At 69.1% G+C, this 54793-nt stretch carries 54 protein-coding genes and 1 pseudogene (2 of these 55 only partly in view); 25 read left to right on the forward strand and 30 right to left on the reverse strand.

What is annotated here, in order from left to right:
* On the forward strand, positions 1-417 hold the final stretch of the coding sequence (locus ACUTAG_RS29380) for a PQQ-dependent sugar dehydrogenase (RefSeq protein ID WP_446650428.1). Its footprint begins 756 nt before the window's first position; the window shows 417 of its 1173 coding nt (coding positions 757-1173); its start codon lies beyond the left edge, outside the window; its stop codon occupies positions 415-417.
* Positions 418-425: 8 nt separating this feature from the next.
* Complete coding sequence (locus ACUTAG_RS29385) at positions 426-1064, forward strand: glutathione S-transferase family protein (protein WP_026383493.1); 639 nt, start codon at positions 426-428, stop codon at positions 1062-1064.
* 51 nt (positions 1065-1115) lie between these two features.
* Here ACUTAG_RS29385 and ACUTAG_RS29390 read toward each other — a convergent pair whose 3' ends face one another.
* From ACUTAG_RS29390 to ACUTAG_RS29405, 4 genes are all read right to left on the reverse strand, one after another.
* The gene (locus ACUTAG_RS29390) at positions 1116-2024 is read right to left on the reverse strand and encodes a DMT family transporter (protein ID WP_238874284.1); all 909 of its coding nucleotides are present in this window, start codon (positions 2022-2024) and stop codon (positions 1116-1118) included.
* A 77-nt stretch (positions 2025-2101) separates the two neighbouring features.
* Positions 2102-2479 (reverse strand): DUF423 domain-containing protein, encoded by a 378-nt coding sequence (locus tag ACUTAG_RS29395; protein WP_446650429.1) that lies wholly within the window; start codon positions 2477-2479, stop codon positions 2102-2104.
* A gap of 130 nt (positions 2480-2609) precedes the next feature.
* Positions 2610-3671, reverse strand: coding sequence for an alcohol dehydrogenase (locus tag ACUTAG_RS29400; protein ID WP_020927556.1), 1062 nt, complete (start codon positions 3669-3671; stop codon positions 2610-2612).
* Positions 3672-3696: 25 nt separating this feature from the next.
* Entirely contained in the window at positions 3697-4932 is a 1236-nt protein-coding gene (locus tag ACUTAG_RS29405) for an ABC transporter substrate-binding protein (protein ID WP_020927557.1), read from the reverse strand.
* A gap of 185 nt (positions 4933-5117) precedes the next feature.
* Here ACUTAG_RS29405 and ACUTAG_RS29410 point away from each other — a divergent pair, with 185 nt between their 5' ends.
* Positions 5118-5858: an IclR family transcriptional regulator gene (locus tag ACUTAG_RS29410; RefSeq protein ID WP_149895058.1), complete on the forward strand. Its 741-nt coding sequence runs from the start codon at positions 5118-5120 to the stop codon at positions 5856-5858.
* A gap of 3 nt (positions 5859-5861) precedes the next feature.
* Here ACUTAG_RS29410 and rocF read toward each other — a convergent pair whose 3' ends face one another.
* On the reverse strand, positions 5862-6800 hold the full coding sequence (rocF, locus tag ACUTAG_RS29415; protein WP_446650430.1) for an arginase: 939 nt from the start codon (positions 6798-6800) through the stop codon (positions 5862-5864).
* Between the two features lie 154 nt (positions 6801-6954).
* On the opposite strand from rocF, the gene ACUTAG_RS29420 reads away from it, so the two are divergent.
* Complete coding sequence (locus tag ACUTAG_RS29420) at positions 6955-7776, forward strand: MetQ/NlpA family ABC transporter substrate-binding protein (protein WP_058664347.1); 822 nt, start codon at positions 6955-6957, stop codon at positions 7774-7776.
* A 141-nt stretch (positions 7777-7917) separates the two neighbouring features.
* Entirely contained in the window at positions 7918-8889 is a 972-nt protein-coding gene (locus tag ACUTAG_RS29425) for a GGDEF domain-containing protein (protein WP_446650431.1), read from the forward strand.
* Between the two features lie 7 nt (positions 8890-8896).
* Here the strand turns inward: ACUTAG_RS29425 and ACUTAG_RS29430 are convergent, their stop codons facing one another.
* Positions 8897-10039 carry an MFS transporter gene (locus ACUTAG_RS29430; protein WP_020927562.1) on the reverse strand — a complete coding sequence of 381 codons (1143 nt, stop codon included), beginning with the start codon at positions 10037-10039 and terminating at the stop codon, positions 8897-8899.
* Positions 10040-10200: 161 nt separating this feature from the next.
* Here ACUTAG_RS29430 and ACUTAG_RS29435 point away from each other — a divergent pair, with 161 nt between their 5' ends.
* The gene (locus ACUTAG_RS29435; RefSeq protein WP_148319021.1) at positions 10201-10656 is read left to right on the forward strand and encodes an Lrp/AsnC family transcriptional regulator; all 456 of its coding nucleotides are present in this window, start codon (positions 10201-10203) and stop codon (positions 10654-10656) included.
* Between the two features lie 31 nt (positions 10657-10687).
* Here ACUTAG_RS29435 and ACUTAG_RS29440 read toward each other — a convergent pair whose 3' ends face one another.
* The 8 genes from ACUTAG_RS29440 to ACUTAG_RS29475 all read right to left on the reverse strand — a co-directional run bounded on the left by ACUTAG_RS29440 (position 10688) and on the right by ACUTAG_RS29475 (position 19483).
* On the reverse strand, positions 10688-11851 hold the full coding sequence (locus tag ACUTAG_RS29440; RefSeq protein WP_446650432.1) for a metallophosphoesterase: 1164 nt from the start codon (positions 11849-11851) through the stop codon (positions 10688-10690).
* A gap of 113 nt (positions 11852-11964) precedes the next feature.
* On the reverse strand, positions 11965-13173 hold the full coding sequence (locus tag ACUTAG_RS29445) for an alpha-hydroxy acid oxidase (protein ID WP_054513988.1): 1209 nt from the start codon (positions 13171-13173) through the stop codon (positions 11965-11967).
* 231 nt (positions 13174-13404) lie between these two features.
* Positions 13405-14271: an archaetidylserine decarboxylase gene (asd, locus tag ACUTAG_RS29450; RefSeq protein ID WP_047990735.1), complete on the reverse strand. Its 867-nt coding sequence runs from the start codon at positions 14269-14271 to the stop codon at positions 13405-13407.
* Between the two features lie 150 nt (positions 14272-14421).
* Positions 14422-16056, reverse strand: a complete 1635-nt coding sequence (locus ACUTAG_RS29455; protein ID WP_020927567.1) for an ATP-binding cassette domain-containing protein — start codon at positions 16054-16056, stop codon at positions 14422-14424.
* Between the two features lie 204 nt (positions 16057-16260).
* A complete protein-coding gene (locus ACUTAG_RS29460; protein ID WP_107315447.1) occupies positions 16261-17142 on the reverse strand; it encodes an HpcH/HpaI aldolase/citrate lyase family protein in 882 nt (293 codons plus the stop codon).
* Between the two features lie 12 nt (positions 17143-17154).
* A complete protein-coding gene (locus ACUTAG_RS29465; protein ID WP_035182282.1) occupies positions 17155-17874 on the reverse strand; it encodes a response regulator transcription factor in 720 nt (239 codons plus the stop codon).
* A gap of 377 nt (positions 17875-18251) precedes the next feature.
* Positions 18252-18758: a hypothetical protein gene (locus tag ACUTAG_RS29470; RefSeq protein ID WP_006386071.1), complete on the reverse strand. Its 507-nt coding sequence runs from the start codon at positions 18756-18758 to the stop codon at positions 18252-18254.
* 122 nt (positions 18759-18880) lie between these two features.
* Positions 18881-19483 carry a GNAT family N-acetyltransferase gene (locus ACUTAG_RS29475; protein WP_024068785.1) on the reverse strand — a complete coding sequence of 201 codons (603 nt, stop codon included), beginning with the start codon at positions 19481-19483 and terminating at the stop codon, positions 18881-18883.
* Positions 19484-19611: 128 nt separating this feature from the next.
* Here ACUTAG_RS29475 and ACUTAG_RS29480 point away from each other — a divergent pair, with 128 nt between their 5' ends.
* Positions 19612-20847 (forward strand): NAD(P)/FAD-dependent oxidoreductase, encoded by a 1236-nt coding sequence (locus ACUTAG_RS29480; protein ID WP_035182279.1) that lies wholly within the window; start codon positions 19612-19614, stop codon positions 20845-20847.
* A gap of 12 nt (positions 20848-20859) precedes the next feature.
* Here ACUTAG_RS29480 and ACUTAG_RS29485 read toward each other — a convergent pair whose 3' ends face one another.
* Complete coding sequence (locus tag ACUTAG_RS29485) at positions 20860-21981, reverse strand: 3-deoxy-7-phosphoheptulonate synthase (protein ID WP_006386068.1); 1122 nt, start codon at positions 21979-21981, stop codon at positions 20860-20862.
* Between the two features lie 201 nt (positions 21982-22182).
* On the opposite strand from ACUTAG_RS29485, the gene ACUTAG_RS29490 reads away from it, so the two are divergent.
* Positions 22183-23409 (forward strand): EAL domain-containing response regulator, encoded by a 1227-nt coding sequence (locus tag ACUTAG_RS29490; RefSeq protein WP_006386067.1) that lies wholly within the window; start codon positions 22183-22185, stop codon positions 23407-23409.
* A gap of 33 nt (positions 23410-23442) precedes the next feature.
* On the opposite strand, the gene ACUTAG_RS29495 is transcribed toward ACUTAG_RS29490, so the two are convergent.
* Both ACUTAG_RS29495 and ACUTAG_RS29500 read right to left on the reverse strand, forming a co-directional pair.
* Positions 23443-25089, reverse strand: coding sequence for a mucoidy inhibitor MuiA family protein (locus ACUTAG_RS29495; RefSeq protein WP_241122994.1), 1647 nt, complete (start codon positions 25087-25089; stop codon positions 23443-23445).
* 138 nt (positions 25090-25227) lie between these two features.
* Positions 25228-26136: a LysR family transcriptional regulator gene (locus ACUTAG_RS29500; protein ID WP_006386065.1), complete on the reverse strand. Its 909-nt coding sequence runs from the start codon at positions 26134-26136 to the stop codon at positions 25228-25230.
* A 104-nt stretch (positions 26137-26240) separates the two neighbouring features.
* Here ACUTAG_RS29500 and ACUTAG_RS29505 point away from each other — a divergent pair, with 104 nt between their 5' ends.
* Together ACUTAG_RS29505 and ACUTAG_RS29510 are read left to right on the forward strand one after the other, a co-directional pair.
* A complete protein-coding gene (locus ACUTAG_RS29505) occupies positions 26241-27536 on the forward strand; it encodes an MFS transporter (RefSeq protein ID WP_082391951.1) in 1296 nt (431 codons plus the stop codon).
* A gap of 28 nt (positions 27537-27564) precedes the next feature.
* Positions 27565-27954: a VOC family protein gene (locus tag ACUTAG_RS29510; RefSeq protein ID WP_054447600.1), complete on the forward strand. Its 390-nt coding sequence runs from the start codon at positions 27565-27567 to the stop codon at positions 27952-27954.
* A 79-nt stretch (positions 27955-28033) separates the two neighbouring features.
* Here the strand turns inward: ACUTAG_RS29510 and ACUTAG_RS29515 are convergent, their stop codons facing one another.
* The gene (locus tag ACUTAG_RS29515) at positions 28034-28330 is read right to left on the reverse strand and encodes a flagellar transcriptional regulator FlhD (protein ID WP_054517377.1); all 297 of its coding nucleotides are present in this window, start codon (positions 28328-28330) and stop codon (positions 28034-28036) included.
* A gap of 300 nt (positions 28331-28630) precedes the next feature.
* On the opposite strand from ACUTAG_RS29515, the gene ACUTAG_RS29520 reads away from it, so the two are divergent.
* From ACUTAG_RS29520 to ACUTAG_RS29530, 3 genes are all read left to right on the forward strand, one after another.
* A complete protein-coding gene (locus ACUTAG_RS29520; protein ID WP_052102865.1) occupies positions 28631-29344 on the forward strand; it encodes a DUF2325 domain-containing protein in 714 nt (237 codons plus the stop codon).
* 101 nt (positions 29345-29445) lie between these two features.
* Positions 29446-32460: a PAS domain S-box protein gene (locus ACUTAG_RS29525; protein ID WP_446650433.1), complete on the forward strand. Its 3015-nt coding sequence runs from the start codon at positions 29446-29448 to the stop codon at positions 32458-32460.
* Positions 32461-32600: 140 nt separating this feature from the next.
* Positions 32601-32954 carry a lipase chaperone gene (locus tag ACUTAG_RS29530; RefSeq protein ID WP_020927581.1) on the forward strand — a complete coding sequence of 118 codons (354 nt, stop codon included), beginning with the start codon at positions 32601-32603 and terminating at the stop codon, positions 32952-32954.
* Positions 32955-33067: 113 nt separating this feature from the next.
* Here ACUTAG_RS29530 and ACUTAG_RS29535 read toward each other — a convergent pair.
* Positions 33068-34506, reverse strand: a pseudogene (locus ACUTAG_RS29535) (RNA polymerase factor sigma-54).
* A 214-nt stretch (positions 34507-34720) separates the two neighbouring features.
* Positions 34721-35662, reverse strand: a complete 942-nt coding sequence (locus ACUTAG_RS29540) for a sigma-54 interaction domain-containing protein (RefSeq protein ID WP_262352291.1) — start codon at positions 35660-35662, stop codon at positions 34721-34723.
* Positions 35663-35839: 177 nt separating this feature from the next.
* On the opposite strand from ACUTAG_RS29540, the gene ACUTAG_RS29545 reads away from it, so the two are divergent.
* Positions 35840-37210 (forward strand): sigma-54-dependent transcriptional regulator, encoded by a 1371-nt coding sequence (locus ACUTAG_RS29545; protein ID WP_020927584.1) that lies wholly within the window; start codon positions 35840-35842, stop codon positions 37208-37210.
* A 34-nt stretch (positions 37211-37244) separates the two neighbouring features.
* Here ACUTAG_RS29545 and ACUTAG_RS29550 read toward each other — a convergent pair whose 3' ends face one another.
* Entirely contained in the window at positions 37245-37643 is a 399-nt protein-coding gene (locus tag ACUTAG_RS29550) for a hypothetical protein (protein ID WP_020927585.1), read from the reverse strand.
* 156 nt (positions 37644-37799) lie between these two features.
* On the opposite strand from ACUTAG_RS29550, the gene ACUTAG_RS29555 reads away from it, so the two are divergent.
* The gene (locus tag ACUTAG_RS29555) at positions 37800-38078 is read left to right on the forward strand and encodes a hypothetical protein (RefSeq protein ID WP_054513992.1); all 279 of its coding nucleotides are present in this window, start codon (positions 37800-37802) and stop codon (positions 38076-38078) included.
* Positions 38079-38114: 36 nt separating this feature from the next.
* Here ACUTAG_RS29555 and ACUTAG_RS29560 read toward each other — a convergent pair whose 3' ends face one another.
* The gene (locus tag ACUTAG_RS29560; protein WP_026383478.1) at positions 38115-38399 is read right to left on the reverse strand and encodes a DUF378 domain-containing protein; all 285 of its coding nucleotides are present in this window, start codon (positions 38397-38399) and stop codon (positions 38115-38117) included.
* Positions 38400-38615: 216 nt separating this feature from the next.
* On the opposite strand from ACUTAG_RS29560, the gene ACUTAG_RS29565 reads away from it, so the two are divergent.
* Positions 38616-39209, forward strand: a complete 594-nt coding sequence (locus ACUTAG_RS29565; RefSeq protein ID WP_020927588.1) for a hypothetical protein — start codon at positions 38616-38618, stop codon at positions 39207-39209.
* A 27-nt stretch (positions 39210-39236) separates the two neighbouring features.
* Positions 39237-39875, forward strand: coding sequence for a DUF4142 domain-containing protein (locus tag ACUTAG_RS29570; protein ID WP_148319011.1), 639 nt, complete (start codon positions 39237-39239; stop codon positions 39873-39875).
* A 31-nt stretch (positions 39876-39906) separates the two neighbouring features.
* Here ACUTAG_RS29570 and ACUTAG_RS29575 read toward each other — a convergent pair whose 3' ends face one another.
* The gene (locus ACUTAG_RS29575; protein WP_148319009.1) at positions 39907-40794 is read right to left on the reverse strand and encodes an SDR family oxidoreductase; all 888 of its coding nucleotides are present in this window, start codon (positions 40792-40794) and stop codon (positions 39907-39909) included.
* Between the two features lie 101 nt (positions 40795-40895).
* Positions 40896-41234, reverse strand: a complete 339-nt coding sequence (locus tag ACUTAG_RS29580) for a DUF883 family protein (RefSeq protein WP_020927590.1) — start codon at positions 41232-41234, stop codon at positions 40896-40898.
* A 260-nt stretch (positions 41235-41494) separates the two neighbouring features.
* Here ACUTAG_RS29580 and ACUTAG_RS29585 point away from each other — a divergent pair, with 260 nt between their 5' ends.
* On the forward strand, positions 41495-41773 hold the full coding sequence (locus tag ACUTAG_RS29585; protein WP_047990745.1) for a hypothetical protein: 279 nt from the start codon (positions 41495-41497) through the stop codon (positions 41771-41773).
* A gap of 21 nt (positions 41774-41794) precedes the next feature.
* On the opposite strand, the gene ACUTAG_RS29590 is transcribed toward ACUTAG_RS29585, so the two are convergent.
* A complete protein-coding gene (locus ACUTAG_RS29590; RefSeq protein WP_148319007.1) occupies positions 41795-42826 on the reverse strand; it encodes a DNA topoisomerase IB in 1032 nt (343 codons plus the stop codon).
* 130 nt (positions 42827-42956) lie between these two features.
* Here ACUTAG_RS29590 and ACUTAG_RS29595 point away from each other — a divergent pair, with 130 nt between their 5' ends.
* From ACUTAG_RS29595 to ACUTAG_RS29605, 3 genes are all read left to right on the forward strand, one after another.
* Positions 42957-43511 (forward strand): type 1 glutamine amidotransferase domain-containing protein, encoded by a 555-nt coding sequence (locus ACUTAG_RS29595; protein WP_006386346.1) that lies wholly within the window; start codon positions 42957-42959, stop codon positions 43509-43511.
* Between the two features lie 77 nt (positions 43512-43588).
* Complete coding sequence (locus tag ACUTAG_RS29600) at positions 43589-43753, forward strand: hypothetical protein (RefSeq protein ID WP_020927593.1); 165 nt, start codon at positions 43589-43591, stop codon at positions 43751-43753.
* 41 nt (positions 43754-43794) lie between these two features.
* Positions 43795-43947, forward strand: coding sequence for a DUF3309 family protein (locus tag ACUTAG_RS29605; protein WP_006386347.1), 153 nt, complete (start codon positions 43795-43797; stop codon positions 43945-43947).
* A gap of 102 nt (positions 43948-44049) precedes the next feature.
* Here ACUTAG_RS29605 and ACUTAG_RS29610 read toward each other — a convergent pair whose 3' ends face one another.
* Positions 44050-45228: a PepSY-associated TM helix domain-containing protein gene (locus ACUTAG_RS29610; protein WP_047990747.1), complete on the reverse strand. Its 1179-nt coding sequence runs from the start codon at positions 45226-45228 to the stop codon at positions 44050-44052.
* A 110-nt stretch (positions 45229-45338) separates the two neighbouring features.
* Here ACUTAG_RS29610 and ACUTAG_RS29615 point away from each other — a divergent pair, with 110 nt between their 5' ends.
* The gene (locus tag ACUTAG_RS29615) at positions 45339-46286 is read left to right on the forward strand and encodes a 2-hydroxyacid dehydrogenase (protein WP_020927595.1); all 948 of its coding nucleotides are present in this window, start codon (positions 45339-45341) and stop codon (positions 46284-46286) included.
* Between the two features lie 25 nt (positions 46287-46311).
* Here ACUTAG_RS29615 and ACUTAG_RS29620 read toward each other — a convergent pair whose 3' ends face one another.
* Together ACUTAG_RS29620 and ACUTAG_RS29625 are read right to left on the reverse strand one after the other, a co-directional pair.
* Positions 46312-47148, reverse strand: coding sequence for a universal stress protein (locus tag ACUTAG_RS29620; RefSeq protein ID WP_047991595.1), 837 nt, complete (start codon positions 47146-47148; stop codon positions 46312-46314).
* 126 nt (positions 47149-47274) lie between these two features.
* Positions 47275-49386, reverse strand: a complete 2112-nt coding sequence (locus ACUTAG_RS29625) for an FUSC family protein (protein WP_148319005.1) — start codon at positions 49384-49386, stop codon at positions 47275-47277.
* Positions 49387-49741: 355 nt separating this feature from the next.
* Here ACUTAG_RS29625 and ACUTAG_RS29630 point away from each other — a divergent pair, with 355 nt between their 5' ends.
* The 3 genes from ACUTAG_RS29630 (at position 49742) to ACUTAG_RS29640 (ending at position 52425) form a co-directional block, all read left to right on the forward strand.
* Positions 49742-50647, forward strand: coding sequence for an EAL domain-containing protein (locus tag ACUTAG_RS29630; protein WP_020927598.1), 906 nt, complete (start codon positions 49742-49744; stop codon positions 50645-50647).
* Between the two features lie 172 nt (positions 50648-50819).
* Positions 50820-51002, forward strand: a complete 183-nt coding sequence (locus ACUTAG_RS29635) for a hypothetical protein (protein ID WP_026384924.1) — start codon at positions 50820-50822, stop codon at positions 51000-51002.
* A gap of 325 nt (positions 51003-51327) precedes the next feature.
* Positions 51328-52425 (forward strand): DUF748 domain-containing protein, encoded by a 1098-nt coding sequence (locus ACUTAG_RS29640; protein WP_051429228.1) that lies wholly within the window; start codon positions 51328-51330, stop codon positions 52423-52425.
* A 1-nt stretch (position 52426) separates the two neighbouring features.
* Here the strand turns inward: ACUTAG_RS29640 and ACUTAG_RS29645 are convergent, their stop codons facing one another.
* Both ACUTAG_RS29645 and ACUTAG_RS29650 read right to left on the reverse strand, forming a co-directional pair.
* Positions 52427-54604 (reverse strand): TonB-dependent receptor, encoded by a 2178-nt coding sequence (locus ACUTAG_RS29645; protein WP_187378323.1) that lies wholly within the window; start codon positions 54602-54604, stop codon positions 52427-52429.
* Positions 54605-54652: 48 nt separating this feature from the next.
* Positions 54653-54793: the 3' end of a DUF2946 family protein gene (locus ACUTAG_RS29650; protein WP_045953145.1), read on the reverse strand. It continues 264 nt past the right edge of the window; the window shows 141 of its 405 coding nt (coding positions 265-405); its start codon lies off the right edge, out of view — the gene reads right to left on this strand; the stop codon is at positions 54653-54655.

A 54793-nucleotide genomic window follows, 5' to 3' on the forward strand; every position in this document is an offset into this window, starting at 1 on the left:
GGCGGCGACGAAATCAACCTGGTGCAGGCCGGCAGGAACTATGGCTGGCCGCTGGCGACCTATGGCATCAATTATTCGGGCCAGCCGATACCGGAAGCCAAGGGCGAGACGCTGGCCGGCATGGAGCCGCCGCTGTACTGGTGGGCCAGGTCGCCGGCCATCAGCGGCATGGCGTTCTACGACGCCGACCGTTTCCCGGCGTGGCGCCGTTCCCTGTTCATCGGCGCGCTGGCCGACCAGGACCTGATCCGGCTGACGCTGGACGGCGACAGGGTGGTGGCCGAGGAGCGCCTGCTGGGTGAACGCAAGGCGCGCATCCGCGACGTGCGGCAAGGCCCGGATGGCTATGTCTATGTGTTGACCGACGCGTCGCCCGGCGAACTGCTGCGGCTCGCGCCGGCGCAAACCGGAGGATGACCACGATGATGAAAACCTACGAATTGATCGGCTCGCAGGGCTGCGGTTCGGCCATCGTCGAGATGGCGCTGGCGCTGGCCAACGTGCCGCACACGCTGACCGACGTGCCGTACCTGAAGCCCGGGCCCGAGCGCGAGCGGCTGTTGCGCCTGAACCCGCTGGGGCAGGTGCCGACGCTGATCACGCCGGACGGCGAGGTCATGACCGAAAGCGCGGCCATGGTGCTGCATCTGCATGACGTGGCGCCCCAGGCGGGCCTGGCGCCGGAAGCCTCGCGGCCCGAGCGCGCGCGCTTCCTGAACCTGCTGGTGCGGCTGGTGGCGGCGGTCTATCCGACCTTCACCTATGGCGACGACCCGCCGCAATGGACCACGCCGGGCGCGCCGGCCGAGCTGCTGCGTGAACGCATACATGGCCGCCGCGCCGAAGTGTGGCTGGAACTGGAGCGCCAGGCCGGCACCCCGCACATGCTGGGCCGCCGCTTTTCGGCGCTGGACCTGTACGTGACGGTGATGACGCACTGGCGGCCCGGCCCGGCCTGGTTCGAGGCCAACTGTCCGGCCTTGACGGCGGTGGCGCGCCAGGCGGCGCAGGAACCGAACGTGGCGCGCGTGCTCAAGCGCAATTTCCCGCCGCCGACCGAGTAGCCGGCACGCCTGGCCACGGCGATGCCGCCGCGGCCAATGCGTCCCGGACGCCTACGCCTTGGCGCGTCGCTTGTGCGAACCGCGCGCCTCGCGCAGCGCGATGTAGACGCCGCTGCCGGCGATGAACAGGGCGCCCAGGTAGGCGTAGGCGTCGGGCGCCTCGCGCCAGAAGATCCAGCCCAGCAGCGTGGCCCAGATCAGGCCGGTGTAGTCGAACGGCGCCACCACCGAGGCCGGCGCGATGCGAAAACCCTGCGTGATCAGCGCCAGGCCCAGCGTGCTGAACAGCGCCACCGCGGCGAAATAGGGCAGGTCCGCCATGGCCGGCGTATGCCAGACCCAGGGCAGCGCCACGGCGCTGCACACCAGCTGGCCGGCGACGATGTAGAAGGTGGTGGTCAGCATCCCTTCGCCGCGGCTGATGCCGCGCGCGGTGATCATCATGACGGCATACAGGAACGCGGTGGTCAGCGGCAGCAGCGTGGCCGCCTGGAAGGCATCGGTGCCCGGCCGCACAATGATCAGCACGCCCGCGAAGCCGGCCAGCACCGCCAGCCAGCGCCGGCCATCGACCCGTTCCTTCAGGATCAGTACCGACAGCGCCGTCACGAACAGCGGCGCGGCAAAGGCGATGGCGGTGGCTTCTGCCAGCGGCAGCGCGCGCAGCCCCAGGTAGAAGCAACAGGCCGACACGACGTTGATGGCGCCGCGCGTCAGGTGCAGTGCGGGATGGTCGGTGCGCAGCACCCGGCGCCCGCCCAGCCAGATGGCCAGCGCGGTCACGAACGGCAGCGCGATCAGCGCGCGCAGGAACAGGATCTGCAGCGGGTTGTAGGTGGTGCCCAGCCATTTGGCGTTGGCATCGCTGAGCGTCAGGAAGAAAATGCCGCCGGCGACACAGGCGATGCCTGCGAAGGCGGAGTGGTCACGCGCGGCGGGAAAAACGGTAGGGGACGACATCGGGGTTCAGCGGAAAAGGCGGCCGAGGCCGCCAGAAGGGGTAATGCGGGGTTGCCGGGCGCCGGCCCGGCGTGGATTCAGCCCTGGGCGCGGTAGGCGGCCAGCGCCACCATGGCCCAGGCGGCCAGGAACGCGGCGCCGCCCACGGGCGTGATGGCGCCCAGCCAATGGGTGCCGGTCAGGGTCAGGACGTACAGGCTACCTGAAAACAGCACGATGCCGATTAACATCACCAGGCCGGCGGCCGACAGCAATGGCGAACCGTAGCGCGCGCCCAGCAGCGCGATGATGAACAGGCCCAGGCCATGCACCAGATGGTACATGACGCCGGTCTGCCAGACCGACAGCAGCTCGGGCGTCACCAGGCGCTTGAGGCCGTGCGCGCCGAAGGCACCGGCGCCGACGGCGATCAGCAGATTGATGGCCGCGAGGATGGTGAGCTGGCGGTCGGTCATGCGAGGTCCTTTGCTGGAAGATGGGCGGGTGTGCAGATGACATGATAGGCCCATTCGCCGCGACCGTCCGGGCAGGCCCTGGCGAGGGGCGCCGCCTTCAATCCAACTTCAAGCCAACTTCAAGCCAACTTCAATCCACCGTCAATACCGCGCGGCCCAGCACCTTGCCGGCGCGCAGCGACGCCAGCACGCTGTCGGCCTCGTCCAGCGGATAGCGGTGCACCGGCATCGGCGGCACCTCGCCGGTGCGCACCAGGTCCATCAGCTCGCGCAGTTCGGCCAGGTTGCCGACGTAGCTGCCGATGATGGACATGGCCTTCATGGGAATCAGCGCGATCGGCCAGGACGAGGCGCCGCCGAAGAGGCCGACGATGATGAGCTTGCCGCCCTTGGTCAGGAAGTCGAAGGCGAGGGCGGTGGTGGACGGCGCGCCGACCAGGTCGATGGCGGCCTGCAGCGGCTTGCCGCCCGCTGCCTTGATGATCTGCTGCGCGGCGTCCGGCGCGGCGCCGTCGATGGCGGCCAGCGCGCCGGCCTCCAGCGCGGCCTGACGCTTGGCCGGGTCGATATCGACCACGATGCCGCCCTTGCCGCCGAGCGCCTTGATCAGCGTCAGGCTCATCAGGCCCAGGCCGCCGGCGCCGAAGATGACCACCGGATGCTCGCGGTAGACGGCCTCGCCGATCTTCCGGAGCGCCGAATAGGTGGTCAGGCCGGAGCAGGCGTAGGGCGCGATGCGGGCCGGGTCCAGGTCGCCGATGTCGATCAGGTAGCGCGGGTGCGGCACCAGGATGTGGTCGGCGTAGCCGCCGGCGCGATGCACGCCCAGGCAGGCCGGCGCGGTGCAGTGGTTCTCCTGGCCCGACAGGCAGGTCGGGCAGGCGCCGCAGCCGATCCACGGATAGACCAGGTAGTTGCGGCCGGATTCCACGCCCTGCGCGTCGGGACCGGCCGCCACCACGCTGCCCACGGTCTCGTGGCCCATCGTCAGCGGCAGCGATACGCCGCGGTCCTTGAGCGACAGCGTGCGGCCCTGGCCGAGGTCATAGCCGCCTTCCCACAAATGGATATCGCTGTGGCAGACGCCCGCGGCGCGCACCTTCAACAGCACCTGCGATCCTTGCGGCGCGGGCGTGGCCTGGTCCATCTGCTGCAGCGGTTCGCGGAAGTTGACGACGCAATAGCACTTCATGGGATGTCTCCTCGGGGAATTGGCTTTATTTCTTGATCAAGGGGCACTCGCTGTCGGCCAGCGAGACGAATACCTTCTCGCCGGGCACCGTGGACAGGATGCGGTAGAAGTCGCCGGGGTACTTGGATTCCGCGGGTTTTTTCACTTCCACCAGATACAGGTCCATGATGACTCGCCCGTCTTCGGGGCGTATGCGGGCATTCTTGATCAGTTTGGTGGTGATGGGCAACTCGCGCATCTTCCGGTTGACAGCGGCGCCTTCGAAGCTGCCCGCGGCCTGCGCGGCCTGCAGGTAATGCGTGGTGGCGACGTAGCTAAGGGCCTGCACGATCGAAGGCGGGCGCGTCACGCCCATCTTCTGCTGCCAGCGGCGGGTCCAGGCGCGCGTGTCGTCGTCGGCGTCCCAGTAGAAGCCGGTGGGAAAGGTCAGGCCCTGCGCCACCGGCAGGCCCATGGCCTGCACGTCGTTGATGAAGGTCAGGAAGGTCAGCAAACGCTGCTTGCCGCCCGTCAGGCCGAACTCCTGGGCCTGCTTGATCAGGTTGACCAGGTCGCCGCCGGCGCTGGCCAGGCCGACCACGTCGGCCTTGGAGGCCTGCGCCTGCACCAGGAACGAGGCGAAGTCCATGGCGCCCAGCGGGTGCCGCGTGCTGCCCAGCACCTTGCCGCCGGCGCCTTGCACGAAGCGGCTGGCGTTGGCCTCCAGCGACTTGCCGAAGACGTAATCGGTGGTGATGAAGTACCAGGACTTGCCGCCACTTTCGACCACGCTCTTGACCACCGCATTGGCCAGTGCGTAGGTGTCGGGCGCCCACTGGGTGCTGAGCGGGCTGCATTGCTTGCCGCTGAAATCGCCGGCGAAGCCGCCGCTGATGAGCGCGGTGCCGCCTTTCTCGCGCGCCACGCCCTGGGCCGCCAGGCCGGCGGAGCTGGCGCCGCCATCGACCACCGCCACCAGCCCCTGGGTATCGAACCAGCGCCGCACCAGGGCCGAGGCCACGTCGGCCTTGTTCTGGTTGTCGGCGCCGACCACCTCGACCGTCTTGCCGGCGACCTTGCCGCCGAAGTCCTCCACGGCCATGCGCACGGCCACTTCGGAGCCCAGCCCGCCCAGGTCCGAATAGATGCCGGAGCGGTCGTTGGAAACGCCCAGGCGCACGATGTCGGCGCCGGCGGCGGCTTGGGCCTGGACGGCCGGAACATGCATGGCACAGGCGGCCAGCGTGGCGGCCACGGCCGCGCACAAGGGATTGATACGCATCGGTTTGTCTCCACGGCCCGTCGGGCGAGCCGAATATCGGTTTTCTTGGGTGACGCGAATGCTGGGCCGGGGCGCCGGTTCTCCATCCGGCTGAAAATTTATTCTTATTGGTGAATAAAAATTCCTGTGCAAGAATTTATGTTCCCATATATGAAAAGTCAACACATCCTCGCGGGGCCATCGCCATGGAAGTCAAACTGGTCGTCCGGACGCTGGAACTGATCGAGCTGTATGCGCAGGCGCGCCGCCCGCTGTCGCTGACCGAACTGGCGCAAGGGCTGGGCGCGCCGATGTCCAGCTGCCTGGCCCTGGTGCGCACGCTGGCGGGGCGCGGCTATCTTTACGAGGTGCGGCGGCGCGGCGGTTACTACCCGACGCCGCGGCTACAGGCGCTGTGCGGCCTGATCCAGGCGGGTGACCCCTGGCTGGAGCGGGTGCGGCCGCAATTGGCGGCGCTGCGCGACCGGACCGACGAGACGGTGATGCTGGGCAAGATCCAGGACGGCGGGGTGCTGTTCCTGGAGGTGGCCGAATCGGCGCAGCCGGTGCATTACGCCACCCGCCCCGGCGAACGGCGGCCGCTGCACACGAGCGCGGTGGCCAAGGCGATCCTGGCGCGCCTGGCGCCGGGCGAGCGAGAGGCGGTGCTGGCGGCGGCGGATTTCCGCCGCTACACGGATCACACCCGTACCACGCGGGCCGCGCTGCTGGCGGACGTGGCCCGGGCCGAGGCCCAGGGCTGGGCCGAGAATGCCGGCGAAAGCGTGGCGGACCTGACCGGCCTGGCGGTGGCGCTGGAGCGGGCAGGGGAATGGTACGCGCTGTGCCTGGCGGGGCCAACGCCGCGGGTACGGGCACGCCGCGAGGCCCACGTGCAAAGCCTGGCGGCGGCGGCCGAGGCGGTGCGCCGCGACGGCGAGACCTGACTGTCAGGCGCCGCGGCGCACCAGCGTCGACTTGCCGAACAGGCTTTCGATCAGGTCCACCGCCAGGTCGGCGGTCTTGTTGCGCACGTCGAAGGCGGGGTTCAGTTCGACCACATCCAGCGAGCGCATCAGCCCGGTGTCGGCGATCATTTCCATGCACAGTTGCGCTTCGCGGTAGGTTGGGCCGCCCATCACGGTGGTGCCGACACCGGGCGCGATCTCGGGGTCGAGGAAGTCAACGTCGAAGCTCACGTGCAGGTGGGTGTCTTCGTCCAGCCCGGCCAGCGCCGCTTCCATCGTTGCGCGCATGCCCATTTCGTCCAGGTAGCGCATGTCGAACACCTCCAGGCCGGCCTGGTGCACCAGGCGTTTTTCGCCCTCGTCGACGCTGCGGATGCCGATCTGGCGCACCCACGACGGATCGATGTCGGGCGTCTGGCCCGACATGCCGGTGATCTGGGCCGGGCCATGGCCGCACAGGCAGGCTACCGGCATGCCGTGGATGTTGCCGGTCGGCGTCAGGGTATTGGTGTTGAAGTCGGTGTGCGCGTCCAGCCACAGCACGCGCAATTTCTTGCCCACGGCGCGGCAATGGCGCGCCACCGCGCTGATCGAGCCGATGCCCAGGCAATGGTCGCCGCCCAGCAGAATGGGCAACGCGCCCTGCGTCAGGGCCTGGTACATGGCATCGTGCACGGCCTGATTCCAGGCGGTCACTTCGTCCAGGTGACGATAGCCGTCGACGGGCGATTGCCACGGATTGGCCGGGCCGTAGAGATTGCCGCGATCGGTGACCCGGAAGCCCTGCGCCTCGATGACGGGGCCGATGCCGGCCACGCGCAGGGCTTCGGGGCCCATCGAGGCGCCGCGCGCGCCCGCGCCGATGTCGGTCGGGGCGCCGATCAGGGTGACTTGGGTAGGCAGGGTGGCGGTGTTTTGCAAGGTGGGCTCCGTGATGCAAGGTTGCAGTGCCGGCATCGAGTGTAGCGCCGTGGCGCGACGCGATTGCCATTGCGCGGGCAAGGCTTTTGGCCGGCGCAGGGCGGCCTTTGCGGCACAATAGCCGCATCCGACGTCTTTTCAAGTGGATGATTCCATGTCTTTCCGTTCTCTCTTTCCGGCCCTGGCGCGCGCCGCCGCCGTGGCCGTCCTTGGCCTGGCCTGCGCGCAGTCGGCGCTGGCGGCCGAAAAGCCGCTGCGCATCGGCCTGATTCCCAGTGTCGCCAACGCGGCCACCGAACTGGCCGTGGCCGAAGCGCGCAAGGCCGGCCTGGACGTCGAACTGGTCGAATTCAACGACTGGGTGCTACCCAATATCGCCGTGGCCGATGGCTCGGTGGACGCCAATTTCTTCCAGCACGAACCGTTCCTGCAGTTGTTCAACGCCCGTCGCGGCGCCAATCTGACGCCGATCGCCTATGGCTACTCCACCACCATCGGCCTGTTTTCCAAGAAACTCAAGAAAGGCCAGCCGCTGCCGGATGGCGCCACCGTCGCGGTGCCGAACGATCCCGTCAACACAGGCCGCGCCCTGCTGCTGCTGGAATCCATCGGCCTGATCAAGCTCAAGCCGGGCGTGGCGCACCAGGCGACCCTGGAAGACGTCACCGCCAATCCCAGGAAACTGAAGTTCGTGCAGATCGAAGGGTCGCAATCGGCTCGTGTGTTCGACGACGTCACCGCTTCCGTCACCTACACCACATTTGCCAAGCAGGCCGGTCTCGATGAAAAGGATGGCCTGGCGTTCGACAATACGGATCCGGCCAACGTCCGCCGCTACGCCATTCGCTGGGTCACGCGGCCCGATCATGCGCAGGACCCGCGGCTGCTGAAGTTCATTTCCATCTACCAGCAATCGCCCGAGGTCAAGGCCAAGCTGCGCAGCCTCTACGGCGACCTGATCACTTTCCCCTGGTAGCGCGAGCCGGAGCCGCCCGGGCGGGGTGGCGACGAATTGACGTTTCTTGGCAGTTGGCGGGCGGGCTTGAACGTATACTGGCGGCGCTTTTCACGCCCCGGTCCATGGCCGGGCCGCGCCGCCTTTCCCGCCTGCGAACCCATGCGACTCGTCTCCCCGAATGACGCTCTGATTGCCCCGCAGGCGCGGGAGGCCGGCCGTGGCCGAGCCGGCGCCGCCGATCCCCGCGACGAAGAACTGGCGCGGCTGCGTGAAGTGGTGGCGCAGTACGAGGCGTTGTTCGAGAACGCGCCGGTGCTGATCAACGCCTTCGACCAACACGGCAAATGCCTGCTGTGGAACGAAGCCTGTGTGCGTCGCTTCGGCTGGACCCGCGACGAAATCAACGGCCATGCCGAACCCCTGGCGCTGTTCTACCCCGACCCGGAAATCCGGGCGCGTGTCGTCGCCAGTGTGGTGCTCGAGCCGAATCGCTCGTTCCGCGAATGGCAGCCCCTGGCGCGTGATGGCGAGCGTCTTTCGGTGATGTGGTCCAACGTGCGCCTGCCGGACGGTAGCGTGGTCAATATCGGTATGGATATGACCGAGAATCGCCGCAACGAGGCCGCGCTGGCGCGCCTGGCCAAGGTCGACGGCCTGACCGGCTGTTGGACCCGCGCCGAGATTCTGCAACGCATGAAGGGCCTGCTGGAGACGGCCAAGCGCGGCGCTCGCCATACCGCGCTGATGCTCGACCTGGACCATTTCAAGCAGGTCAACGACCGCTATGGACACCTGGGGGGCGATGCGGCGTTGCGCCACTTCTGTGATCAGTTGCGCACGTGCCTGAGGGAGGGCGACTCGGTGGGGAGGCTGGGCGGCGAGGAATTCGTGGTGTTGCTGGCGGATGCCGACAAGGATGTGGCGCTGGCGGTGTGCGACCGTCTGCGCGCCTGCCTGCGCCAGCACCCGGCGCAGGTCGAAGGCCATGCCCTGGTGCTGTCGGCCAGCGGCGGTATCACCCGCTTCCTGGAGACCGATGCCAGCATGTCGGATGTGCTGCGGCGCGCTGACCTGGCTTTGTACCAGGCCAAGCGCGCAGGCCGCGATTGCGCGGTAGTGCTGCCGGGCTGAAGCGTGATCAGGCGGTGGCGCGGCGCTCGCCGGCGCGGCGGCCGTTCAGCCGCCAGTGCAGGGCCACGGCGGCCAGCGCCACGGCCGCGGCGGCGGCCAGGCCGAGGCTTTCAAAACCCGCGTGGGTATACAGGGTGCCGGCGACGGCCGTGCCGACGCTCGCCCCCAGGTAGGTCGTGCAGGTGTTCAAGCCCAGCACCGCGCCGCGTTCGTCGGGACGGGCGCGCGACAACAGCAGCACCAGCAGGTTCAGACTCAGTTGCGAGGCGGCGCCCCACAGCACGGCGATCGCCAGCACCGCGGCCAGGGCATGCGCGGCGGGCAGCAGCGCCAGGTAGACCGCCGTGATGGTGGCAAGCGCCAGCGGCAGGGCGCGACGCGGCCCGAGCCGCTCGATCAGCGGCGCGCCGGCCAGGCCGGCCAGCAGGAACCCGGCGCCATAGGCGAAGGCGATGAAGCCCACCTGGCCCGCGGTCAGGCTCAGGAGTGTGCGGACGTGGTCGGCCAGGAAAGCGTAGACGCCATAGAACGCGGACGAGAACGCCAGGCAGCCCAGCAGCAAGACAGGCACGTCGCGGTACGACAGCGGCGCCAGCAGGCGCGACAGCCGGGGCGGCGCGGCGTGGGTATTGCGGCGTTCGGGCAGCGTGCGCAGGCCGGCCACGGCGACTGCGGCGCACAGCGCCAGCACCCCATAGGTGGCGCGCCAGCCGACGGCGTCGGAAATCAGCGCCGATAGCGGCACGCCGGCCACCAGCGAAACCGACCAGCCGGAGATCACGCGGCCCAGCGCCCGCGTTTCCTGGCCCGTGGGGGCCACCAGCGAGGCCGATCCGTACGCGGCCGGCAGGATTACTCCGGCGGCGGCTCCCGCCAGCGCCTGGGCCACGGTCAGCACAAGCCAGTGTGGCGCGCAGGCCGACAGCAGCAGGGCGGCGATCAGCACCGTCATTGCGCCCCGCAGCGAACGCCGGATACCCCAGCGATCGATTCGGGCAGCCAGCAGGAAAGCGCTGGCCGCGGTGGCGGCGCCGTAGGCGGAGATCGCGGTGCTGACGGTCAGGGGCGTGCTGGCGAACGAGCGGGCGACGTCGGACAGGATAGGGCTGAGCGCCAGGCCGTTGGAGCCGACCACGCTGACGGCGAACATGAGGGTCGGAATGGCGGCCGGAAGGGGTGGGGTGCGGGGAGTGTGGTGCGGGGTGTCGCGGTTCTGCATCCGCAGAATTTTATTGGAATAAAATAAGGGTTAATACCGATATTCCCTTATCCCGTAAAAGTTCGAATGCCGTTAGGCAGAACCAGATTCCAATGCCAGATATCGACGACCGCGACCGAAAACTATTAACGCTGCTGGCGGATGACGCCTCGCCCAGCTACGCCGAATTGGGCAAATTGCTGAATCTGTCGGCGCCCGCCGTGCATGAACGGGTCAAGCGCCTCAAGCGGGATGGCTTGATCAAGGGCATCGCCGCCAAGCTCGATGGCGCCCGCATCGGCCGTCCGCTGCTGGCCTTCGTGCACGTCGACACCGCCAACTGGAGCATCACCCAGCAAGTGCTGGGGCTGGCCGAGCTCACCGAGGTGGAGGAAATCCACACCATCACCGGCAAGAGCGCCATGTTGCTCAAGGTCCGGGTGCGCGACACGCAGGCCCTGGAGGCGCTGCTGGCGCGCATCCACCAGATCGAAGGCATCACCAACACTACCAGCGATATCGCGCTGACCAGCTACCTGGAACGCGGTCCGCTGCCGGAAACCGCGTGAGCCCCGCTGGCGGCCCCGCGGGCCGCCGCGTTCAGCGTGCCGGACGCAGCCGCAGCCGGGTGATTTCCGATGGCGCGCCCAGGCGCTTGGGCGGACCCCAGTAGCCGGTGCCGCGGCTGATGTAGATCCACATCCGGTCCAACCGGTGCAGCCCCGCCGTGTACGGCTGCTGGAAGCGCACGAAAAACCCCCAGGGGAAGAATTGCCCGCCATGCGTGTGGCCGGACAACTGCAGGGTGTAGCCCAGCGGTGCGGCCGCGGCGGCGCTGCGCGGCTGGTGCGCCAGAAGGATTCGGGCCACCGCGTCGGACGGCGCCCCCGCCAGCGCCGCGGCCGGGTTGCTGCGCTGTTGTGGATCGAAGGCGCCGGCGCTGTAGTCGGTGACGCCGGCCACCACCAGCGGCAGGCCGGCCGGATGGATCACCGCGTGCTCGTTCATCAGCACGCGCAGGCCCATGCGGCGGAATTCCGCCACCCAGGGGGCCGCGCCCGAATAGTATTCATGGTTGCCCGTCACCAGGTACACGCCGAAGGGCGCCCGCAGCGCGCCCAGCGGACTGGCCTGGGCGGCCAGTTGTTCGACACTGCCGTCGACCACGTCGCCGGTGATGGCGACAATGTCCGGCGTCAGCTCGTTGACGGCGTCGACAATGGCCTGCACGTAGCGGCGCTTGATGGTGGGGCCGACATGAATATCGCTGATCTGGGCGATGGTGAAGCCGTCAAGGTCCGCCGGCAGGCCGTGGACAGGCACGTCCACCGTGACCACGCGGGCGCGGCGGCGGGCGTTGTAGAAGCCCACCAGCGTAGCGGTCAGCGCCAGCCCGGCTACCGCCAACGCGGTGGCGCGTCGCAGCCAGGCCCACGGCGGCTGCAGACCGGTGGCCAGGTCGACCAGCCACAGGATCAGCAACAGCGCGTCGCGCAGCACCGTCAACACGAACAGCGACGAGAACAGGCCCATTGCGATCAGGCCGACCCAGGCGATGCGATCGCCCCAGGGCGGGTGCACCGACGAGCGCGCCAGCATGCCCAGCGGGATCAGAATGCATGACAGGAGCAGCAGCAGGATGGCGCAAGCGGCGCCCGCTCCGGACAGGGCGGCATCGGCGATCAGGCGGGCGCCGACATAAACGTGGGCGAGCGCGCCCAGGGTCAGGAAACGCAGGAAAAACGACGATTGGCGCAGGGACACGGGCGGTTGGGCGGGGACCGGCACAAGGCCGGCCCGACGAGAGCGGAGGAACCGCCATTCTATGCCGCGCCGGGCTGCTTCCCGCCGTCGCAGCGCCCCCGCGCCGCGCGGCCTCAGGCCGGCGCCAGCAGGGTGGCATCCAGTTCATCGAGGCGATTGATGCCCAGCATGGCCATGTTGCGGTCAACCTCGGCCCGCAACAGGCCGATGGCGTGCGCCACGCCCGCCTGGCCGCCGACCGCCGCGGCGTAGTTGAACGGCCGCCCCACGAACACGAAGCGCGCGCCCAGGGCCAGCGCCTTGAGCACGTCGCCGCCGCGGCGCACGCCGCTGTCCATCATCACGGGCATGGCGCCTGCCTCGGCCACCACGCCGGGCAAGGCGCGCAGCGGAGCAATGGCGCCATCCAACTGGCGGCCGCCATGGTTCGACACGATGATGCCGTCGGCGCCATGTTCGCGCGCCAGGCGCGCGTCCTGTGGATGCAGGATGCCCTTGATGATGAGCGTGCCCGGCCATTGGCGGCGGATGCGCGCCACGTGTTCCCAGCTGAGATGGTCGCGCGCGCTGAAGTCGCGCAGCACCGACGCCGATACGATGGGCGCGCCGCGAGTGGCGAACGAATTCTCGAAATGCGGCATGCCGTGGGCCAGCAGCGTGCGCAGGAAGGTGCCGGCCAGCCAGCGCGGCCGGGTCAGGCCGTCCCAGGCCAGTCGCAGGCTGGGCTTGAGGGGCGTCGAGAATCCGGTGCGCACGTTGTTCTCGCGGTTGGCGGAGACGGGGATGTCCACCGTCAGCACCAGCGTTTCATAGCCGGCGCGGGCCGCGCGCGCCACCAGCGCGTCGATGCGCGCGGGATCGCCGGGCAGGTAGGCCTGGAACCAGGTGCCGGGCGCCTGCTCGATGACTTCTTCCAGGGGGATCAGCGCGGTGCCGCTGAGAATGGCGGGAATGCCCTGTTCGCGGGCGGCGCGCGCCAGCACGATATCGCCGCGATAGGCCGACAGTGCGCTGATGCCCATGGGCGCGATGCCGAATGGCGATTCGTAGCGCTGGCCGAACAGTTCCGTGTGCTGGCTGCGGCCCGACACGTCGACCAGCACCCGCGGCTGGAACGCGTAGCGGCCGAAGGCGTCGCGATTGGCTTGCAGCGACTGGTTGTCCTCGGCGGCGCCGGCGACGTAGCCGAATATCGGGCGTGGCAGGCGCCGGCGCGCGGCGGCCTCGAAATCGTCCAGGGACAGCATGCGCGCCAGGGCACGGGCGGGACGGGGCGTGGCGCGGGTCGCGGACGCGGGGGCGGGCAGGACGCTCGTAGTCATTGGAGGAGGCGAAAAACCTCCAATCTACCCAGCCCGCCTGATCGTATAAAGCGAATAAAACCGCTATTGCCTGTTCGCTTTTTCCGGACAACACGGCGCCGCTGTGCGAACTGCCGCGTTCATCGGTTTGCGCGTTCGCGCGAACCGCCGCGTTCGTCGGTTTGCGCAGTCGCGCGAACCGCCGCGTTCATCGGTTTGCGCAGCCGCGCGAACCGCCCCATGCCGTCGGTTTCAGTCCCGCGGCAGCGCCAGCAATTCACCCATGCGCACCGGGCCACGCACCGAGGGCGTGTCGGCCCAGCGGATCCTGTCCGGCCCGAACAGCACGATCGCGGTCGAACCCAGCTTGAAGCGGCCCATCTCGGCGCCCTTGGCCAGATGGATCGGCGCGCGCGCGGCGTCGTCGTAGCGCACCGCCTTGACGCGGCGCTTGTACGGCGTGACCAGCCCGGCCCACACGGTTTCGATCGACGCCACGATCATGGCGCCGACCAGCACCACGGCCATCGGCCCGTGTTCGGTGTCGAACAGGCAGACCACGCGCTCGTTGCGCGCGAACAGGCGCGGCACGTTGCGCGCGGTCAGCGGGTTGACCGAGAACAGCCGGCCCGGCACATGGATCATCTCGCGCAGCGTGCCGGCCACCGGCATGTGGACGCGGTGGTAGTCCTTGGGCGACAGGTAGATGGTGGCGAATTCCCCGCCCTGGAAGGGCGCGGCGCGTTCGGCGTCGCCGCCGAGCAGTTCGGTCAGGCCGTAGCTGTGGCCCTTGGCCTGGAAGATGCGGCCATGTTCGATGGCGCCCATCTGGCTGATGGCGCCATCGGCGGGGCACAGCACGCCGCCGGGCTCGTCATCGAGCGGACGGGCGTCCGGCTTGAGGGCGCGGGTGAAGAAATCGTTGAAGCAATCGAAGGCCAGCGCGTCTTCCTGCTCGGCTTCGCGCATGTCCACGCCGTACTTGCGTACGAAGCGCGAGATCATCCAGTTCTTGATCGCGGGTTCCCGGCAGTCCGAGGCGTAGCCGAAGAGGCGCGACACCAGGTGATGCGGCGCGAGGTATTGGCTGGCGAGGAAGAGTTGGTCTTTGATCGGCATCTAGGGCGCTAAAAAACGCGTCCCGCGGACAGCGGGACGTGGTTGGGGTTGACGCGGATAGGCCTGCGCCCGGCGTGCAAACGACGCGATTGTAACGCGTTCGTCCCGCCAGTGGACCTCCTGTCGGAAGGTGTTTGCGGCGGCGCCCGATCAGGCGGCGGCCTTGGCCGACAGCTTGGTCTTGTAGAGCCAGTCCTTGTAGTCGTCCAGGTCGCCGTCGAACGGGCTGAAGCGGCCGTCGGCGACGATGATGAACTGGTCGGTGGTGGCGCGCAGCAGGTGGCGGTCGTGAGAGACCAGCACCAGCGTGCCTTCGAACTGCGCCAGCGCGGTGGTCAGCGCTTCGCGGGTTTCCAGGTCCAGGTGGTTGGTGGGCTCATCGAGCAGCAGCAGATTGGGGCGCTGCCAGACGATCAGCGCCAGCGCCAGGCGCGCCTTCTCGCCGCCGGAGAAGGGCGCGATCGAGCTGGTGGCCATGGCGCCGTTGAAATTGAAGCTGCCCAGGAAGTTGCGCAGTTCCTGTTCGCGCACCGTGGGCGCGATCTTGGTCATGTGCCACAGCGGCGATTCGTCGTGGCGCAGCATCTCGACCTGGTGCTGGGCGAAGTAGCCGATCGACAGGCCCTTGTTGAACTGCGTCTCGCCGGCCAGCGACTGCAACTCGCCGGCGATGGTCTTGATGAAGGTCGACTTGCCGGCGCCGTTGATGCCCAGCAGGCCCAGGCGCTGGCCCGCCTGCAATGAAAAGTCGATGCCCGACACGATGATGCTGTCGGAGGTGACGCCGCTGTCCTCGTCGGTGTTGCGGTAGCCGGCGCTGACCTTGTCCATCGTCAACAGCGGATTGGGCGCGCGCAGCGGCTCGCGGAACTCGAACGAGAACTCGGCCGCGGCGCGCAGCGGCGCCACTTCTTCCATGCGGGCCAGCGCCTTGATGCGGCTCTGCGCCTGGCGCGCCTTGCTGGCCTGGGCCTTGAAGCGGTCGATGAAGGATTGCAGGTGCGCGCGCTGGCGCATCTGCTTTTCGATCATGCCCTGCGCCAGTTCCAGTTGAGCCGCGCGCTGGCGCTCGAACGACGAGTAGTTGCCCGAGTAGCGCTTGAGCTTGCGTTCGTCGATGTGGACGATGACGTTGACCACGCCGTCCAGGAAGTCGCGGTCATGCGAGATGACGATGAGCGTGCCCGGATAGCGCTTGAGCCAATCCTCCAGCCAGATGATGGCGTCCAGGTCCAGGTGGTTGGTGGGCTCGTCCAGCAGCAGCAGGTCGGACGGGCACATCAACGCCTGCGCCAGGTTCAGCCGCATGCGCCAGCCGCCGGAGAAGCTGGTGAGCGGCAGCTGCATCTGCGCCTGCGTGAAGCCCAGGCCGGTCAGCAATTGCTCGGCGCGCGAGTGCACCGTGTAGGCATCGGCGTCGGCCAGCGCGGCGTAGATATCGGCCATGCGCAGGCCGTTCTCGGCGCTCTCGGGCTCCGCTTCCAGCGCGGCCAGCTCGGCTTCGAGCCTGCGCAGCGTGACGTCGCCGTCGATGGCGTATTCGATGGCGGGACGGTCTAGCGCCGGCGTTTCCTGCGCCACGTAGGCCATGCGCCAGCTGGCGGGATAATCGAGGTCGCCCTGGTCGGCGTGCAGCGTGCCGCGCAGCAGGCCGAACAGGCTCGACTTGCCGGCGCCGTTGGCGCCGATCAGGCCGATCTTGTCGCCGGGGTTGAGCAGCAGGTCGACCTTGTCGAACAAGGGCTTGACGCCGCGCATCAGTGAAACTTGTTGGAAGCGGATCATGAATCGTGTGGCTGGAGGGCGCGCAGGGCGCGCGGCAAGGCTCCCGCCACAAGCTGCGGCGCAAAAAGGGGAACCGTGGAGGAATCGCGCCGGCGGCGTGGCAGGGTGGGCCGCGCCAGGCGCGACAGGCGGATGGGGCAGGGCGCCCATCCGATCGCGGCCGCTATTGTAGCTGGCCGCGCGGACCGTCGCCCCGCGTGGTGTTCAGTCCGGATCCGGTTGGCCGGCGATCGCGGCGGCCAGGGCCAGCAGGCGTTCGGCTTCGCGCGCATGCAGGTTCTCGACCAGGGCGCCGTCGACCACCGCCACGCCCCGGCCCGCCGCCCGCGCCGCGTGCCAGGCTTCCAATCGCCTGCGCGCGCTGGCCAGCTCGGCGTCGGTGGGCGCGAAGGCGGCATTGGCCGCTGCGATCTGCCTGGGGTGGATCAGTGTCTTGCCATCGAACCCCTGGTCGCGCCCCTGCTTGCAGGCGGCGGCCAGGCCGGCGTCGTCGTCCAGGTCCAGGTGCACGCCATCGAGGACCGCCAGGCCATGGGCCCGCGCCGCCAGCACCGCCAGCGAGCGCGCCAGCAGGGTTTCGTGGCGTTCCGGGGTATGACGCGCATGCAGGTCCTTGACCAGGTCGGAGGTGCCGACCACGATCGCGGCGAGGCGGGGATGGCCGCCGGCGATGGCGTCGAGGCGCAGGAATCCCAGCGGCGTTTCCGCCATGGCCCACAGCGGCAAGGTGGCGGGCGCGCCAGCAGCATCCAGGGCGCGCGCCAGCGCATCGAGTTCGACCGCCGATTGCACCTTGGGCAGCAACACCGCGTCGGCGCCGGCGCGCGCGATGGCGCGTGCATCGTCCAGGCCCCACGGCGTATTGAGGGCGTTGATGCGGACCACGCATTCGCGCCGCCCGTAGCCGCCGGCGCGCAGGGCGGCCACCACCTGTTGCCGCGCAAGCGCCTTGGCGTCCGGCGCGACCGCGTCCTCGAGGTCGAGGATCAGCGCATCGGCGTCGAGGTCGCGGGCCTTGTCCAGGGCGCGCGCATTGGCGCCAGGCATGTAGAGGACGGAACGGCGAGGGCGTGCGGTCAGTGGCATGGCGGCGGTTGTTCAGGACTGGAGGTTGCCAACGATCTGCACGGGCATGGTGCAGACGTAGCCGACGCCATAGACCGTGCGGATGCCCATGTCGGCGCCCGCCTGCGCCCGCAGTTTGCGGCGCAGGCGGTGCATGTGGGCATCGAGCCGATGCGTGTCGTAGGCTTCGGCGCTGGCGCCCAGGGCCTCGACCAGCCGGCCGCGCGAAAGCGGCAGCGGGGCGGCCTGGATCAAGGCGCCGATGAGGCGGCTTTCGGTATCGGTGATGTCGACGTGGACGCGCTTGGGCGACACCAGCATGCGGCGCGCCGGGTCGAAGCGCCAGATCTCGGCGGAGGGGGCTTCGGGGTCGACGGCCGGCACCACCCGCAGGCGTCGCGACAGCGACACCAGCGTCGCGCCCAGTTCGGCCAGGTTGACGGGCTTGGTGAGGTAATGGTCGGCGCCCAGGCTCAATCCCGACACCTTGTCTTCGCTCAGCAGGCGGCCGGTCAGCATGATGATGCCCATTGACGGATAGGTGGTGCGCAAGTGCGACACCCGCGCCAGGCCATCGCCGTCCGGCAGCATGGCGTCCAGCACCAGGATGCCCGGCGTGACACTCAGCAGCAACTGGTCCAGCTCGGCCAGCGATCCGGCGGTGAGGATGGCTTCGCCCAGGCCGAGGTCGTGGATAAATTCGGCGATGGTGTCGCGCCAGTCCCCGTGATCGTCGACGATGATGATGGTCACGGCGCCGGACAAGCTAGCGGTTGTGCTCGAGGCGCTCCAAGGGCAAACACGCTTTCCGCTCCTTTCATGCTACGGCTTCTTATTGGTGTGGGTGAGTCCGCCGGGCGCGGGCGCAGGACCGGAAGGCACGCCAACCGGTGTGGTCCCCTCGAGGCGCTTCGCGGAGAATATCATTATCGCCGTTGCGGCGGCGCCGCATATTGCGATGCAACGCGCCCGACGCGGCCGGCCCGGCCGAGGAAATGGGGCTGATCAAAAAATGCGCAGCCCCTGCCGTGTGGCGGGAACGGCCAGCAGCCGTGCGCGGGCGACTTTTTTATCCACAGAAACTGTGGATAAAAAACAGCGGCTGGAAGTTGTTCACCGCCAGGGCGCCATCACTCGGCGCCCGTTCGCGGGTCCGCCAGGTATTCGACCGGCACGCCCTGCGGCACGCGGCGCACGCGGTCGCGTTCGATGCGGGGCGGAGCGAATCGCGTCTTGCGCGCGGCCGCATTCTGCAGCAGGACCGACAGCACCGCGCCCTTGTCCTGGATCCATTGGGTCTTGCCGCGCAGCAGCTTCATCGCATTTTCCGCGGTTCCCAGTTTGTAGGACATGGAGTTGATCTGCACCGCGTTCTTGCCATCGAAAGCAGACTCGTCCTGCTCAGTAATGGCCGCCGCGTCGAGGTTGTTGCTTTCGTGGTCGACGCGGTAGATGAATTTGATGCCGCTGAACGGGTCGCGCACGACGACGAGCTTGTCCGAGCCCGAGACGTCCGACAGCATGCCGATGACCGGCGACTCGACCAGCTGGTTGCCCCGTTGCTCTTCGGTGTAGATGAAGATGCTGCGGCGATTGTGCCCGAGCGACGCGGGCGGGGCGAGGGGAGAACGATCCATACCTGACTTGAGAAGGGCGGGGAGGGGCAGAACCCGTCCCGCGGTACTGCGTTAACGGCCTCGAGTCGCGGGAACTTGAGTGCCGGCCATGATGAAACCACAAAGAGCGAGCGCCGCGACGTTCAGGGCGCGCGCCGCAGGCGCGCCAGCAGGCGCGCTTTGGCGGCGGGCCAATCGTCGTCGAGGATGGCGAAATAGACCATGTCGCGGGTGCGTCCGGACTGCGCGATCAGGTGCTTGCGAAACACGCCTTCCTCGACGCCGCCGATGCGCAGGATGGCTTGCCGCGATTGCACATTGGCCGCCTCCGTCTTGAATACGACGCGTATGATACCAATTGTTTCAAAGGCGTGCTGCAATAAAAGATATTTCGCTTCGGTGTTGGCGCCGCTGCGCTGGCTGGCGGGTGTCAGCCAGGTGGCGCCGATCTCCAGGCGCCTGTGCGGCAGCGCGATATCCATGTACCGGGTCGTGCCGATGACCTGGCCGTCGGCGCGGCGGACGATGGCGAACGGCAGGCAGGCGCCCGCCGCCTGGCCCGCCAGGGCGCGTTCGACATAGCGGCGCATGTCCGCGGCCGACGCCACCGGTTCGGGCTGCAGCCGCCACAGTTCCGGATCGAGGCCGACTTGCGCGAGCGGACCCGCGTGGTCCAGCGTCAGGGGTTCCAGACGCACGATCTGGCCATCGAGCGTGACCGGTTGAAGGGAAGCGGGGGCGGGCATGGCGTGGCTCCGTGAGCGCGTCGGGGTCGGGCGCGGACCGTCGTGGCAGGCCTCCCCGGGGCGACGGATGATTCTACGCCCGTGGTCGTGGCTTGCCGAACCCCTCGCGGCGGCGCAGAATGCCGCGCATGAAAACAGACGTGGTAGTCCTGGGCGCGGGTATCGTCGGCGTGAGCGCGGCGCTGCATCTGCAGGCGCGCGGCCGCGCGGTGACCCTGCTGGACCGGCGCGGTCCGGGCGAGGAAACCAGCTACGGCAATGCCGGGTTGATCGAACGCGCCAGCGTCATTCCCTATGCCTTTCCGCGCGACTGGCGCAGCCTGTTGCGCTATGCCGGCAACCGTCGGCCCGACGTCCGCTACCATGCGCGCTTCCTGCCGCGCATCGCGCCCTGGCTGCTGCGTTACTGGTGGCATTCCGCGCCGCCCCGGCTGGCGCGGGCGGCCGCCGCCATGCTGCCGCTGATCGAGCGCAGCGTGGCCGAGCACGACGCGCTCAAGGACGCGGCCGGCATCGGCCGGCTGTTCCGCCGCAATGGCTGGATCGACGGCATGCGGACCCAGGCCAGCCTCGATGGCGCGGTCGCCGAGGCCGCCGCGCTGGCGGCCTACGGATTGGATTACGCGGTGCTGGACCGCCAGGGCCTGGCGGCGCTGGAACCGTCATTGTCGTCGCGCCTGGTGGGCGCGATCCATTGGCGCGATCCGGTCAATGTATCGGACCCGGGAGCGGTGGCGCGCGGCTACGCGGCCTTGTTCCAGCAACGCGGCGGCATACTGGCGCGGGGGGATGCGCGCACGCTGGAGTCGGTGTCCGGCGGCTGGCGGGTGCGTGGGGCGACGGGGCCGCTGGAGGCGCGCGACGTGGTGGTTGCGCTGGGCCCCTGGTCGCCCGATGTATTGCGGCCGCTGGGATATCGCATACCGATGGCGGTCAAGCGCGGCTATCACCAGCATTTCGCGCTGGAGGGCGGCGCCGCGCTGTCGCGGCCGGTGGCCGATATCGACAGTGGTTTCGTGGTATCGCCCATGACGCTGGGCCTGCGCCTGACCACCGGGGCCGAGTTCGCGCCGCGCGACGCGGCGCCGACGCCGGTACAGGTGGCGCGTACCCGGGCGCTGGCGGCGCAACTGCTGCCGCTGGGCGCCGCGGTGGAGAAGACGCCCTGGATGGGATGCCGGCCGTGCATGCCGGACATGCGGCCGGTGATCGGCCCGGCGCCGCGCCATCCGGGATTGTGGCTGGCGTTCGGCCATGCGCACCACGGCTTCACGCTGGGGCCGGTGACCGGCAAGCTGCTGGCCTGCCTGGTGACGGGGCAGGCGCCGGACATGGACCCGGCGCCTTACGCCTTGAACCGCTGAGGCGGCGCCGGTTCAGGCGTGGGCGCGGCGCTCGCGCACCGCTTGCGCCAGCAGGTCCAGCACCGGCAGCGTCTGGGCCCAGCCCAGGCAGGCGTCGGTGATCGACACGCCATGGCGCAACGGCTGGCCCGGCTTGAGATCCTGGCGGCCTTCCTCGAGGTGGCTTTCGATCATCACGCCGGTGATGCGGCGATCGCCGCGGCTGAGCTGGGCGGCGATGTCGCGCGCCACGTCGACCTGGCGCAGGTGCGACTTGTTGGAATTGGCGTGCGAGCAATCGATCATGACCTGTTCGCGTTGGCCGGCGGCGCGCAGCACGGCGCAACAGGCGTCGACGCTGGCCGCATCGTAGTTCGGGCCTTGCTTGCCGCCGCGCAGGATCACGTGGGTGTCCACGTTGCCGCGGGTTTCGAAGATGGCGGCCATGCCCATCTTGGTCATGCCCATGAAGGCATGCTTGGCGCTGGCGGCGACGATGGCGTCGGCCGCGATCTGCACGCCGCCGTCGGTGCCGTTCTTGAACCCCAGCGGGCAGCTCAGGCCGGAGCTGAGCTGGCGATGGCTGGGACTTTCGGTGGTGCGCGCGCCGATGGCGCCCCAGGCGATCAGGTCGGCGATGTATTGCGGGCTGAGCAGGTCGAGGAATTCGGTGGCGATCGGCAGGCCCAGGCCGCTGATGTCCAGCAGCAGCTCGCGGGCACGGCGCAGGCCTTCGTTGATGCGGAAGCTGCCATCCAGGCGCGGGTCGTTGATGTAGCCCTTCCAGCCGACGGTGGTGCGCGGCTTTTCGAAGTACACGCGCATGACGACCAGCAGGTCATCGCGATACTGGTCGGCGGCGGCGCGCAGCTGGCGCGCGTATTCCATGGCCTGGGCGTGGTCGTGGATGGAGCAGGGGCCGACCACCAGCACCAAGCGGTCGTCGCGGCCGTGCAGCACGTCGGCGATGCGGGCGCGGCTGTCTTCGACCAGCGTCTGGATCTCGGCCGAAACCGGCAGTTCGTCCTGCAGCAGGGCGGGCGAAATCAACGGCCGCACGGCGCTGATGCGGGTGTCGTCCGTGCGGGTGTTGTCCTGGGTGGCGTCGGCCGTGCCGACCTCGCGGTCGTGCAGGGGATCGTCAATGCGGGTCAAGGGAAGCTCCGTGCCATAGATGCGGAAAAGAGCGTCATTATCGCACCGGCGGGCTTCGTCCGTCCGGGCTATGTCCCCCACGGTCTAGGCCGATCGGCGGCCGCGGGGGCGCAATAGGACCTAGCCCGTCGTCGCCGGCGCTACAGTCGCGGAAGATGCCGTAGCATGGAGGGACATGCCGACATCCCGAGGACGTGCGCGATGCCCAAGACCGACGCCGGTGCCAACCGACGGATCCTTCTGGTGGAAGACCACCCCGTGGAGCGGGCCTATCTGCAGAATATGCTGCTGGCGCTGGGCTATCGCCGGGTCGCGGGCGTGGGCAGCAGCACCGAAGCCGTCAGCGCGCTGGCGCGCCAGGCCTACGACGTGGTGATCAGCGACATCGTCATGGGCGAAGGTGACGGCACGCGCCTGCCGACCGAGTTGCGCCAACTGGTCGACGGAGGCCGGCTCAAGAGCATGCCGCCCATCATCTGGATCAGCAGCCTGTCGGACGAACTGCTGCAGTCGCACGTGCGGCTGGCGCTGCAGGGCGGCTGCCCGTCGTCGCTGGCGCTGTCCAAGCCGGTCTCGCGCAACGCCATGCAGCATGCCGTCAAAATGGCCCTGCACAGCATCGAGCACGGCACGACGGCTTCGCCGCGCCAGACGGCCGTGCGGCGCGATGAAATCGAGGCCGAACTGGGCCATGCGCTGAGTTCGGGCGAGGGCATGAGCGTGGTGCTGCAGCCGCAGGTCGACCTGGACAGCGGTCGCGCCGTCGCGGCCGAAGCGCTGTCGCGCTGGACCCATCCATCGTTGGGCGCCATTCCCGCCGTTGACTTCGTGCCGGCCGCGCACCGGCTGGGGCTGGACCAGACCCTGTTCAACCGCGTTGCCGATTGCGTGGTCGAGGTGCAGGTGGCGATGCACGCGGAGGGAATCGCGGTGCCGATCGCGATCAACGCATCGGCCTCGACGCTGTGCGCGCCCGGCCTGCCGGACGCGTTGGAAACGCGCGTGACGCAGGCCGGCCTGCCGACCCGCCTGGTCAAGGTGGAGCTTACCGAGGACGAGCCGGTCACCGACTGGTTGACGCTGTCGTCGGCGCTGAACCTGCTGCGGGTGCGCGGCTTCGAGCTGGCGATGGACGACTTTGGCGCCGGCATTGCGTCGATGCGGCTGTTTTCGGCCATGCCGTTCACGGAACTGAAGATCGACCGCGATTTCATCGTCCACATGCACCGCGAGCCGGCGTCGCGCGCGGTGGTGGCGGCCGCCATCGAAATGGGACGCGTCCTGGGGCGCCGGGTGGTGGCCGAAGGGGTCGAGCAGGAGCGCGACATCCAGTTGCTGCGCGAACTCGGTTGCAAGGTGGCGCAGGGCTATGGGATTTCGGTGCCGCTGCCGCCGGACGATTTCATCGCGTTCTGCCGCCGGCGATGAGCGCCCCGGCGGCAGCCGCGAAGACGGTCGTCGTCAGAGGCCGGCCACGTCGATGTCGCCCGGATGATCGACCGAGAACTTGAACACCACGTCGCGCGATTTGCCCGGTTCCATTTCCCAGTTCCAGACCAGCACGCCGTCGTCTTCGCGCTTGATGTCGCGCTCGGCGGGCGACAGCAGCTTGACTTCGATCTTCTCGTTGCGCGAGATCGGCAGGTGATCCTTGAAGGTGACCTGTTCCTTGGTGGCCTTGTTGTTCTTGACGGTGATCTTGTACTCGTAGGTCACGCGCTTGCCGTTGCCGGAAAAACCGGTGCTTTCGGTGAAGCGATTGACCAGCTGGCGCTTGATCGAGATGCCGTCGTCGGCGCCCAGCGCCAGTTCGAGTTTCTCGCCCGGCATCACCGTCTTCATGGAAGAGGCGGCGACGAAGGCGTCATCCAGGAAGGTGTTGAGCGTGCCCGCCAGGAACGGGTAGTCGGTGCCGTTGCTGGCCAGGGCGGTCAGGAAGGCCGCCTCGCGCAGCGCCGGCGTGGATTGGTATTGCAGCGTGGCGGGCAGCTTGGCGGTGGTGATGGCGACGCGCTGCACGCTGTTGTCCGACGGCAACGTGGCCGGGGCGCGGATCTGGAACGACGCGCTGGTGGCCTCCGACTGTACCGCGGCGGTCGAGTCCTTGACGTCTTCCAGCGCATACGCCGCCTCGTCGGCCGCCATCTCGGCACTGGCCTTGGCGCTCATGCGCGCGCGAGATTCGTTGCGCGCGACCGGCGCGGGGGCCGTCGCCGGCATCGGCCTGACCGGTTGCGGCGGCGCCGCCACATCGATGATCCACGGATTCAGCTTGGGCGCGCCGCCGCCCAGGGCTGGCCGCGCGGTCGACAGCGTCAGCTTGACGTTGTTCCAGTCCTCGCCGGTGTTCTGCCGGATGACGCCGAAATAACCCAGGTCGACGCTGCGGTCGGCCGGGCGCAGGCGCGCGTCGTAGGCAGGCGTCCAGCGCGCCCCGGCCACCGCGTAGGAAACGTTCAGGTCGAGCTTGCCGGCGCGCGCCAGGTTGACGCGTAGCGTGACGGTCTTGGTGCGGCGGTTGAGCTGGCCCTGCAGCTGGCCCAATTCGCCTTGGGCGGCGGACAACTGGCGTTCCAGGTCTTCGCGTTGCTCGGCGACACGACGCAGGCCGGCCAGCACGCGGTTGAGCGTGTCGGCGCTGAGCGACTGGATCGCCTTCAGTTCATCCAGGGTCGGGCGCGGACCGTCCTTGGCCGGTTCGGTGGCGCCCCGTTGCATCATCGCCACCAGTTCGCGCTGGTTCTCCAGCACCGCCGCCTCGTCGTCGAGCGCGGCCTGCTGGCCCTCGATCTTGCGGATCTGATCTTCCAGCTGCTTGACGCGGTCGTTGGGCGTATCGGCCTGGAAGGCGTCGCGCACCCGCACGTCCAGCAGGGTGGCCTGGCCGGTGCTCTTGGCGGACACCTGCAGCGAGTTTTCCTGCAGGCTGGCCGGCAGCTTTTCCAGCACCAGCTCGTGCTCGCCGGCCTGCAGGTCGCTGCTGGCGGCGCGGGTGACCACGGCGCGGTCCTGGTAGACCGTGACGGCGCCGATGGAGGAGGCCAGTCCGGCCGCCGCGGCCAGACCGGGAAGCGTGGCAAGGGCCACAGCCAGGAGAGTACGTTGCACGTGTGCACCTATGGGCGGGTTGCGCCGGCCGGGCCCCGCCAGGGGGCCGCTGCGGCGATAGCGCGACAATTTACAGGGCGCCGCGCCGCCGGGGTTTACAGGAGGTGACAAAGGCGACAAGGCGATACCAGGCGGGTTTCACGCTGGCGCCGCGTGTTCCGGGTGGGCCAGCCCCCGCAGCATCTGGACCGCGTTGCGCGCGGCGATGGAGCGGTCGTGGCGGCGGTAGGCCATGTCCAGCAAGGCATGCGGCGCATCGCCCTTGATCGGCCGGTACTCGATTCCTTGCGCGCCCATGTGGCGCATGGCCGCCGGCACGATCGAGATGCCCACGCCCGCCGCCACCAGGCTGACGATGGACGCCATCTGCGGCGCCTCCTGGATCACGCGGGGCGTGAAGCCGGCGCGCAGGCAGGCGCCCTGGATGGCATCGTACAGGCCGGCGCCGATCGGGCGCGGATAGAGCACGAAATCCTGGTCCGCGAGGGCGGCGATGGGCACGCTGCGCTTGCGGCTGAGCGGATGGCCGGGAGGCAGGGCGATCAACATCGGTTCGTCCAGCACGCGCTCGGATTCGAACTCCGGGTCAAGCACGTAGGGCGGCCGCACGAATGCCACGTCCACGGCATTCTCGCGCAGGCCGCGCAGCAGGCTGATGGTGTTGCTTTCCGTGAGGCTGATGCGCACGTCGGGATAGCGGTCGCGGAACGCCCGGATGGCGCGCGGCAGATAGGGATGGAACACGGCCGAGGCCGTGAATCCGACGGTGATGGCGCCATGCTCGCCCCGTCCGAGGCGGCGCGCCGTGTCGATGGCGCGGTCGGCGCTGGCCAGGATGGCGCGCGCGTCTTCCAGGAATTGGGCGCCGGCCTCGGTCAGTTCGACGCCGCGCGGCAGGCGCAGGAACAGCGGCGTGCCGATCTCGCGCTCCAGCTGCTGGATCTGCTGGCTCAGCGGCGGCTGGCCGATACCCAGCCGCGCGGCGGCGCGGGTGAAGTGCAGCTCGTCGGCCACCACGGTGAAATAGCGCAGGTGTCTCAGTTCCATCGTTATTAAATATAGCGAGTGCCGGTTTCATATATTGGACATATGCAGGGGAAAAGTCTACTTTGGTCACACGGGCCGTTGCCCGGTGTTTTTCGAGAATCCCGATGTCCACTGCTTCCGCCGCTTCCGCCTCCACCCCTGGCGCCGCGTCCCCCGCGCCGCAGCCCGATTACCTGGCGCGCGGCACGCCGGCCCTGCGGCGCGCCCAATGGGCGCTGTTCGCGGCCGGTTTTTCGACCTTTTCGCTGCTGTATTGCGTGCAGCCGCTGATGCCGCTGTTCACGCAGGCCTTTGGCGTGTCCCCGGCCGAGAGCAGCCTGGTGCTGTCGCTCTGTACCGGCCTGCTGGCCATCGCCATCTTCCTGGTCGGCCTGTTTTCCCAGGCGTTGCCGCGCAAGCGGATCATGGCGCTGTCGCTGCTGGCCTCGGCCATCCTGGGCACGGCGGCGGCGATCGCGCCCGACTGGCACAGCCTGCTGGCGTTGCGCGCCCTGCAAGGCGTGGCGATGGGCGGGGTGCCGGCGGTGGCCATGGCCTACCTGGCCGAGGAAGTCGAACCCGACACGCTGGGTTTCGCGATGGGGCTGTACATCAGCGGCAGCGCCTTCGGCGGGCTCTCCGGCCGCGTCATCACCGGCCTGGTGTCGGATCATTTCGGATGGCGCGCGGCCCTGGGCACGCTGGGGCTGCTGGGCGTGGTGGCGGCCGTGCTGTTCATCTGGCTGCTGCCGGCCTCGCGGCGCTTCACGCCGCAGCGCCCGCGCGGCTGGGCCGGCGTGGCTGGCGACGTGCGAGCCGGCATCGGCGCGCATCTGCGCAACGGCCCGCTGTGCGGCCTGTTCGCCATGGGCGGCCTGTTGATGGGCGCGTTCGTCACGGTTTACAACTATGTCGGCTTCCGCCTGCTGGCGCCGCCGTTTTCGCTGAGCCAGACGTTCATCGGCTTCATTTTCGTGGTGTACCTGGTCGGCATTTTCGCTTCCACCTATTTCGGCCGCCTGGCCGATCGCCATGGACGCGGCGCCATGCTGGCGGCCGCGACCGGCCTGGCGCTGGCGGGCCTGCTGCTGACCCTGTCGGATGCCTTGCCGCTGCTGATCGCGGGCATCGTGGTGTTCACCTTCGGATTCTTCGCCGCGCATGCGGTGGCCAGCGGTTGGGTCGGCCAGATGTCGCGCGGCTACAAGGCCTTGGCGGCTTCGCTGTACCTGCTGGTGTATTACGTCGGCTCCAGTGTGCTGGGTTCGCTGGGCGGACATTTCTGGACCGATGGCCGTTGGCCGGGCGTGGCCGCGATGGCCGGCGGCCTGCTGGCGTTGGCATTGCTCATCAGCGCGGCGCTGTACTGGCGCACGGCGCGTCTGCCGCAAGCGCCCGCGGTCGGGGGGAGCGCGTCATAATCGCATGCCCCCATCCTGGAGACCGCGCATGTTTTCGCATGTTTGCCTTGGCGTCAACGATTTCGATCGTGCCCATGCTTTCTATTCCGTCCTCACGCAGGCGCTCGGGCTCTCGCCGCGCTTTCTCGAGCGCGAGCGGCCGTGGGCAGGCTGGCAGCCGGCCGGCGGCGGCCGCCCGTTACTGGTGATCGGCACGGCCTACGATGGCGCGCCGGCCGCGCCGGGCAATGGGCAGATGACAGCGTTCCTGGCTGAAGACCGCGCCACCGTGGATCGTTGCCACGCACTGGCGCTGGCGCACGGCGGGCGCTGCGAAGGGCCACCGGGCCTGCGGCCTGAGTACCATGCGAATTACTACGGCGCCTATTTCCGCGACCCCGACGGTAACAAGCTGTGCGTGGTGTGCCATACGGCCTGACGCGGCCGGTCTTCGCAGTTTCGGTACGGCAGGCGCGACGTCCGGATTCCGTCCGGGGATGCCGCGGCCGCAACGGCTGTCAGGCCGGCGTCCGCAGAGGGGGCGCCTCGGCCGCCAGCGTCGCGTCCATGCCCTGACTGAGGGCCGCCAGCAACAGGTGCGGTTCGAGGCTCAACTGGGCGAGCACCATGCTGCATCGGGACAGGCGGGCCAGGTCTTGCGGCGCCAGGGCGGCCAGCCACTGGCAGGCCTGGGCCGATATCTGCATGCCCGCCAGCGCCGGCAGGTTGCCGCTGCGCGCCATCCGCTGCAACAGCAGCAGATACATGAGATTGGTTTCGTGGATGTCGCGCAGAAGTTCGGTGGATCTCGGCATCGGGTGCCCCTCACTTCATTGAATCCGCGGCCAGCGGCCGCAGCCGGGAACAGACAAGGCGCGAGCGTCCTGGAGGGGCGTCTGATCAAGCCGGCGGACTTGCGTGTCGCGGGCTTGTGTGCCGGTATGGTCCGTTGATCATATTTAAGCGGTCCGGGGCCGTCAGTAATGGATTTCCCGCAGCAGGGCGGGGGATATCGCTATATCGGTAAACAGACGCATTCTCATTTATAATGCCTCGCATGTCGACGGCGCCGCCCACGCGGATGCCATGTTGCCCGCCATTCCGAGAGGCCTCCGATGACCCTAGCTTTCCAGGCGCCCAATTCGCTGCACCGCGAACACGCGGCCTTGCTCGTCGCCTATGGCCAGGCCCAGGCGCGCTGCAGCCGCCTGCTGAGCGCCCAGGCGCAGCGCATCCAATGCCTGGAAGCCGAGGTCTTCAAGCTGCGCGCGGCGGTGATCCAGCGCGATACGGCGCTGGCCTGGGCGCGGGAAGATCGCGCCGCGCTCGAGGGCGCGATCCCCGGGCTGCCCCGGCGCGTGGCGCTGGCGCGGCGCGTGGCGCAATTGATGGAGCGGGTGCAGAACCTGATGCGCGAGCGCCTGGCCTGGCAGGACCGTGCCGCCCAGGCGCGCGCCCGCCCGCTCGATTCCGCCGCGGAGCCGCCGGTGCCTGCCGCGGTCATCGCCGCGGCCACGCTGCGCGAAAAATCCGTGCTGTGCGTGGGCGAGGATGCCATGGCCCTGATGTTGACGCGAAAGGTGGTGGAAATGGCTGGGGGGCGCTACCTGGGCCATTGCGGCGGTGAAAGCACCGATGGCGACACCCTCGAAGCCAGCCTGGTGGCGGCGGACCTGGTCATCTGCCAGACAGGTTGCGTCAGCCACGGCGCCTATTGGCGCGTGAAGGACCACTGCACCCGCACCGGCAAGCAATGCGTGCTGGTCGACAAGCCCGAGGCGCTGACGGCGCTGGGGCTGGCGCGCGAAAGCGCCGAATCGCCGCGCTGAGCCTCCTGGGTCGTGCCATATCGCCGTAATGCCGCGTTACCTTGGGTTGCGGCTGTTGCGGCGCGCTCGCAATACAGTCTGGAAACCCTGCAGGAGATTCCATGCTGACCCAGCGAGACCGCGTACCCCATCCCTGGACCGACACGCTCGCGCGGCTCGAGGACGAGCGCGTCATGCTGCAACGCATTGCCGCCGGCGTGCCGCTGGCCGAGGTGCTGGGGCACATGCTGCACGCCATCGAGGCCCAATCCAGCGTTGAACTGCGCGCCTCGATCGCGCTGGTCGACGAAACCGGCGCATTCCTGCGCCATGGCGCCGCGCCCAGCCTGCCGGCGGCCTTCAATGCCGCGATCGATCCGGCGCCGATCGGGCCGCAGATGGCTTCGTGGGGCGCGGCCGCGCATTGCGGCTGTCCGGTGTACGTCGAGGACATCGCCACCCACCCGGCCTGGGCGCGGTGGCGCTCGCTGGCGCTGGCGCACGGGCTGAGGGCGTGCTGGTCCACGCCCATCAAGGCGGCGGATGGGCATCTGCTCGGCGTGTTTTCGAACTACTACATGGCGCCGCGCTCTCCCACGGCCGACGATATCGACGCCATCGCCGTGATCACGCGCAGCGCCGCGCTGGCGATCGAACGACACGTGACCGAGACCGCGCTGCGCCGTAGCGGCGAGCGCTGGCGCGCCATGTTCGAAGGCATGCAGGAGGCGTTCTTCCTGAGCGAGGCGCTGCGCGACGCGCAAGGGCGTATCGTCGATTTCCGTTTTATCGAGGTCAACCCGGCATTCGAGCGCCAAAGCGGCATGAAGGAGGGCGATACGCTCGGCCATACGTTGCGCGAGATGATACCCGGCGTGCCGGACCAGATCCTGGACACGTTTGCGCAGGTGGTCGAAAGTGGCGTGCCCGCGCAGTTCGAGTTCGCCGTGCCGGCGCCGCGCCAGGCCTGGTACGAGGCGCGCGCGCGGCGCCAGGGCGATAACCAGATGATGGCGCTGTTCCTGGATGTCACCGCGCGCAAGGCAGCCGAGGCGGAGTTGTGGGAAGGCCAGCACCGCAAGAATTTCATGCTGGGGCTGGGCGACCGCATGCGCGAACTGCAGCAGCAGTCCGCGATCGAGCAGCTTGCCTGCGAAAGTCTGGGCCAGCACCTTGCGCTTGGCCTGGTGGCGGTGGTGGACTGGCCGGGGGAGGGGGCCGAACCGGTGCTCTCGACCCAATGGCGGCCGGGGGCGGCCGGTGACGCGATGCAGGCGGGCGCGGACCCCACGCTCCTGGACGAGCGCTTGTGCGAGGCGCTGCGCGGCGGGCGCACCGCTTTCATGGAGCCGTTGCTGGCGCAGGCCGATGGAGATATCGTGCCGTCCGCCATCGTGGTGCCGATGGGCCGCTGGGGGCGCCAGGGCGGCGCGCTGGTGGCCCGGCCGGCGCCCGGCGCCCATCTGCGGCGCGGCGATATCACCTGCATCGAGGAGGTGGCCGAGCGGCTCTGCGGCGCGGTCGAGCGGTCGCAGTACGCTCGCATGCTGGAGCAGCGGGTCGAGCATGCCATCGCCGAACGCGATCGCATCTGGCGCCTGTCGCCGGAATTGCTCGCGGTGATCGACAGCCAGGGACGCTATGCCAGCGTGAATCCCGCGGTGCGATCGATCCTGGGGTGGACCCCGGAGCAATTCCTGGCGATGGGATTGCGCCAGCAGATCCATCCGGACGACTACGAAGCCACGCGCGCGGCGCTGGCGCAGGCCCGGCACGCGCCGGCATCGCAGGGAGTGCGGCACCTGGAGAATCGCATCCTCAAGCGCGACGGCAGCTACGCCTGGATCACCTGGAGCATGTCATGGGCGCAGGACAGTCTGTACATGGCGGGCCGTGACGACACGGACCTGAAATTGCAGGCCAAGACGCTGTTGGAAACCGAGAATGCGTTGCGCCAGGCGCAGAAGATGGAGGCGGTGGGCCGGCTCACCGGCGGCATTGCGCACGATTTCAATAACATGCTGCAGGGAATCACCGGCGCGCTCTATCTGATCCAGCGCAAGCTGGCGGCGGGCACGCCGGAGCAGGCGACGCGGTTTGTCGGCGTAGCGATGGACTCGGCCAACCGCGCGGCCCATCTGACCCAGCGCCTGCTGGCGTTTTCGCGGCGCCAGCCGATCGATCCCCAGCCATTCGCGGTGGCCGCCACGCTGCAATCGATGGTGGACCTGTTCCATCGCTATACCGGCGAGGCCGTGTCACTGGTCTTCGATCTGGAACCCGGCCTGTGGCCGGTGCGCTGCGATCGCAACCAGTTCGAGAGCGCGGTGCTGAACCTGGTGATCAACGCCTGCGACGCGATGCCTGACGGCGGCACGCTGACGGTGTCGGGCTCGAACACACAGCTGGACGAAAGCTTCCTGCTGCCCTATCCGGGCATACCGCCCGGGGCGTTCGTCGAGCTGCGGGTGACCGACGTCGGCTGCGGCATGACGCCAGACGTGCTGGCGCATGCCTTCGATCCCTTCTTCACCACCAAGCCGCTGGGGCAGGGCACGGGCCTGGGCCTGTCGATGATCTACGGCTTCGCCAAGCAGGCGGGGGGCATCGTGACCCTGGAAAGCGAGGTGGGCGCCGGCACCTCGGTCAGCATTTTCCTGCCGCGCTTCGAAGGCGTCACGATCGCGCCGGCCGCGTCGGCGCCCACGGCCGGCCCCCTGGCCGGCGGAGCGCGCCAGGCGGTGGTCATGGTGGTTGAGGACGAGGCCAATGTGCGCGAAATGGTCTGCGAATGCCTGGCCGAGCTCGGCATGCGGGTATTGGCGGCGGAAGACGGCGACACGGGCCTGGAACGGCTGCGCGCCAATGCCGATATCGACCTGTTGATCTCCGACGTGGGGCTGCCCGGCCTGAATGGCCGCCAACTGGCCGACGCCGCGCGCGCTACGCATCCGGGCCTGAAAGTGCTGTTGATGACCGGCTATGCGGAAAGCGCCGCGCGGGGCTCGGGCTTCCTTGACACCGGCATGGAGCTGATCGTCAAGCCGTTCGCGCTGGATGCGCTGGCGCAACGGGTGCAACGCATGCTGGAATCCTCCGGCGCGCATACCGATGGCAGGCGCCTGCCGACGGGATGACCGGGTTGCATGTGCGGGGGGCATGACGAGGTTTCAAGCGGCGGTAAAAATTGCCGCTGGCGCAACGCCGCCCGCGGGCGCCGGGCCACGGGAATGGGGATTGCTACAGGAGCAGGGCAACCTGACCAAGGAGTGAACCCATGAAAATCCGTGCGTTGACCTATGCCGTCGTCGTGGCCGCCAGTCTGGGCGGCTCCGCCGCCTGGGCGCAATCCGCCAGCCCCACGGCGCCATCCACCACCCCGAATGACGGCACCGCCGTGCAACCGAACCGGCCGGTGCCGCCGGGCCAGGCCGCCCCGGCGCCGAACGCCACGCCGAGCACGCAGAGCATGCCGCCCAATGTGGACAAGCGGGGTACCACGCCGTCCTCGGACAAGCGCAGCGGCGAAATGCCGAACCGCAATAGCGAGGCCAATGACAATGTGCCGCGCACCCCAGCGGCCGGCGCCACGCCGCCTCCGGGCTATCCCAACACCGGCGGCAGCAAGTAGATGTGGCGGCGGCCCGCGCGTCCGCCGGGGCGCGCGGGCCGTGTCGGCCCTGGACGCCACGCGGGGAGCGATCCTGATCGCTCCCCGCGTGGCGTTTCAACACGACAAGACGGTCAATGGGCGCGTCGCAATTCAGCGGGAGGAAGGCGCAATTGGCCACGATACTTCGACACGGTGCGGCGTGCCAGGACGATGCCATTGGCGGCCAGTTGCTGGGCCAGGGCGACGTCGGACAAGGGCATGGCGGGGTCTTCGGCCTCGATCAGTTCCTTGATCAGCGCGCGCACCGCGGCGGCCGAGCAGGTCCCGCCCGAGTCGGTGGCCAGCTCACGCGAGAAGAAATGGCGGAACTCGAAGACGCCGCGGGGCGTCACCATGTACTTGCTGACCGTGGCGCGTGACACCGTGGATTCATGCATGTCGAGGTCATCCGCAACTTCTTTCAGCATCAATGGTCGCAGCGCCACTTCCCCGTATTCAAAGAAGGTCTGCTGACGCTTGACGATGGCCTCGGCGACACGCTGTATGGTGGTGTAGCGCTGCTCCACATTGCGCACCAGCCAGCGGGCCTCCTGCAGCTCCTGCGCCATGGGGCTGCGGTCGTCCAGCCGGGCCCGCCGGAACAGGTCGGCATAGACCTGGTGCAGGCGGGCCTGCGGCATCGCGCTGCGGTTGGGCACGACGCGCCAGCGCGAGCGCCATTTGTCGACGAACACGTCCGGCACCACATAGACCGGCGCCTGCCCGTCATAGCGGCGACCTGGCTTGGGGTCCAGATTGCGGATGAGCGCGCAGGCCTCGCGCAACGCGTCGTCGGAGCAGTTCAGCGCCCGCCGCAAGCCGGCGACGTCGTTCTTGGCGAGCCGGTCGATCTGCCCGCGCACGATATCCAGCGCCAGTTTGCGCAGCGACGCGTCGATGCCGGGCGCGGCCTCCAGTTGCAGCGCCAGGCACTCCGGCAGATCGCGCGCGGCCAGGCCCGGCACATCCAGTTGCTGCACCAGGCGCAGCGCCGCCAGCCATTCGCTGTCATCCGGCGGGGGGTGAAATCGGCGCTCAGCGCATTGCACAGGTTCGCGGTCGGCGTGCGCAGATAGCCGTCCTCGTCGAGCGCATCGATGATGAATTCGGCCAGCAACCGGTCGCGCGGTCCGAGCCGGTAGTTGCCCAGCTCCAGCGACAGCTTTTCGCGCATCGACACGGGCGCGCTGGCCCACTGGCTCAGGTCGTGGTCTTCGCCGTCGCCACGGGAAGGAACGGGATAGTCGCCCGCGTATTCGGGCGTGGTGGCGGCAGGTTCCAGGGTGACCTGCGTGGTCTCCCCCGCTGGTGTTTCGGGTTCGGACGGATCGCCGACGGGCGGCGCGGTCGGTTCAGTGGCGTCCTGCGCCGGGTCCGGCACTTGCTCCTCGACTTCCTCCAGAAACGGATTGCTCGCCAGTGCCAGCTCGACGGCGGTGGTGAATTCGAGCGCCGACATCTGCAGCAGCTTGACGGACTGCTGCAACCGGGGAGCCAGCGTCATCTGCTGGCGCAGGCGCAATTCTTGCATCGGGTGTCCCAAGAAACTCTCCTGCAACGCGGGCCGCCGGAAGGGCGGCGCATTCCTGGAACGATGCAATAATCATGCCAACCCGCCCAGCGGGCGGGAGCGCGGCTTGCGGCGCCTGCGGCGCCGGCCGGGTTTACAACAAGACGGTAAATATTGCGCCCGGTCGGGGGACGGAGTGATCTCGTCGGTGCCGCCGCGGGCGCCGGTACGCCGCTCAGGCGCCGCCGCCCACATCCTTTTCGTAGACGTCCAGGCGGTTGTAGAGCGTCTTCAGGCTGACACCCAGGGTTTCGGCGGTCAGGCGTTTGTCGCCGCCGTGATGGGCCAGGGTGGCGAGAATGAAGTCGCGCTGCGCGTTGCCCAGGGCGGTGCCCACCGGGAAGCTCAGGGCGCCGTCCTTGAACTCGGCGTGGGGCGCGGCGCGCGCGCGCGGCAATTCCGCGTCCAGTTCCTCGTCGCACAGGATGTAGGCGCGCTGCACGGCGTTGCGCAGTTCGCGCACATTGCCCGGCCATTCGTGCCGGCCGATGGCCTGCAGCATCCGTGGCGAAAATGTCTTGCTGGTGCCGTGGCGGGCGTTCAGTTCATCCAGGAAGTGTCGCGCCAGCGTCACCGCGTCGCCATCGCGCTCGCGCAGCGGGGGCACGCGCAGGGGGATCACCAGTAGCCGATGCAGGAAGTCCTGCCGCAGGCGGCCGTCGGCCACCGAGGCCGCCGGATCGCGATTGCTGGCGCACAGGATGCGCGCATTGGCCCGCAGCAGGTCGGTGCCGCCCACGCGCTGGTAAGTGCCGGTTTCCAGGACGCGCAGGAAATGCACCTGCATGTCGGGCGGCATTTCGGTCACTTCATCCAGGAACAGGGTGCCGCCGCTGGCCGATTCGAAGTAGCCGGCGTTCTGCGCCACGGCGCCGGTGAAACTGCCTTTTTCGTGGCCGAACAATTCGGCATGCGCCAGCGAACCGCTGATGGCGCCGCAGTTGACGGCGATGAAGGGATGGTCGCGGCGCTCGCTGGCTTCGTGGATGGCGCGCGCCACCACTTCCTTGCCGGCGCCGCTTTCACCGACGATGAAGACGCTGGCGTCGGTTTCGGCCGCCAGGCGTACCTGGGTGGCCAGCTTCTGCATCACGGGGGACAGGCCGGAAACGTTCATGATGCCATCCATGGTAGTGGGCGCTACGCGCCAGCGATGCGACCAGTTGCAAGTAATCGAAAACTTTAGTGGATCGTATCGAATATTTACGTCACGCCGCCGCAGCTTCGCTATGCTCGAACGTGGCCGCAGCGGCGCCAGGCGCCATTGCCCGGGCCCCAGGTTACAGGAGACGCCATGCCACACCTGCTGATCGTCGATGATGACGATGCCATTCGTGAAACCCTGGCCGAACTCGGTCGTGACAGCGGGTTCACGGTGGCGCTGGCCGCCAGTGTCAAGGACGCGCTGATCCAGCTCGAGCGCCAGGCGCCCGATCTGGTGCTGACCGACGTGCGCCTGCCTGGCGGCAGCGGCATGGACATCTTCAAGAATGTGGCGGTGGCCAGCGCCGAGGTCGTGGTGATGACGGGGCACGGCACCGTCGACAATGCCGTCCAGGCCCTGCGGCTCGGCGCCACCGACTATCTCGTCAAGCCGATCTGCATGGAGCGGCTGAACGGCATCCTGGCGCGCATCATGTCCAATACCGGCCGCGAACTGCCGGGCACGCCGTTCGAGGCGCCCGGCCGTTTCGGCAAGATGTACGGCAGCTCGGCGCCGATGCGCGAGCTGTATCGCCAGATCGGCCGGGTCGCGCCCACCGGCGTCACGGTGTTGCTGGTCGGCGAGAGCGGCACGGGCAAGGAACTGGCCGCCCATGCCATCCACGAATTGAGCACGCGGCGCCAGCGGCCGTTCATCGCGGTCAACTGCGGCGCGATTTCGCCGCACCTGATCGAAAGCGAGATGTTCGGCCACGAGCGCGGCAGCTTCACCGGCGCGGACCGCCAGCACAAGGGGTATTTCGAGCGCGCCGATGGCGGCACGCTGTTTCTGGACGAAGTCACGGAGATGCCGCTCGACCTGCAGGTCAAGCTGTTGCGGGTGCTTGAAACCGGCCAGTTCATGCGGGTCGGCACCAACCGCGAAATCGGTTGCGATATCCGCATCGTCGCCGCCACCAATCGCAACCCCGAACAGGCGGTACAGGAAGGCAAGCTGCGCGAGGACCTGTATTACCGCCTGAACGTATTCCCCCTGGAACTGCCGCCGCTGCGCGAGCGCGGCGAGGACATCCTGCTGCTGGCCGATCGCTTCCTGCAGGCGCAGAACGAGGAGACCGGCCGCTCCAAGGCGTTTTCGGCGCGTGCCGCGGCGGCGCTGTCGCAGTACGAATGGCCCGGCAACGTGCGCGAATTGAAGAACTTCGTGCGCCGCGCCTTCATCATGGCGGAAGGCGACGAACTCGATGCCGACCTGCTGGCGCCGCAGGTGTCGCCCAGCGGCGACGTGTCTGGCGGGCAGGTCAGCGTGCCGGTCGGGGAGACGTTGGCGGAAGCGGACCGTCGCCTGATCCTGGCCACGCTCGAGCGCTGCAAGGGCGTCAAGAAGCAGGCGGCGGCCGTGCTGGGCATCAGCCCGAAGACGCTCTACAACCGGCTCGAGGAGTATGCGGCGGCGGGCTACACGCTGCCCGGCGAAGCACCGGCGGAAGGCGCGCGCTGAGGCCGCCTTCCGCCTCGTATCCCGCCGCTTCCCGTCACTTGCCGTGGCGGGTCTTCAGGTCGGCCAGGCAGGTGTCCTTGGCATTGCCGGACATCGCATCGCATTTTTCCTTGCCGACCTTGTAGTCGGCCTCGTTGCGCGCCTTGGCCGCGTCATGATTGGCTTCAGCCTTTTCCTTGCCGGCCTTGGCGTCGGCCCTGGCCTTGTCGCGAGTGGCCTGCGCCTGCTGCTCGCAGACGTCCTTCTGATTGCCCTTCATCGCGTCGCACTGTTTCTTGTCCATCTTGTATTGATTGTCGATCTGTTCGTTGCTGCGCACGGCGGAGGAGGCGCCCGAGGCAGTCTGCGCGGCCGCCGGCAGGGCCAGCGCGGACAGGCCCAGCGCCGCGGCCGGGATGAGCGTCAGGGACAGGCGGATCTTGGACAGATTCATGGATGGCTCCTTCGGATGGGAATAGGGCAGGCCGGAAAATGGGCCGCCGTGCGCGGGTGAGCAAGCGGCGTGCCCGCCGCCGCCCAGGCACGCCACTTGCAGCGCAAGTGCCCGACAGGGTGCCGTCCGCGGCATCCGCGACATCGGGAGATAGCCATGAGCAAAGCCACCACCGCCCAGCCGACCAGCCGCCGCGACCAGGATGACGCGACGGGCGCCGCGCGCCATTCCAGGGAGGTCGACGCCGGCAAAGCCAACACGCCGCAGGACGACACGGCGGCGGCTCGCCGCAGCGGCCAGTTCGGGGCGGACCAACCCGGGCGCGATACGCCGGCGGCTCCTCGCCGCGCGGACAAGCATCCCCATCCGAAGGGGGCCGAGTATGAAGAAGGCGGCCAGTATCCCGGCACCCGCAAGCCCGGCGCGGGGCGGTGAGCGCGGCGCGGGCAGGGCCGCGCTCACCGTCGACCTTCAGGCCTCGTCGGCGGCGAGCCGGAACAGCAACACCACGCAATGCAGCGCGGCCAGGCCGACCAGGCCGTAGGCCACGCGGCCGGCCAGCGGCCAGGGCAGCATGCGCGCGAACACATCCAGGTTGACGGCCGCGATCAGGCCGCAGTTCAACCCGCCGGCTACCAGCGTGACCAGGGCGGTCCAATCCAGCGGCCGCAGGCCGTGGCGGTCGCGGGCGCTGCCGGCAACGTTGTCGCCGTTCGTGGCAAAAGCGAGATCGTCGTCGTCGCCATAGGTTTGCATGTCGCACTCCGATGCCAGCGGCATGCGGGTCATGCGCCGCCGGCGGTGGTGCCGCGTCGCGGCGCGGGATGGCTTGCGCGCCGCAACCGCGGCCGGCAACCACCACGCTTTCCCCGGTGGCGATGCAGCAAGCGGCGTGCCGCGCACCCGGCCGGGCATGCCAATTGCTGCCGGCGGGCATGGCCCACGACGGGCCCGAGCCGATAGGAGATTGCCATGTCCCTGATTGTTGCCGCGCGCTTCCAGACGTTCGACGAGGCGACCGAGGCGGCGCAGCGCCTGCGTCTCGAAGGATTCTCCGAGGACGAGCTGCACACGTTCTACATCAACACGGCGGGCGAGCATGCGCGCTTCCCGCTGGGCGGGGACCGCGTCGCGGATCCGGATGCCCGCGGCGCGCACCTGGGCGCGCTGGCGGGCGCCGCGGTGCTGGGGTTGCTACTGGCGTTGGCCGGCGGCCTGGTGGCCCTGTGGTCGGGCGCCGCGACGCTGGTGGTGATCGTGGCGGCCGGCGCGGGAGCCTATATCGGCGCCCTGGCCGGCGCGTTGCGGGTGGCGGGCAAGAACCGCCGGCGCCCGGCAAGGACTGCGCCCGAACCCGCCGAGGCGCATCCGGCCCCGCGACAGGCCGGGGTGATGCTGGCGTTGCCCGTGTCGCCGGAGCGCGAAGCCCTGGCGCGGCGGGTACTGCGCGAGGCGGGAGGGCACGATATCGAACGCGCCCAGGGCCGCTGGCAGGATGGCAAGTGGCAGGACTTCGATCCCCTGAAGCCGCCGCGCCATGTCGAGGCGCCGTCGGTGGCGCCGTGAGCCGCCGATGGCGGCAAGGAGACGCAGATGAATCACAGAACCCTGCTGCAAGCGCTGCTTGCCGCTTGCCTGTTCATGCTGCTGGCCGCGCCCCTGGCTGCCCGCGCCGCGCAGTTGTCGCCGGCGGATAGCCACTTCCTGCAGGCGGCCGCGGCCGCCGATGCCTTTCAGCTGCAGGCGGCGCGCCTGGCCAGCGAACGCGCGGCCAGCACCGAAGTGCGGGCCTTCGCCGAGAAGATGCGCTCGAGCTACCAGGAACGGGATGCCGGCCTGCGGCAACTGGCGCGAGCGAAGCGGATCACGCTGCCGGCCAAGGCGGAGCCCGGCGATCAGCGCGCGCTGGAAGCGATGGCCGGCAAGACCGGAGAAGCGTTCGACAGCCTGTATATCGAGCAGGTAGCACTGCTGGCCCATGAGAAGAGCGAGCGCCTGTATCGCACCGCGGCCGAGCAAAGCGCCGATGCCCAGGTGCGTGATTTCGCCCTGCGCCATCAGCCGGTGCTGGCCGACCAGCTTGCGCTGGCGCGCGCGCTCAAGCGGGATCCGGCGGCACGTCCGGACGCGGCGGCGCCGCCCGCCCGACAGGGCGAACCCCCGCCGGTGTCGCCGGCCGACCGCAGCGCGCCCGCCTCGGTGGCCCCGGAGACGGTGGCGCCACAGAAATAGGCCAGTCCGCAGGCGCGGGCTGGCCGCGGCCTCAGTCGCCCGCGCTGCCCGTGATGGGAAGCACGATGCCGGTGATGTAGCTGGAGCAGGCCGGCGCCGCCAGGAACACATAGGCGGGCGAGATTTCCTCGGGCTGGGCTGGCCGGCCCAGTTCCGTGTCCTGACCGAAAGACGGGATTTCGTCGGCGTCGCGGTCGGCGGGATTCAACGGCGTCCAGACCGGTCCCGGCGCCACCGCATTGACGCGGATGCCCTGGCTGGCCAGGTTCGACGCCAGTGAGCGGGTGAATGCATGAATGGCGCCTTTGCTGGTGGAGTAGTCCAGCAGGCCGCCGCTGCCGCGCAGGCCGGTGACCGAGCCGGTGTTGATGATGGCGGCGCCCGCGCGCAGATGGGGCAGGATCGCGCGCGCCATGTAGAAATAGCCGTAGATGTTGGTGCGCAGGGTCTTGTCCCACTTTTCGTCGCTGATGGCCGACAGCCCTTCGTCGTGCTGTTGGTAGGCGGCGTTGTTCACCAGCACGTCGAGCCGGCCAAAGGCTTGCGCCGCCTGTTCCACGGCCCGGTCGCAGAAGGCCGATTCGCGCACGTCGCCGGCGATCAGCAGGCAGCGCCGGCCTTCGGCCCGCACCGCGCGCTCGGTTTCGCGGGCGTCCTCGTGTTCGTTGAGATAGACGATGGCGACGTCCGCGCCTTCGCGCGCGAACAGCACGCTGACCGCGCGGCCGATGCCTGAATCGCCGCCGGTGACGATGGCCGCCATGCCGGCCAGCTTGCCGCTGCCCTGGTAGCCGGGCGCCAGATACTGCGGCCGCAGCGCCATGCGCGCTTCTTCGCCGGGCTTGGACAGGTGCTGGGCCGGCATGGGCGGCGTCGGATGGGGCCGCGAGCCAGGCGCGGCGTCGTCGGATTGCGTCATGCGGATCTCCCTGGATGGCGGGCGCCGATGCGCCCTCGGGCCATCCCGAGCAACTGCCATGCCCGCGCGCGCCGCCGGCGCGCGCGGGCGACCCGCCTGCCTTACTGGCGGCCCACCACCACGCCGAACAGGAATGCCGCGCCGGCCACCAGGCCGATCGCCTGCCAGGGACGCGCATGGATGTACTGCTCGGTGCAGTCGATGGTCTCGCGCACCATGTCCTGGGCGCTGTCGGAGGCGTTGCGCAGGCTGTGGCGGGTATCGCGCAACTGCTCGGCCAGCCGCGCCTTCAGGGCCTCCAGGTCGGTGGCCGAGGCGTCGCTGAGGGTGGCCTCGAGATCGTCGATCCAGCTTTCGGGGTGACGGCGGCGGCGCGCGCCGCGGTCGTCGGGGCCGTTCTCGGGAAAGTCCGAGGGCGCGGGGGTATGGTTGTTGGCCATGGGAAGCTCCTGGAGTCTGCGTTGGCGAAAACATGGCCGCGTTCCGTCGCGGGCGCGGCGCATGGAGAAAAGGCTGGCATGTATCGGCCCCGTAGGGGTCTTGCATTGCATCTCGTTGTGAATGTTCGTTTTACCGTGAACCGGCGCTCCTGCGGGTCCTGCCACATCCGCTTGCAATTTGAGCCGTGCGCGCATGCTGTCCAGGTGGCGCATGCCGTAGCATGGATCGGACCATAGCGGATTTATCGGGAGCGTTTCGCATGACTTCATCCAAGACCTCCACGCCATCATCATCGCCTGGCAAGCTCCGCGCCGCAGGGCAGGCGCGCAGCGGCGCCGCGGCTGCGGCTTCAGGCAAGGTATTGCCGCCGCAGGCGCCGGTCGACGTGCCGCGCCAGCCACCCAGGCCCGACGCGGCCACCCCGGACGAAGCCGCCCGCGACGGCCGCCGGGTGGCCGACGACCAGACCGAATCCAACTGGGCCGACAACGCCCAGCCGCAACCGCGCGCCAAGAACGCCCGCTCGTCGATTCTCTGAGCGACCCCGGCCAGGGGCCGCTCAGGCGTCCCGCAGGAAGGCCAGCAGCCGCCGCTCGTCGGCATTCAGGCCGCGCGGCCGCGCGGGCGCGGCGGCGCGCGGCGGCAGTCGCCCCGCCAGATATTCCTCGATGATCAATGGATGCACGTAGCAGGCGCGACAGACCGCCGGCGTATTGGCCAGCCGTCGCGATACCTGCTTGATGACGTCCACCACTGCCTGCCGCGCCTGCCGTTCATCGACCCAGGGGCGCGCCTGCAGCGCCGCGAAGGCCAGCACGGAACCCGCCCAGGTCCGGTAGTGCTTGGCGCTGAAATCGGCGGCGCCGGCTTCCCTCAGATAGGCATTGACCGCCTCCGAATCGATGCCATGGGCCTCGCCGGTTTCGTCCAGGTACTGGAACAATTGCTGGCCGGGGATCTCCAGGCAGCGCTTGGCCACCCGGGCGATGCGCCGGTCTCTTACCGTCACGTCATGCGCCACGCCGCTCTTGCCACGGAATCGGAAGCGCAGGCGATCGCCACTGACGCTGGCGTGGCGTCGCGTCAGGGTGGTCAGGCCATAGGAGCGATTGGCGCGCGCATATTCACGCGTGCCGATGCGGATCAGGGTGTCGTCCAGCAGGCGCACCACCGCGGCGATCACTTTGGCCCGAGGCAGGCCCGGCATCAGCAAGTCGTGCTGCACCCGGCGCCGGATGCGGGGCAGCTGCAGGCCGAACGCGCCCAGGCTCTGGTATTTGTCGGCGTCGCGCAACCGTGCCCAAGCGGGGTGGTAGCGATATTGCTTGCGGCCACGCGCATCGCGCCCGGTCGCCTGCAGATGGCCATGCGGCAATGGGCAGATCCACACATCTTCGTACGCCGGCGGGATTGCCAGGGCGCGGATGCGCGCCAACTCCGCCGCGCGGGTGATGCGCCTGCCATGCGTATCCAGGTAATGGAAGGTCGTGCCATTGATCCGCACCCGGGAATAGCCGGGCCCGGTGTCGTCCATATAGACCAGCGCGTCATCGGCGCCGCGCTCGCGCGGCGCGGGGCTGCGGTTTGCCATGGGCCCTCCTGCAGGTGGCGCCGGCCTGGAGCAAGCCGCATGCCCGGCCCGCCCCGGGGCCGCGGCAAGTCACTGGCGAACGGGCACGCCGCTTGCTGAGGGATGTCTTGCCGCAAACCGGGAGTATTGAATGACACAGACACTACAGGACTTCAACGTCGCCATTCTGGTGATGGACGGATTTGAAGAGGTGGAGCTGACCGACCCGCGCGACGCCTTGCGCGCGCAGGGAGCGCGCACCGTCATCGTGTCGGCGCGGCACGGCGACGTGCAGGGCATGCGCCACCACGACAAGGGCGAGCGCGTCCAGGTGGACCTGACGTTCGCGCAAGCGCGCGCGGAAGCGGACCGGTTCGATGCCGTGCTGCTGCCGGGCGGCGTGGTCAACGCCGACGAAATCCGCCTGCATCCCGACGCGCGCGAGCTGGTGCGCGCCCTGCACGAGGCCGGCAAGCCCGTGGCGGTGATCTGCCATGGCGCCTGGCTGCTGATTTCGGCGGGCCTGGTCAAGGACCGCAAGATGACCAGCTGGCCGTCGCTGGCCGACGACCTGCGCAATGCCGGTGCGCAATGGGTGGATGAGGAAGTGGTGGTGGATGGCCGCTGGATCAGCAGCCGCAAGCCGGACGACATCCCCGCATTCAATCGGGAACTGCTGCGCGTTTTTGCGCTGGCGCGCCCCTGAGCGCCAGCGTGTCCAGAGGGGAGCGGACCGGGAACCGCCCGGCCGCGCGACCCGCAGCGTATTTACAGGAGAGCGCCATGCCAGACCATCTGTATTTGCACGTTCCGCCGAAGCCGGAGCCGATTCCGCCAGGCTCGCCGCCGGGCGACTTGCCGGTCGATCCGGACACCGATGAGCCCGAGGTGGACCTGCCGCCGCTTGAACCGCCACCCGCCCGGGACAAGACCGCCACGGTCCACTGAGCGCGCGGGCCGCGCTTGAACCAAGAACAAACGGAGCCATCATGTCTACCATTCTGCTGATCGTCCTGATCCTCCTTCTCATCGGTGCCGTGCCCGCGTGGCCGTATAGCCGGGGCTGGGGCTATTACCCCAGCGGCCTGCTGGGGATCGTGCTCATTGTGTTGATCGTGCTGCTGCTGACAGGACGCCTGTAGCGCGGCGTCCCAGGCGCGTCCGCCGCTGCGGGAGCAGGGGCGGGCCGCCGCCAACGCGCCCCTGGACGGGCCGTGCGGCGGGCGCGCGGCGCGACGGCCGGCTCAGGCTTGCCGCGCCGCGCGTGCGCGCGCCTGCGCCGCCTGGCGGCCGCGATGCTGCAGGCGCCGGCGGCTGATCCAGATGATCACCCCGGTCGCGAAGAACAGCAACGGCAGCAGGCCGAGCACCGCCGTCAGGATGCGGGTCGGCAAGCCGTAGAGGCTGCCCGAGTGCAGCGGGAACATCACCGCCAGGAAGCGTTGCGCGGCCGTGCCTGAAATGGGGTCGGCCGCCGATACCAGGGCGCCGTTGCGCATGTCGATGAACATGCGCAGGGTGCCGACCGGCTGCCAGTCATCAGCGCGGCGCACGCGCGCCTGGTAGACGCCGCGCGCCGGATCGCGCCGCAGCATCACCAGGGTGGCATCGGCCGGCGCCAGGCCGCGCGCCCGGGCCGCGGCGCCGTCCCAGCCGATCTCCGGTTCGGCCGGACCCAGCGCCGGCAGCACGGCGGCGCGCGCATCCAGCGGCACCGTGGCCACGCTGGCGACCAGTTGCCGGCCCAGTTGCGGCAGGCCCAGGAAAAACCCGGTGCCCGCCACCACCAGCAGGAATAGCGCGGTTATCAGCCCGGCGGCGCGATGCAGTTCGTAGCTGGTGCGAAAGGCGCCGACGCCGCGCGTCACGGTCACCGAGCGACGCCAGTGCCCAGGCCGGGGCCACGCCAGATAGATGCCAGCCGCCAACAGCGCCAGCCACGCCAGCGCCAGCCAACCCAGGATTTCGCGGCCGGTCTTGCCTTGCAACAGCGTCATGTGCCAGCGCAGCAGCAATGGCATCACATGGGCCCGGTCCAGCGCGACCGCATCGCGGTTGCGGCTGGCCAGCAACTGGCCGGAGCAGGCGTCCACGCCTGCCTCGTTGTCCGCGGTCGCGTCGTGCCTGAATTGCACTCGATAGCTGTCGCCCGCGGCCTGGGGCAGGGTGATGGCGCCGATCTCGGCGCCGGGCCAGGCTCGCTGGACCGCGCCGGCGGCGGCCGAAGGGGGCTGCGCGGTGTTGCAGGCGCCGGCCGTGTTGCGCAGCATGCGGGCATTCAACCATCCATCCAATTCATGATCGAAGGCCAGCAGGCTGCCGCTCAGGCCCGCCAGGACCAGCACCACGCCCAGGACCAGGCCCGTCCACCGGTGCAGGAATGACACGGCGGTGCGCAGGGATTTTCGGAGCTTGGCTTTCATGGCGCGGTCGATGGCGGGGGAGGCGGGTGGCGCGCAATTGTACCGAGGCGTAAGATCTGCCGGCGCTTTTTGGCGCCATCGAGTTTTCACTGCCTCCCACCTGTAGCGACATGAAGATCCCCTTGTTGATATTGATAGACAGCGTGCACGATTTCCTGCCCGCGATCGAAGACCGTGGCTTTCGCTGCATCCTCGCCACCACGCCAGAGGAACGCGCCCGCGCCATTCGTGACCATGCGGACGAGATCCGGGTCGTGCTGACCCGCGGGGCCACCGGCTTTCGCGCCGACGAGATGGCGGCGCTGCCCCGGCTGTCGTTGATCTGTTCGCTGGGCGTCGGCTTCGAGAACATCGACCTGGCCGCCGCCCGCGCGCGCGGGGTGCAGGTCACGCACGGTCCCGGCGCCAACGCCACCTCGGTGGCCGACCATGCCATGGCCCTGCTGCTGGGCGTGGCGCGGCACCTTCCGCAGGCCGACGCCTGGGTGCGCCAGGGACACTGGAGCGGGTTCATGGGACCGCAGGTATCGGGCAAGCGCCTGGGCATCCTGGGCCTGGGCAGCATCGGCCTGGAAATCGCCCGGCGCGGCGCCAATGGCTTCGGCATGACGGTGGGGTATTACAGCCGGCGGGCGCGGCCCGATTGCGGTTATGCGTACTACGACAGCCCGCGGGCGCTGGCCGAGGCCAGCGATTTTCTGGTGGTCGCCACGCCCGGCGGCGCCGAAACGCGCCACCTGGTGGACGCCGCGGTGCTCGACGCGCTCGGGCCGCAAGGCTATCTGGTGAACATCGCCCGCGGCAGCGTGGTCGATACCGATGCGCTGATCGCCGCGCTGGCCGGCCGCCGTATCGCCGGCGCCGGATTGGACGTGGTGGAAGGCGAGCCGGTGGTGCCGCCGGCGCTGCTGGCGCTGGACAACGTGGTGTTGACGCCGCACAGCGCCGGACGTTCGCCCGAGGCGGTGTCGGCGACGGTGGCCCTGTTCCTGGAAAATGCCGGCGCGCATTTCGCCGGCCAGGCCGTGCTGACGCCGGTGCCCCCGCCTCGCGGCTGACGCGGCGCGGGCGCGCGGCCCGGGATCAATGCGAGAACATGATCGGCACGGTCATGCTCTTGAGGATCGACGCGGTGGCGCCGCCCATCGCCCATTCGCGGAATTTGCTGTGGCCGTAGGCGCCCATGACGACCAGGTCGGCGCTGTAGTCGGCCGCCGCGTTCAGGATGGTGCCGCCCACGCCCACGCCCTTGATGTCGCGGCGCGCGTGATCCGGAGCCGGCATGCCCTGGGCGATGCAATAGGTGGCGAGGTCCTCGAACGGCACCGCTTCCACCTTGCGGGTGGCGGCGCCTTCGTCCATGGTCAGCACCACCAGATGCGCGGCCAGGCGCAGCAGCGGCGCGGCGTCGGCCAGCGCCCGCGCGGCCTCGCGGCTGCCGTCCCAGCAATACAGGACGCGATCGCCGATCACGGGGAAGTCGCCGCTGGACGGCACCACCAGCACCGGCCGGCCGGCGGCCAGCAGCGTTTGCTCGACGAATTCGTTTTCGTGCGCGGCCTCGATGTCCTCGCGGTTCTGCTGGCTGACGACCAGCAGATCGCTGGTGCGGCCAAGCAGCGCCACGCTGGCGCTGGGCGAACTGGCGCCGGCGCGCACCACGGCCGGCACGTCGGCCGCGGCGGCGGCTTCGAGGAAGGCGTTCTGCACCGCGCCGCGATTCTGCGCCTGCAGGTCACGCATCACGTCGAGGGTCCGCGACATCATCACGGATTCACCGTAGTAATACTGCAGGGGCGCGGAACTGGCGTAGATGCCGACCAATTCGGCCTTGTGGCGCCTGGCCAAGGCCAGGGCCACCGCGGTGCGGCGGGGGCAATCGAATCCGTGGTCCAGGTGGACGGAAATGCGGCGGTACATGGCGGCCTCCTTTTGAGTGCGGTAGGCCTCCATCGTTGCGCGTTCCCGCGCCAGCGCCCTTGATGGGCGTCAACCGGTCCGCAGTTTGCCGGCGTTGCCGCAATACACGGCGCGGCGCCGCCGGGATCAGGCCTGCTGCACCCGGTCGCGCAGTTGCCGCACCTGGCGCGCCTGCTGCGCGATGCGCTCGAGCGGCCCGGCCAATGTGGGCGCGGCCGCGGCCACCGCGGCGGGCAAGGCGAGCTGGCGGATGGCGACGGCCGGCTCGGGTTCCTGCGGATGCAGCGCATGCGCCAGCGCCAGACCGTACTCGCGCAGGGCCGGCGCGGCAGGGCTGTCCGGGGGCAGCGGCGGCTGGATCTCCAGCACCGTGCCGGCCGCGGTCACCCGGCGCATCGCGTTCAACAGATTGACGGCGGTATCCACCTTGCGGTCGCGATGCACGGGATTCTGTTGCAGCCGCTGCAAGGACGCCTCGGCGTTGTCCGCCGACAGGCAGGCCTGGCGGCGCAGGCCCACAATGTCGTCGGCCGTGCCGGCGCCGCTCTTGGCGCGGATCAGCGCCAGCGCGTAGGCGGCATGGTGTTCCAGCGCGCGGCTGAGCGCGCCCGCCAGCTGGCGGGGTTCCTTTTCGGGCCATACCAGGAAACCGACCAGCAGCGCCAGCACCCCGCCCAGGACACTGTTGAAGGCCCGCAGCGCCGCCAGCATCGGTTCGTAGATGTCCGGTTGCTGGATGTGGCTGACCAGCACGAACTGCGAGGTCAGGAAGAACGTGAACAAGGCATAGTGGACAGTGCGCGCGGCGAAGGTGCCGAGCGCGATCGGCAGCACCGCCAGCGCCACCGACAGCGGCGTGCTCAGCAGCAGTCCCAGCAGCGACGCGCCGATGGCGCCGGCCACGCTGCCGATCACCCGTTCAAGCGTGCGGCGCCAGGTGCCGGCGAAATAGGGTTGCAGGATGAACACCAGCGTCAGCGACATCCAATAGCCGTGATTGACCTCGAAGGTCCTGGACAGCGCCACCGCGATGGTGGCGCCGATGCCCACGCGCAAGGCATGACGAAACGCGTCGGACTCGAAACGCAGGTTCTGCCGCAGGCCGCGCCATGCCAGCCGGGCCGGCGTGGCCGCGCGCGCCGCCAGCGCGGGCGCGACCGGGGCCCCGTCCCGCTCGAACAGCGCCTGCGCGATCGACTGGGCGGTCTGTTGCAGGCGGTCCAGGACCGGCACCATGGTCGCCAGGTCGGGGGCATGGGCCATGGCGGCTCCACGCAGCTCGTGCAGGCCGGCGCCGAAGTGGGCCAGCCGTTCGCGCAGGCAGTCGGCCTGGCGCGCGTCGCCGACGTCCGAGGTGCTGGCGATGGCGTTGGCGACGCTGGCGTAGCGATGGAAGGCGTGCGACAGATGGGCGCCGGCGGCGCGGCCGAGCCAGCGCGGCGCGTTCGACTCCAGCAGGTCGGCGGCGGCCACCAGGGCGATGAAGCTGTCTTCGGCGCTGTCGAGCAGATAGAACAATTGCTGGGCGCGGGTGCGCCGCGACGGGCGCGCATCGTGCACCTCGCGGATGCGCACGCGCGCCGCTTCCAGCGCGGCCCGCAGCGCGCTGCGCTGGGGTCGGGTGACCGCGCTCCAGGCTTGCGGACCGGCGGCCGGCGCCAGGCCCGAATACATGCGGGCCAGCGCGTCGGCGAAATCGGCCAGGCCGCGATAACAGTGCGCGACCGCGTGGGTCGCGTCCTTCCAGGGACGGCGGCGCCACACCAGCGCGGTCATCAGGATCGCCCACAGCGCGCCGGCCACGAAGAACAACGTGTACGACAGGCTGGCGGCAAGCGTGGGCGCGGGCAGTTCAGCCGCCACCACGAAGCCGGCCGACAGCAGGGTGCCGACAATGGCGGCCGCCGGCCCAAGCACGCGCAGCAGGCCGCCGAAGGTGCAGCAGGCGAAGGTCAAGGGCAACAACAGCCACAGATGACCGGCGCTGGCGCTGGCCAGGAAGCAGAACAACGCCCCGATCAGGCCCAGCGCCAGCATCGAGCCGGCGCGCTGGCGCAAGGGCCCGCCAGGATCGCCGAAGCAGGCCCAGAACGCGGCGATGGCGGTCCAGCCCAGCCGCGGCTCGTGCGCGAGCACGGCCAGGATCACGGGCGCGGCGCTGATGGCGGCGGCTTGCAGGGCATCCAGCCAGAGGACGTGGCGCAGCGAAAGGCGCCAACGGGATAGCAGGGTAGTCACGCGGGAAACCACGGATGGACGATAGTCCGCAATGGCGGAAAAGGCGCAACGCTACCATGTCGACAAGGCGAAATCGCAAAGAAATATTCGAGCGTCCGAATAATGCGATTTTCATGAATCCTTCGCCTTGAATACTACTGGTTACATATATGTGACTTTGGCGCCGCACAGGCGCAGAATTGCCTGGAGTAAATGCGCAAAATCGCATAAAAAAACATTGGCGATCGAATACGCTGGGTAGTACACGAGCCGGTAAGCATATTCCGGCAGGCCGAATGTGAATACTCATGTCCAATGCGCCCCGTTATGCGCCCGGACAGCGCAGGTCATATTCCGGGGTGCTTCAGGAGCGAACATGACGCCAACCGACGAGGCTTCCACAAGCTCGGTGGTGAGCGACCAGGAAGTCGCCGCCATGATTACAGGCAAAGACGGCCTGCGGGTGTTGCTGCAACCGCAGGTTGACCTGCTGACCGGCCGCATCGTGTCGGCCGAGGCGCTGGCGCGCTGGCAGCATCCCAAGCTGGGCATCGTGATGCCCGCCGAGTTCGTGCCCGCGGTCAACCGGCTCGGGCTCGACAGGACGCTGTTCGAGCGGGTCGCGCAGCGCGTCATCGACATGTTGCAGACCATGCGGCGCGCCGGCATGGCGATTCCCATTGCAATCAATGCCCCGGCGTCGACGCTGTCGGACGAGCGCGCGGTCGAATTCCTGCTGGGGCGCATCCATGCCGCCGAACTGCCGGCTTCGCTGCTGCGGGTCGAGTTGACCGAAGACCAGCCCATCAAGGAACTGGAGGCGTTGCGCGCGACCCTGGAAAAACTGGAACAGGCCGGTTGCGAGGTCAGCCTGGACGATTTCGGCACCGGCCACGCCTCCCTGAAACTGCTGTCGGCCATTCCGTTGTCCGAGGTCAAGATCGACCAGTATTTCGTCACCCGGATGCGGCGCAGCGCGGTGGCGTTCGAGGTGCTGCGCACGGCCGCGGAACTGGCCACCCGGATGGGCTGGCGGGTGGTGGCCGAGGGCGTCGAGAACGTTGCCGACATTCCCGCCCTGCGGGCTGCCGGCTGCCGCTACGGGCAGGGCTACGCCCTGGGCCGGCCGATGCCGCTGGATGACCTGATGACGCGGTTGCGTGTCCAGCGCGACCGAGGCGAACCGCTGGCGGCGCCCGCCACCTATGCCTCGGCCTGGCTGGATGCCTTTGATCCGCAGGACGCCGAGGCCGGCCTGCCGGCGCACGTCACCACGCAATAAGGCCGGGGCGGTTGCGCCGCGGCCTTTCCGGCGCCCGCGCGGCGCACCGCCTTTTTTGCCCACAGCCGCCAAAATTCCCCGCAGCCGCTCACAGCGCAAGGAGGAGGGCTGCCGGGCACGGCAGTTGCTGGCAAGTCCTGGCGGAATGGTTCCGCCTCTCAGGAGACTTGCGATGGCAAACCCCAATCAGCCCGACCAGCAAAAGCAGCAGCAAAAGCAGCAATCCCAGGAAAATCCGCAGCACCGCGACCGTTCTCAGGAGCAGCAGCCTGGCGGACAGCAGGTGGACAAGGACCGTGGCCAGGGCCAACAGCCGGGCCAGCAGGGCGGCCAGCGTTCGCAGACGCAGCGTTGACACCCTGAACCGGTATACCGGCTTTTGCGGAACAAGCCTGGCACAGGCCGGTGCGCCCACCGGCGCACTTGAGTCGTGACGATGCCCGCGCAACCCGTACTGCGCGGGCATCGTCTTGTCCGCGAGCACCGTGCCGCCGGTGGCGCATCGCGCCTCTGGCGACGGCACGGCACCGCGCCGCCCTGGATGGTCCACGCATACCGGTGATGCCATCCGCCTTGCGCCATGCGCGGCCCGTCGTTAAGGTGCCAGGGCAGGGCCGCTCCAAGGCCCGCCGCCACGCGATCGCGCAGCGGCCATCGACAGAACGAGACACTCCATCGCCATGAATGCCGCCACGCCGCGCCGCCGCTCGCTCCTGGGCAAGGTCCTCGTCATCCTCCTGGCGGCCGCCGTGCTGCTGGCCGTGCTGGCCTGGGTCGGCACCCGGGTGGCGGAGCGGCGCATCGCCGGCCTGCTTGGGCCGCGCGCGCAGGTTGGCGAGGTGCGACTGGGCTTCAACGAGGTGGTGTTGACGGACGTGAGGATTGCCGGCTCCGCGGGCATGGCGCCAGCCAGCGCGCGGCGGGTGGTGGCGGAACCCGAATGGCGCTCGCTGCTGGGGCAGGTCGCCGTCTTTCGCCGCATCACCGTGCAAGGTTTCGATTTTGCGGTGCTGCGCGGCGCCGACGGCGACATGCAGATTTCGCCGGCGCTGCAGGCCGCCCTGCGTGAGGGGCATGGGGGCGACGCCGCGGCGCGGGGCCAGCGGCCGCTGCGGGCCGATGCCATTATCCTGGAGGAAGGCCGGCTGGATTTCATCGACGCCGCCGTTGCCACGCCGCCGCATCGCATTGCCTTCGACCACGTCTCGGCGCGCCTGCAACCGCTGGTGTTGCCCGCCAACGACCAGCGCAGCGACATCACGTTCCAGGGCGCGGTGCGCGACAACCGCGGCGGCGCGTCCACGGTGCAGGCCAAGGGCACATTGACGCTCGGCGGCAGCGATGCCGACATCACGGTGGCGGTGCGCAACATGGACGTCCGTCACGCCGCGCCATACCTGGCCGGCAACGGCGCGGGATCGCTGTCCGGCGGCGCGATGGACCTGGACATGCGCACCACCATCGCCCGGCGGCAACTGGAGGCGTCGGGCGTGGTGGCGTTGCGCGACCTGGCATTCAGCGGCGACGGTTCGCTGTTTTCGTTGCCGCGCAAAGCCGTGCTGGCGGCGCTGGAAAATCGCAAGGGGGTCCTGCGCATGGAATTCAAGCTTTCCGGCAGCCTGGACAACCCCAAGTTTTCGGCCTCGCGCGGGTTCGCCGCGCAGATCGCGGGCGGCTTCGGCCGCGCCATCGGCGTGGGGGCCGAAGGCGCGGCCGGGGGCGTTGCCGGCGCGGTGAAAGACCTGGGCGACGCGATTTCCGACCTGTTCACCCAATGAGTCAGAAGCGGTAGTTCGCGCTCAATTCCACCCGGCGGCCTTCGCCCAGCAGCCACTGCGTCTGGTTGTAGTAGGCCGTCTCGGCGTACTGTCGATCGAACACATTGAATGCCCGCAATGCCAGGCTCAGGTCGCGGCGCGGCTCCCATTGCAGGGCCAGGTTGGTGGTGGTATAGCCGGCCATTTCCAGCCGGTTGGCGGCGTCGGCGTAGCGCTTGCCGACGTAGCGCAGGCCTGCGCTGGCGGTCCATTGCGGCGCGAATTTCCAGCTGACCCAGGCGTTGGCGACGCGTTGCGGCACGTCGGTCGGCACATTGCCGGCGCGCGACACGGCGACGCCGTTGACCGATTCGCTGAAATCGTCATAGCGAGCCCGCAGCACGGCCGCGTTCAGGTCGACACGCCAGGCCGGCGTCAGTTCGACCCCCAGCGTGGCTTCCAGGCCGCGCGAGGACTGCTTGCCGACCTGGATGCGCAACGCGGGGTCATTGGGATCGCGGCTCACCAGGTGATCCTTGCGGATATGGTAGGCGGCCAGGGTCCACTGGCCCTTGTCGTCCCAGAACGTCTGCTTCAGGCCGACTTCCACCTGGCGTCCCTTGGACAACTCGAAGTCCTTGTTCGCCGGCGACAGCAACAACAGGCTGCCGACCGGGTCGGCGGCTTCGGCATACTGGCCGTAGACGGACAGGGTGGGCAGCAGGTCGTAGACCGTGCCGACGCGCCAGCCGACATTGTTGAACGTGGTGTCGAAGGCGGTCTGGCCGGCCACCAGGTCGCGCCGCTTCAGGTCGATGTGGTCATAGCGCAAGCCCGCCAGCACCGACCAGCCGGGTGTCAGCATCAGCCGGTCTTCGGCGAACAGGGCGTACTGGTCGGCGGTGTTGCGGTAGCGCGGCGTGGTGCCGGCGAGGTTGATGAAGCGGCCGTGGTCGACATCGTACGGATCCACCAGCGAGGTGCCCGAGTACGGCGAATTGTTGGTGTGCTTGAACGAGGCGTGGTTCAGCTCGAATCCGACCGCCACTTTGTTCGCAAGGCCGAAGAGATGGCCGTCGAAGGCGGCGTCGGTGACCGTGCCGACCTGCCGCTGGTCGTGGCGGATGTCGGTGTACGCGCTGCGCTGGATCAGGCCGCTGGCGGGTTGCCAGGTGTAGTTCTCGGCGTCGCGATAGTCGCGGTCGCTGCCGATGTAGTAGACGCGGCTGCGCACGCGGGCTGCCGGGTTGGGCGACCATTCGGCCTTCAGCTCGGTGCGGCTGTCACGGTAGATGATCTTGCTGTCGGCCACGTTGTAGTTCTTGCGCCGCAGGCCGTAGTCGATCCGGCCGTCGATCAGCGGGGTGCCGAAGTAACGTGTCGGCTCCTGCCAGGCGTAGGCCTGTGTCAGCGTGAAATTCAGGTCGGGGGAGACGTCCAGGCGCAACGCCGCGGTCACGGCGAAATCGCGCGAGTCGCCCAGGCTGAGGCCGGAATCGGTATGGTTGCCGCTGATGTCGAGCCGGTACGACCACTTGTCGTCGAGCGCGCCGCCACTGCCCAAGCCCAGGCGCTGCGTGTCGTGGGTGCCGACGGTGGTCTGGATTTCGTTCTCGATCGGGCCGCGGGTCGGCTTCTTGGGAATCACGTTGACCACGCCGCCGATGGCGCCCTCGCCATACAGCACCGAGGCCGGGCCGCGCAGGACTTCGATGCGGTCGACCGCCCACGGATCGTAGAGGAAGGTCTGGCCGACGCCGCCGAACTGGCGCACGCCGTCGTACAACTGCGCAACGGAGTTCGAATCGGTGAAACCGCGCGACGACAGCGACGAGCCGCCGTTGCCGGGATGGCGCATGGCGCTGAGGCCGGCGGCCTGCGTGATGGCATCGGTGACGGTGACCGCGCCGCGCGCGCGCAGTTGTTCGTTGTCCAGGATTTCGATGCTGGCCGGGGTATCGAAGGGCCGCAGGCCCAGCAGCGTGCCCGTGCTGGCCGGCTCGAGCAGAGTGGGCACGGGGGCATCGGCGGACACGGCGATGGCGGGCAGGGTGGCGACGTCGCGCGGCGTGGACGCAGCGGCGGGGGAAGAAGAGGGAGGCGTGGATTGCGCCTGCGCGACGGGGACGCAGGCGAGCGTGGCCCAGACGGCCAGGCGCCGTGTCAGGACGCGCGGCGTCCTGGCGGGGGAATGGAACATGGAATTTCTCGGTAAGCCAATGAAGCCGCGCGTGGCGCGGCGGAGCGATCAGCGGGGTACCGGGAAAGCGGGCGGGGCGCGGGCGCCCAGTGGCGGGCCGGGCGGGGAACCTTCGGCCACGGCCGGCGGCGCGCGCGCCGCCAGCGGATGGGTCATGAGGGCGCTGGCCGCGATCAGTGCCGCCGGCGC

This window comes from Achromobacter sp. CSND-B12, assembly GCF_052906545.1.

Bases quoted from the DNA above. Each gene is read 5' to 3' on its own strand.
- ACUTAG_RS29420 (WP_058664347.1), top strand. From the start codon at position 6,955: ATGTCTTTCCGTTCTCTCTTTCCGGCCCTGGCGCGCGCCGCCGCCGTG.
- ACUTAG_RS29410 (WP_149895058.1), top strand. From the start codon at position 5,118: ATGGAAGTCAAACTGGTCGTCCGGACGCTGGAACTGATCGAGCTGTAT.
- ACUTAG_RS29435 (WP_148319021.1), top strand. From the start codon at position 10,201: ATGCCAGATATCGACGACCGCGACCGAAAACTATTAACGCTGCTGGCG.
- ACUTAG_RS29545 (WP_020927584.1), top strand. From the start codon at position 35,840: ATGCCACACCTGCTGATCGTCGATGATGACGATGCCATTCGTGAAACC.
- ACUTAG_RS29550 (WP_020927585.1), bottom strand. From the start codon at position 37,643: ATGAATCTGTCCAAGATCCGCCTGTCCCTGACGCTCATCCCGGCCGCG.
- ACUTAG_RS29490 (WP_006386067.1), top strand. From the start codon at position 22,183: ATGCCCAAGACCGACGCCGGTGCCAACCGACGGATCCTTCTGGTGGAA.
- ACUTAG_RS29500 (WP_006386065.1), bottom strand. From the start codon at position 26,136: ATGGAACTGAGACACCTGCGCTATTTCACCGTGGTGGCCGACGAGCTG.
- ACUTAG_RS29605 (WP_006386347.1), top strand. From the start codon at position 43,795: ATGTCTACCATTCTGCTGATCGTCCTGATCCTCCTTCTCATCGGTGCC.
- ACUTAG_RS29460 (WP_107315447.1), bottom strand. From the start codon at position 17,142: ATGCCACTGACCGCACGCCCTCGCCGTTCCGTCCTCTACATGCCTGGC.
- ACUTAG_RS29480 (WP_035182279.1), top strand. From the start codon at position 19,612: ATGAAAACAGACGTGGTAGTCCTGGGCGCGGGTATCGTCGGCGTGAGC.
- ACUTAG_RS29395 (WP_446650429.1), bottom strand. From the start codon at position 2,479: ATGACCGACCGCCAGCTCACCATCCTCGCGGCCATCAATCTGCTGATC.
- ACUTAG_RS29580 (WP_020927590.1), bottom strand. From the start codon at position 41,234: ATGGCCAACAACCATACCCCCGCGCCCTCGGACTTTCCCGAGAACGGC.
- ACUTAG_RS29585 (WP_047990745.1), top strand. From the start codon at position 41,495: ATGACTTCATCCAAGACCTCCACGCCATCATCATCGCCTGGCAAGCTC.
- ACUTAG_RS29520 (WP_052102865.1), top strand. From the start codon at position 28,631: ATGACCCTAGCTTTCCAGGCGCCCAATTCGCTGCACCGCGAACACGCG.
- ACUTAG_RS29385 (WP_026383493.1), top strand. From the start codon at position 426: ATGAAAACCTACGAATTGATCGGCTCGCAGGGCTGCGGTTCGGCCATC.
- ACUTAG_RS29595 (WP_006386346.1), top strand. From the start codon at position 42,957: ATGACACAGACACTACAGGACTTCAACGTCGCCATTCTGGTGATGGAC.
- ACUTAG_RS29475 (WP_024068785.1), bottom strand. From the start codon at position 19,483: ATGCCCGCCCCCGCTTCCCTTCAACCGGTCACGCTCGATGGCCAGATC.
- ACUTAG_RS29525 (WP_446650433.1), top strand. From the start codon at position 29,446: ATGCTGACCCAGCGAGACCGCGTACCCCATCCCTGGACCGACACGCTC.
- ACUTAG_RS29560 (WP_026383478.1), bottom strand. From the start codon at position 38,399: ATGCAAACCTATGGCGACGACGACGATCTCGCTTTTGCCACGAACGGC.
- ACUTAG_RS29590 (WP_148319007.1), bottom strand. From the start codon at position 42,826: ATGGCAAACCGCAGCCCCGCGCCGCGCGAGCGCGGCGCCGATGACGCG.
- ACUTAG_RS29645 (WP_187378323.1), bottom strand. From the start codon at position 54,604: ATGTTCCATTCCCCCGCCAGGACGCCGCGCGTCCTGACACGGCGCCTG.
- ACUTAG_RS29405 (WP_020927557.1), bottom strand. From the start codon at position 4,932: ATGCGTATCAATCCCTTGTGCGCGGCCGTGGCCGCCACGCTGGCCGCC.
- ACUTAG_RS29565 (WP_020927588.1), top strand. From the start codon at position 38,616: ATGTCCCTGATTGTTGCCGCGCGCTTCCAGACGTTCGACGAGGCGACC.
- ACUTAG_RS29400 (WP_020927556.1), bottom strand. From the start codon at position 3,671: ATGAAGTGCTATTGCGTCGTCAACTTCCGCGAACCGCTGCAGCAGATG.
- ACUTAG_RS29575 (WP_148319009.1), bottom strand. From the start codon at position 40,794: ATGACGCAATCCGACGACGCCGCGCCTGGCTCGCGGCCCCATCCGACG.
- ACUTAG_RS29620 (WP_047991595.1), bottom strand. From the start codon at position 47,148: ATGTACCGCCGCATTTCCGTCCACCTGGACCACGGATTCGATTGCCCC.
- ACUTAG_RS29630 (WP_020927598.1), top strand. From the start codon at position 49,742: ATGACGCCAACCGACGAGGCTTCCACAAGCTCGGTGGTGAGCGACCAG.
- ACUTAG_RS29570 (WP_148319011.1), top strand. From the start codon at position 39,237: ATGAATCACAGAACCCTGCTGCAAGCGCTGCTTGCCGCTTGCCTGTTC.
- ACUTAG_RS29425 (WP_446650431.1), top strand. From the start codon at position 7,918: ATGCGACTCGTCTCCCCGAATGACGCTCTGATTGCCCCGCAGGCGCGG.
- ACUTAG_RS29635 (WP_026384924.1), top strand. From the start codon at position 50,820: ATGGCAAACCCCAATCAGCCCGACCAGCAAAAGCAGCAGCAAAAGCAG.
- ACUTAG_RS29610 (WP_047990747.1), bottom strand. From the start codon at position 45,228: ATGAAAGCCAAGCTCCGAAAATCCCTGCGCACCGCCGTGTCATTCCTG.
- ACUTAG_RS29430 (WP_020927562.1), bottom strand. From the start codon at position 10,039: ATGTTCGCCGTCAGCGTGGTCGGCTCCAACGGCCTGGCGCTCAGCCCT.
- ACUTAG_RS29540 (WP_262352291.1), bottom strand. From the start codon at position 35,662: ATGAACGTTTCCGGCCTGTCCCCCGTGATGCAGAAGCTGGCCACCCAG.
- asd (WP_047990735.1), bottom strand. From the start codon at position 14,271: ATGCCGATCAAAGACCAACTCTTCCTCGCCAGCCAATACCTCGCGCCG.
- ACUTAG_RS29505 (WP_082391951.1), top strand. From the start codon at position 26,241: ATGTCCACTGCTTCCGCCGCTTCCGCCTCCACCCCTGGCGCCGCGTCC.
- ACUTAG_RS29510 (WP_054447600.1), top strand. From the start codon at position 27,565: ATGTTTTCGCATGTTTGCCTTGGCGTCAACGATTTCGATCGTGCCCAT.
- ACUTAG_RS29615 (WP_020927595.1), top strand. From the start codon at position 45,339: ATGAAGATCCCCTTGTTGATATTGATAGACAGCGTGCACGATTTCCTG.
- ACUTAG_RS29470 (WP_006386071.1), bottom strand. From the start codon at position 18,758: ATGGATCGTTCTCCCCTCGCCCCGCCCGCGTCGCTCGGGCACAATCGC.
- ACUTAG_RS29390 (WP_238874284.1), bottom strand. From the start codon at position 2,024: ATGTCGTCCCCTACCGTTTTTCCCGCCGCGCGTGACCACTCCGCCTTC.
- ACUTAG_RS29445 (WP_054513988.1), bottom strand. From the start codon at position 13,173: ATGACTACGAGCGTCCTGCCCGCCCCCGCGTCCGCGACCCGCGCCACG.
- ACUTAG_RS29640 (WP_051429228.1), top strand. From the start codon at position 51,328: ATGAATGCCGCCACGCCGCGCCGCCGCTCGCTCCTGGGCAAGGTCCTC.
- ACUTAG_RS29600 (WP_020927593.1), top strand. From the start codon at position 43,589: ATGCCAGACCATCTGTATTTGCACGTTCCGCCGAAGCCGGAGCCGATT.
- ACUTAG_RS29515 (WP_054517377.1), bottom strand. From the start codon at position 28,330: ATGCCGAGATCCACCGAACTTCTGCGCGACATCCACGAAACCAATCTC.
- ACUTAG_RS29555 (WP_054513992.1), top strand. From the start codon at position 37,800: ATGAGCAAAGCCACCACCGCCCAGCCGACCAGCCGCCGCGACCAGGAT.
- ACUTAG_RS29455 (WP_020927567.1), bottom strand. From the start codon at position 16,056: ATGATCCGCTTCCAACAAGTTTCACTGATGCGCGGCGTCAAGCCCTTG.
- ACUTAG_RS29530 (WP_020927581.1), top strand. From the start codon at position 32,601: ATGAAAATCCGTGCGTTGACCTATGCCGTCGTCGTGGCCGCCAGTCTG.